The sequence below is a fragment of the Acerihabitans sp. TG2 genome, assembly GCF_035013185.1.
Lineage (GTDB): Bacteria > Pseudomonadota > Gammaproteobacteria > Enterobacterales > Enterobacteriaceae > Acerihabitans.
Window position 1 is genome coordinate 1 of record NZ_JAYGJO010000024.1, and the last position, 57,671, is coordinate 57,671.

General features: G+C 53.0%; 50 protein-coding genes, 2 tRNA genes and 2 pseudogenes (1 of these 54 running past the window's edge). 20 read left to right on the forward strand and 34 right to left on the reverse strand.

Going from position 1 to position 57,671, the window contains the following annotated elements; all coding sequences use genetic code 11:
• Nucleotides 1-86: 86 nt before the first annotated feature.
• Nucleotides 87-479 (forward strand): DUF3461 family protein, encoded by a 393-nt coding sequence (locus SJI19_RS18390; RefSeq protein WP_323479724.1) that lies wholly within the window; start codon nucleotides 87-89, stop codon nucleotides 477-479.
• 62 nt (nucleotides 480-541) lie between these two features.
• On the opposite strand, the gene SJI19_RS18395 is transcribed toward SJI19_RS18390, so the two are convergent.
• From SJI19_RS18395 to syd, 7 genes are all read right to left on the reverse strand, one after another.
• Nucleotides 542-994: a flavodoxin gene (locus SJI19_RS18395; protein ID WP_323479725.1), complete on the reverse strand. Its 453-nt coding sequence runs from the start codon at nucleotides 992-994 to the stop codon at nucleotides 542-544.
• 15 nt (nucleotides 995-1,009) lie between these two features.
• The gene (truC, locus tag SJI19_RS18400; protein WP_323479726.1) at nucleotides 1,010-1,801 is read right to left on the reverse strand and encodes a tRNA pseudouridine(65) synthase TruC; all 792 of its coding nucleotides are present in this window, start codon (nucleotides 1,799-1,801) and stop codon (nucleotides 1,010-1,012) included.
• Nucleotides 1,802-1,807: 6 nt separating this feature from the next.
• Nucleotides 1,808-2,149: a YqcC family protein gene (locus SJI19_RS18405; RefSeq protein WP_323479727.1), complete on the reverse strand. Its 342-nt coding sequence runs from the start codon at nucleotides 2,147-2,149 to the stop codon at nucleotides 1,808-1,810.
• A gap of 700 nt (nucleotides 2,150-2,849) precedes the next feature.
• Nucleotides 2,850-3,107 carry a helix-turn-helix domain-containing protein gene (locus SJI19_RS18410; RefSeq protein ID WP_416347568.1) on the reverse strand — a complete coding sequence of 86 codons (258 nt, stop codon included), beginning with the start codon at nucleotides 3,105-3,107 and terminating at the stop codon, nucleotides 2,850-2,852.
• Between the two features lie 16 nt (nucleotides 3,108-3,123).
• The gene (locus SJI19_RS18415; RefSeq protein ID WP_323479729.1) at nucleotides 3,124-3,447 is read right to left on the reverse strand and encodes a type II toxin-antitoxin system RelE/ParE family toxin; all 324 of its coding nucleotides are present in this window, start codon (nucleotides 3,445-3,447) and stop codon (nucleotides 3,124-3,126) included.
• A gap of 429 nt (nucleotides 3,448-3,876) precedes the next feature.
• Nucleotides 3,877-4,014, reverse strand: a complete 138-nt coding sequence (locus SJI19_RS18420) for a hypothetical protein (RefSeq protein ID WP_323479730.1) — start codon at nucleotides 4,012-4,014, stop codon at nucleotides 3,877-3,879.
• 261 nt (nucleotides 4,015-4,275) lie between these two features.
• Nucleotides 4,276-4,824, reverse strand: coding sequence for a SecY-interacting protein (gene syd / locus SJI19_RS18425; RefSeq protein WP_323479794.1), 549 nt, complete (start codon nucleotides 4,822-4,824; stop codon nucleotides 4,276-4,278).
• Between the two features lie 73 nt (nucleotides 4,825-4,897).
• Here syd and queF point away from each other — a divergent pair, with 73 nt between their 5' ends.
• The 3 genes from queF to xni all read left to right on the forward strand — a co-directional run bounded on the left by queF (nucleotide 4,898) and on the right by xni (nucleotide 8,123).
• On the forward strand, nucleotides 4,898-5,746 hold the full coding sequence (gene queF, locus SJI19_RS18430; RefSeq protein ID WP_323479731.1) for an NADPH-dependent 7-cyano-7-deazaguanine reductase QueF: 849 nt from the start codon (nucleotides 4,898-4,900) through the stop codon (nucleotides 5,744-5,746).
• 186 nt (nucleotides 5,747-5,932) lie between these two features.
• Complete coding sequence (gene ppnN, locus SJI19_RS18435; RefSeq protein ID WP_323479732.1) at nucleotides 5,933-7,297, forward strand: nucleotide 5'-monophosphate nucleosidase PpnN; 1,365 nt, start codon at nucleotides 5,933-5,935, stop codon at nucleotides 7,295-7,297.
• Between the two features lie 55 nt (nucleotides 7,298-7,352).
• Nucleotides 7,353-8,123, forward strand: coding sequence for a flap endonuclease Xni (gene xni / locus SJI19_RS18440; RefSeq protein WP_323479733.1), 771 nt, complete (start codon nucleotides 7,353-7,355; stop codon nucleotides 8,121-8,123).
• 30 nt (nucleotides 8,124-8,153) lie between these two features.
• On the opposite strand, the gene rlmM is transcribed toward xni, so the two are convergent.
• The 4 genes from rlmM to SJI19_RS18460 form a co-directional block, all read right to left on the reverse strand.
• Nucleotides 8,154-9,254 (reverse strand): 23S rRNA (cytidine(2498)-2'-O)-methyltransferase RlmM, encoded by a 1,101-nt coding sequence (gene rlmM / locus SJI19_RS18445; protein ID WP_323479734.1) that lies wholly within the window; start codon nucleotides 9,252-9,254, stop codon nucleotides 8,154-8,156.
• Nucleotides 9,247-9,642 (reverse strand): DUF423 domain-containing protein, encoded by a 396-nt coding sequence (locus SJI19_RS18450; protein WP_323479735.1) that lies wholly within the window; start codon nucleotides 9,640-9,642, stop codon nucleotides 9,247-9,249. Before SJI19_RS18450 ends, rlmM begins: the two co-directional genes overlap by 8 nt.
• 22 nt (nucleotides 9,643-9,664) lie before the next feature.
• Nucleotides 9,665-10,582 carry a transcriptional regulator GcvA gene (locus SJI19_RS18455; protein ID WP_323479736.1) on the reverse strand — a complete coding sequence of 306 codons (918 nt, stop codon included), beginning with the start codon at nucleotides 10,580-10,582 and terminating at the stop codon, nucleotides 9,665-9,667.
• A 608-nt stretch (nucleotides 10,583-11,190) separates the two neighbouring features.
• Nucleotides 11,191-11,412 carry a YgdI/YgdR family lipoprotein gene (locus tag SJI19_RS18460; protein WP_323479795.1) on the reverse strand — a complete coding sequence of 74 codons (222 nt, stop codon included), beginning with the start codon at nucleotides 11,410-11,412 and terminating at the stop codon, nucleotides 11,191-11,193.
• Nucleotides 11,413-11,691: 279 nt separating this feature from the next.
• Here SJI19_RS18460 and csdA point away from each other — a divergent pair, with 279 nt between their 5' ends.
• Together csdA and csdE are read left to right on the forward strand one after the other, a co-directional pair.
• The gene (csdA, locus tag SJI19_RS18465) at nucleotides 11,692-12,900 is read left to right on the forward strand and encodes a cysteine desulfurase CsdA (protein ID WP_323479737.1); all 1,209 of its coding nucleotides are present in this window, start codon (nucleotides 11,692-11,694) and stop codon (nucleotides 12,898-12,900) included.
• Nucleotides 12,901-12,919: 19 nt separating this feature from the next.
• Entirely contained in the window at nucleotides 12,920-13,369 is a 450-nt protein-coding gene (gene csdE, locus SJI19_RS18470) for a cysteine desulfurase sulfur acceptor subunit CsdE (RefSeq protein WP_323479738.1), read from the forward strand.
• Here the strand turns inward: csdE and tcdA are convergent.
• Both tcdA and mltA read right to left on the reverse strand, forming a co-directional pair.
• Nucleotides 13,292-14,170: a tRNA cyclic N6-threonylcarbamoyladenosine(37) synthase TcdA gene (gene tcdA, locus SJI19_RS18475; protein ID WP_416347566.1), complete on the reverse strand. Its 879-nt coding sequence runs from the start codon at nucleotides 14,168-14,170 to the stop codon at nucleotides 13,292-13,294. The two genes, csdE and tcdA, sit on opposite strands and share 78 nt — an antisense overlap.
• A gap of 43 nt (nucleotides 14,171-14,213) precedes the next feature.
• On the reverse strand, nucleotides 14,214-15,383 hold the full coding sequence (mltA, locus tag SJI19_RS18480; RefSeq protein WP_323479739.1) for a murein transglycosylase A: 1,170 nt from the start codon (nucleotides 15,381-15,383) through the stop codon (nucleotides 14,214-14,216).
• A gap of 215 nt (nucleotides 15,384-15,598) precedes the next feature.
• On the opposite strand from mltA, the gene SJI19_RS18485 reads away from it, so the two are divergent.
• From SJI19_RS18485 to argA, 3 genes are all read left to right on the forward strand, one after another.
• Nucleotides 15,599-15,675: transfer RNA gene (locus SJI19_RS18485), tRNA-Met, on the forward strand.
• Between the two features lie 103 nt (nucleotides 15,676-15,778).
• Nucleotides 15,779-15,855, forward strand: a tRNA-Met gene (locus SJI19_RS18490).
• A gap of 402 nt (nucleotides 15,856-16,257) precedes the next feature.
• Nucleotides 16,258-17,592 carry an amino-acid N-acetyltransferase gene (gene argA / locus SJI19_RS18495; protein WP_323479740.1) on the forward strand — a complete coding sequence of 445 codons (1,335 nt, stop codon included), beginning with the start codon at nucleotides 16,258-16,260 and terminating at the stop codon, nucleotides 17,590-17,592.
• A 3-nt stretch (nucleotides 17,593-17,595) separates the two neighbouring features.
• On the opposite strand, the gene recD is transcribed toward argA, so the two are convergent.
• The 12 genes from recD to rppH form a co-directional block, all read right to left on the reverse strand.
• Nucleotides 17,596-19,455 (reverse strand): exodeoxyribonuclease V subunit alpha, encoded by a 1,860-nt coding sequence (recD, locus tag SJI19_RS18500; RefSeq protein WP_323479741.1) that lies wholly within the window; start codon nucleotides 19,453-19,455, stop codon nucleotides 17,596-17,598.
• Entirely contained in the window at nucleotides 19,455-23,006 is a 3,552-nt protein-coding gene (recB, locus tag SJI19_RS18505; RefSeq protein WP_323479742.1) for an exodeoxyribonuclease V subunit beta, read from the reverse strand. The genes recD and recB overlap by 1 nt, the downstream gene beginning before the upstream one ends.
• A 15-nt stretch (nucleotides 23,007-23,021) precedes the next feature.
• Nucleotides 23,022-25,907, reverse strand: coding sequence for a pitrilysin (gene ptrA, locus SJI19_RS18510; protein WP_323479743.1), 2,886 nt, complete (start codon nucleotides 25,905-25,907; stop codon nucleotides 23,022-23,024).
• Nucleotides 25,908-26,019: 112 nt separating this feature from the next.
• Nucleotides 26,020-29,421, reverse strand: a complete 3,402-nt coding sequence (recC, locus tag SJI19_RS18515) for an exodeoxyribonuclease V subunit gamma (protein WP_323479744.1) — start codon at nucleotides 29,419-29,421, stop codon at nucleotides 26,020-26,022.
• Between the two features lie 25 nt (nucleotides 29,422-29,446).
• Nucleotides 29,447-29,917: a prepilin-type N-terminal cleavage/methylation domain-containing protein gene (locus tag SJI19_RS18520; RefSeq protein ID WP_323479745.1), complete on the reverse strand. Its 471-nt coding sequence runs from the start codon at nucleotides 29,915-29,917 to the stop codon at nucleotides 29,447-29,449.
• Nucleotides 29,918-29,955: 38 nt separating this feature from the next.
• Nucleotides 29,956-30,429 (reverse strand): DUF2509 family protein, encoded by a 474-nt coding sequence (locus tag SJI19_RS18525; protein WP_323479746.1) that lies wholly within the window; start codon nucleotides 30,427-30,429, stop codon nucleotides 29,956-29,958.
• Nucleotides 30,426-30,986 (reverse strand): prepilin-type N-terminal cleavage/methylation domain-containing protein, encoded by a 561-nt coding sequence (locus tag SJI19_RS18530; RefSeq protein ID WP_323479747.1) that lies wholly within the window; start codon nucleotides 30,984-30,986, stop codon nucleotides 30,426-30,428. Before SJI19_RS18530 ends, SJI19_RS18525 begins: the two co-directional genes overlap by 4 nt.
• Nucleotides 30,980-31,465 (reverse strand): prepilin-type N-terminal cleavage/methylation domain-containing protein, encoded by a 486-nt coding sequence (locus SJI19_RS18535; protein ID WP_323479748.1) that lies wholly within the window; start codon nucleotides 31,463-31,465, stop codon nucleotides 30,980-30,982. Before SJI19_RS18535 ends, SJI19_RS18530 begins: the two co-directional genes overlap by 7 nt.
• 232 nt (nucleotides 31,466-31,697) lie before the next feature.
• On the reverse strand, nucleotides 31,698-32,492 hold the full coding sequence (thyA, locus tag SJI19_RS18540) for a thymidylate synthase (RefSeq protein WP_323479749.1): 795 nt from the start codon (nucleotides 32,490-32,492) through the stop codon (nucleotides 31,698-31,700).
• Between the two features lie 6 nt (nucleotides 32,493-32,498).
• Nucleotides 32,499-33,371: a prolipoprotein diacylglyceryl transferase gene (gene lgt, locus SJI19_RS18545; protein WP_323479750.1), complete on the reverse strand. Its 873-nt coding sequence runs from the start codon at nucleotides 33,369-33,371 to the stop codon at nucleotides 32,499-32,501.
• A 197-nt stretch (nucleotides 33,372-33,568) separates the two neighbouring features.
• A complete protein-coding gene (ptsP, locus tag SJI19_RS18550) occupies nucleotides 33,569-35,818 on the reverse strand; it encodes a phosphoenolpyruvate--protein phosphotransferase (protein WP_323479751.1) in 2,250 nt (749 codons plus the stop codon).
• A 12-nt stretch (nucleotides 35,819-35,830) separates the two neighbouring features.
• A complete protein-coding gene (rppH, locus tag SJI19_RS18555; RefSeq protein WP_323479752.1) occupies nucleotides 35,831-36,358 on the reverse strand; it encodes an RNA pyrophosphohydrolase in 528 nt (175 codons plus the stop codon).
• Nucleotides 36,359-37,048: 690 nt separating this feature from the next.
• Here rppH and mutH point away from each other — a divergent pair.
• The 6 genes and pseudogenes from mutH (at nucleotide 37,049) to nadS (ending at nucleotide 40,554) form a co-directional block, all read left to right on the forward strand.
• Nucleotides 37,049-37,741 carry a DNA mismatch repair endonuclease MutH gene (gene mutH / locus SJI19_RS18560; RefSeq protein WP_323479753.1) on the forward strand — a complete coding sequence of 231 codons (693 nt, stop codon included), beginning with the start codon at nucleotides 37,049-37,051 and terminating at the stop codon, nucleotides 37,739-37,741.
• 31 nt (nucleotides 37,742-37,772) lie between these two features.
• A pseudogene (locus SJI19_RS18565) lies at nucleotides 37,773-37,969 on the forward strand (TerC family protein); the annotation flags it as partial.
• 50 nt (nucleotides 37,970-38,019) lie between these two features.
• The gene (locus tag SJI19_RS18570) at nucleotides 38,020-38,238 is read left to right on the forward strand and encodes a YgdI/YgdR family lipoprotein (RefSeq protein ID WP_323479754.1); all 219 of its coding nucleotides are present in this window, start codon (nucleotides 38,020-38,022) and stop codon (nucleotides 38,236-38,238) included.
• Nucleotides 38,239-38,444: 206 nt separating this feature from the next.
• A complete protein-coding gene (locus SJI19_RS18575; protein ID WP_323479755.1) occupies nucleotides 38,445-39,485 on the forward strand; it encodes an NADP(H)-dependent aldo-keto reductase in 1,041 nt (346 codons plus the stop codon).
• A gap of 450 nt (nucleotides 39,486-39,935) precedes the next feature.
• A complete protein-coding gene (locus SJI19_RS18580; RefSeq protein ID WP_323479756.1) occupies nucleotides 39,936-40,283 on the forward strand; it encodes a type II toxin-antitoxin system RelE/ParE family toxin in 348 nt (115 codons plus the stop codon).
• A complete protein-coding gene (nadS, locus tag SJI19_RS18585; RefSeq protein WP_323479757.1) occupies nucleotides 40,270-40,554 on the forward strand; it encodes a NadS family protein in 285 nt (94 codons plus the stop codon). The genes SJI19_RS18580 and nadS overlap by 14 nt, the downstream gene beginning before the upstream one ends.
• 120 nt (nucleotides 40,555-40,674) lie before the next feature.
• Here the strand turns inward: nadS and lplT are convergent, their stop codons facing one another.
• The 3 genes from lplT to SJI19_RS18600 all read right to left on the reverse strand — a co-directional run bounded on the left by lplT (nucleotide 40,675) and on the right by SJI19_RS18600 (nucleotide 45,063).
• Nucleotides 40,675-41,883 carry a lysophospholipid transporter LplT gene (gene lplT, locus SJI19_RS18590; protein WP_323479758.1) on the reverse strand — a complete coding sequence of 403 codons (1,209 nt, stop codon included), beginning with the start codon at nucleotides 41,881-41,883 and terminating at the stop codon, nucleotides 40,675-40,677.
• Nucleotides 41,880-44,036: a bifunctional acyl-ACP--phospholipid O-acyltransferase/long-chain-fatty-acid--ACP ligase gene (gene aas, locus SJI19_RS18595; RefSeq protein ID WP_323479759.1), complete on the reverse strand. Its 2,157-nt coding sequence runs from the start codon at nucleotides 44,034-44,036 to the stop codon at nucleotides 41,880-41,882. The genes lplT and aas overlap by 4 nt, the downstream gene beginning before the upstream one ends.
• A gap of 298 nt (nucleotides 44,037-44,334) precedes the next feature.
• Nucleotides 44,335-45,063 carry a GNAT family protein gene (locus SJI19_RS18600; protein ID WP_323479760.1) on the reverse strand — a complete coding sequence of 243 codons (729 nt, stop codon included), beginning with the start codon at nucleotides 45,061-45,063 and terminating at the stop codon, nucleotides 44,335-44,337.
• Nucleotides 45,064-45,579: 516 nt separating this feature from the next.
• Here SJI19_RS18600 and galR point away from each other — a divergent pair.
• Complete coding sequence (gene galR, locus SJI19_RS18605; RefSeq protein WP_323479761.1) at nucleotides 45,580-46,590, forward strand: HTH-type transcriptional regulator GalR; 1,011 nt, start codon at nucleotides 45,580-45,582, stop codon at nucleotides 46,588-46,590.
• 62 nt (nucleotides 46,591-46,652) lie between these two features.
• Here galR and lysA read toward each other — a convergent pair whose 3' ends face one another.
• Nucleotides 46,653-47,933 (reverse strand): diaminopimelate decarboxylase, encoded by a 1,281-nt coding sequence (gene lysA, locus SJI19_RS18610; RefSeq protein WP_323479762.1) that lies wholly within the window; start codon nucleotides 47,931-47,933, stop codon nucleotides 46,653-46,655.
• A 132-nt stretch (nucleotides 47,934-48,065) separates the two neighbouring features.
• On the opposite strand from lysA, the gene SJI19_RS18615 reads away from it, so the two are divergent.
• Nucleotides 48,066-49,019: a LysR family transcriptional regulator gene (locus tag SJI19_RS18615; RefSeq protein ID WP_323479763.1), complete on the forward strand. Its 954-nt coding sequence runs from the start codon at nucleotides 48,066-48,068 to the stop codon at nucleotides 49,017-49,019.
• 47 nt (nucleotides 49,020-49,066) lie between these two features.
• On the opposite strand, the gene SJI19_RS18620 is transcribed toward SJI19_RS18615, so the two are convergent.
• Nucleotides 49,067-49,825 (reverse strand): tetratricopeptide repeat protein, encoded by a 759-nt coding sequence (locus SJI19_RS18620; RefSeq protein ID WP_323479764.1) that lies wholly within the window; start codon nucleotides 49,823-49,825, stop codon nucleotides 49,067-49,069.
• 376 nt (nucleotides 49,826-50,201) lie between these two features.
• Between SJI19_RS18620 and SJI19_RS18625 the strand changes: the two genes are divergently transcribed.
• Nucleotides 50,202-51,794 carry a hypothetical protein gene (locus tag SJI19_RS18625; protein WP_323479765.1) on the forward strand — a complete coding sequence of 531 codons (1,593 nt, stop codon included), beginning with the start codon at nucleotides 50,202-50,204 and terminating at the stop codon, nucleotides 51,792-51,794.
• Nucleotides 51,795-51,848: 54 nt separating this feature from the next.
• Here SJI19_RS18625 and SJI19_RS18630 read toward each other — a convergent pair whose 3' ends face one another.
• On the reverse strand, nucleotides 51,849-52,880 hold the full coding sequence (locus tag SJI19_RS18630) for an NAD(P)H-quinone oxidoreductase (RefSeq protein WP_323479766.1): 1,032 nt from the start codon (nucleotides 52,878-52,880) through the stop codon (nucleotides 51,849-51,851).
• A 482-nt stretch (nucleotides 52,881-53,362) separates the two neighbouring features.
• Between SJI19_RS18630 and SJI19_RS18635 the strand changes: the two genes are divergently transcribed.
• Both SJI19_RS18635 and SJI19_RS18640 read left to right on the forward strand, forming a co-directional pair.
• Nucleotides 53,363-54,079, forward strand: a complete 717-nt coding sequence (locus tag SJI19_RS18635) for a GNAT family protein (protein WP_323479767.1) — start codon at nucleotides 53,363-53,365, stop codon at nucleotides 54,077-54,079.
• A 6-nt stretch (nucleotides 54,080-54,085) separates the two neighbouring features.
• Nucleotides 54,086-54,244: pseudogene (locus tag SJI19_RS18640) on the forward strand (bile acid:sodium symporter); the annotation flags it as partial.
• 15 nt (nucleotides 54,245-54,259) lie between these two features.
• On the opposite strand, the gene SJI19_RS18645 reads toward SJI19_RS18640, so the two are convergent.
• From SJI19_RS18645 to SJI19_RS18655, 3 genes are all read right to left on the reverse strand, one after another.
• Entirely contained in the window at nucleotides 54,260-55,543 is a 1,284-nt protein-coding gene (locus SJI19_RS18645; protein ID WP_323479768.1) for a Gfo/Idh/MocA family oxidoreductase, read from the reverse strand.
• A gap of 18 nt (nucleotides 55,544-55,561) precedes the next feature.
• A complete protein-coding gene (gene ompC / locus SJI19_RS18650) occupies nucleotides 55,562-56,665 on the reverse strand; it encodes a porin OmpC (RefSeq protein WP_323479769.1) in 1,104 nt (367 codons plus the stop codon).
• A 93-nt stretch (nucleotides 56,666-56,758) separates the two neighbouring features.
• Nucleotides 56,759-57,671: the 3' portion of a glycoside hydrolase family 88/105 protein gene (locus SJI19_RS18655; RefSeq protein ID WP_323479797.1), read on the reverse strand. 230 nt of this gene lie beyond the right edge of the window; the window shows 913 of its 1,143 coding nt (coding positions 231-1,143); its start codon lies off the right edge, out of view — the gene reads right to left on this strand; its stop codon occupies nucleotides 56,759-56,761.

Genomic DNA, 57,671 nt, shown 5'->3' on the forward strand with positions numbered 1-57,671 from the left:
GCTAAGCTATTAATCACATCTTTTGACACCTAAGGGCGTCATAATCATTCTCGGGCAACCGGCCATTTCATACCAGAGGTAGTGCTATGTACGATAATCTTAAAAGCCTTGGCGTTAATCACCCGGACGATATCGACCGTTATAGCCTGCGTCAGGAAGCCAATAACGATATTCTGAAAATTTATTTTCGACGGGATAAAGGTGAGTTTTTTGCCAAAAGCGTGAAATTCAAGTATCCACGTCAGCGTAAGACTGTCGTTTCCGATAATGTGGCCGAAGGCTATCGTGAAATTAACGAAATCAGCCCAAATTTGCGATATGTGATCGATGAGTTGGACAAGCTTTGTTTGCGCGATCAAACTGAGGTGGACTTAAAACATAAAATTCTGGAAGACCTACGTCACCTTGACAGTGTGGTATCTCATAAAATTGCGGAAATTGAGGCTGACCTGGAAAAGTTGACCCGCCATAAAGAGTAAATTGAGTCGGTGGTGTTCCCGACAAACCCCGTTGCACGATCACTGCGGGGTTTGTTAGGCGGTTAATGTGCGATCAGTTGCGCCCATTTTTTAACCCACGGGATGGCAACGGTCTCCGGTTCCGGGTGCTGCAGCGCATCGATTTCTAATAGTTCGCCGACCCGCGTCGCACCTTGCTCTTGCAGCAAGGCGTCAAAGGTGTGCCCTGCGCCGCAAAAATTATCGTAACTACTATCACCTAGGGCGATTAAGCCATAATGCAGTTCCGGCTGGTAACCCACCTGATCTTTTATCGCCTGGAACAACGGCACAATAGAATCGGGTAAATTACCTTGGCCGGTGGTTGAGGTGATAACCAATGCGTAATGATGGCGATAGAACTGCCATGATTCTAGCGTACCCTCGTCAAAGATTTTAACGTCATGGCCAGCCTCGGCCAACAGGGCCTCCGCTTCCTCGGCCACCAACAAAGCGTTACCGTATACCGTCCCGACAAAAATACCTATTTGGGCCATTGAATTGACTCCCATTCATGGGTTAAGCGTTGAAGATGCCATATCCTGACGTGATGCGGTGGGAAACTCAACCCTTTCAAAATCAGGGAGAATCCCGCTCCAACCAAACCGCACCATCAGGTTTTGCCAGGTCTGGTCCCATCCGGCATTGATTTTTAACGGTTTGCCGGTTACCGGGTGGTTTAGCATCAAAGAACTGGCATGCAACATCAGACGTGGACATTCAAACATTCGGGCAAAACCGCGATTCTGACGTAAATCTCCATGGGTGGAATCACCGATCAAGGGATGGTGCAAATGGGACATATGACGGCGCAGTTGGTGCTTGCGCCCGGTTTCCGGCGAAAGCTCGATTAGGGTATAGCGGGACGTTGGATAACGGCCGATAGCCACCGGCATTTCCACCCGTGCCAGCGCGCGATAATGACTTACCGCCGGCTGTGGCGCTTTATCAGGCTGGGCAAACTTATCGGCGATTTTATCGAGTTCTGGCGTCAATGCGTAATCGATGGTGCCGTCGCCGTCCAGATATCCCCGCGCCACCCCATGGTAGGTTTTACTGACCTGATGCTGTTCAAATTGGCCTGAGAGGGTGTGTGCCACTTCACTGGAAAGGGCCAACAATAACACGCCAGAAGTGGGGCGATCCAAACGGTGTACCGTAAACACATGCTGCCCCAGCATGTCGCGTACCGTTTGCATGACCACAATTTTTTCACGCCGGTCAAGCCAGCTACGGTGAACCAACCAACCAGCGGGCTTATTGACCGCCACTAAATACTCATCTTGGTAACAAATTTCAATCATGTTGGTTTATGCGCCTGCGCCTGGGGATCCGGGGGGAAAATCAATGTTCAGCGCCTCGTCAAGCTGGCGAAGTAATACCAACAGCCTGGTCGCCTGCGGCATGGCTTGTTCGAAATAAGGCGCAATAACAAAGCGCTGCGGCAACGGTGCCCGCTGGTCGAGCAAGGCATGCATGCGCGGCAGCAATATCCACTGAAGCCATTGCTCCGGACACATAGTATCAATAGAAAACGGTTCAACACTGTCGAAAGCCTCACGGGCCGGCGGTTGTGCCTGCCACATCGACAATGCCTGCATTGCCTGCTCTACTTCAAACAAAAGTTGACGAATCTGTTGGTGAAAATCCATCTTATACTCCAAGCGTCAGGCCTGCCGCGCCTGGTTAACAAAACGTGAAAGCATAGCACCGAACCCCGCCCGGAGCCAGGCGTTCGAGTAGGGGCCGGGATTACAACCACCGTGCTCTCACAGGCGAAGAACTCAGGCTCGTAGTACGGGGTAAGGTATTGTTGGATGGTCTGTTGGATTAATCGGTCCACCACGATCAAGGGACAGCGCCCGTCAAGTCGCTACGCGCCATGTCCGGCGCACCCATTAAAAAAGACCGCCGGAGCGACCTATAATGTATCATAAGTTTATTCATGCACGTCGGCGATCACGTTGACGCGGTTCCGCTTGATCGTCAATTTTTCCGGCTAGCACAGATGGTGATGGAATTTTGAATAAAGTTGCTGAAAAGCTTTGCATTTCTGCTATAGCCCGCAGTGCATGAACTCTCATATCAGACAAGGATTTCTTGGGTTGACCTCATTGAGTCGCCCTGCATTGGTTCAATTCGCTATCAGGAAGTTGCTTTTTGACGTGCTCCAACATATGTATGCAACCCCGTTTAAGCTGCATATCATATGAATACACAGCAGCGCCTATTACGATTGGGGGCCTATCGCAGGATAAGACGTTTCATAGAGTTTTACCCACTGTAGTCGCGGCTGAATTTCCCTGTTTATAATTAGCCATTATAGTGAAACGATGTTTATGGATCACACACTTAATACAGTGAAATTTTTGGATGAGTAATACCACATGCTCGGGCGTAACGAGTGAGGGTATCAATACTCACTTTAGTAATATTATTTTCCATTCGCGTCACAACCGGAGGTTTAACGCCCATACGGGCAGCAACTTCAGCTTTAGTCAGGTTCTCTTTTTTACGCCACCCCGCCAAGACTTCACGTAACAGCTCTTTACGCGTTTCCTCTTCATACGCAGCCCTAAATTCAGGATCATCATTCAGCATTTCGGACATGATTTCTTTGTGGGTTTTAAAGTTTTGCATTTATCATTTCCTCTAATCTACGCAGAGCTAACGCTTTCTCGCCTTTTGGGATTTTTGGGTTTTTTTTGATAAAAAACCGCAACATATATATTTGTTTGCCTGCCTGATATACCCATAACCCTCTTGATATATCCGTGCCCATTGTGCGAATTTCAAAGAGGCCATCACCAAGTGGTTTTGTATCTGGCTCCCTAAGCGCACGGGGATCGGCTTCTAATTTATCGAGTAGCTTGGCCAACTTAGCCCTAATGTCAGCAGGCATTGATTTAAACTCCAACACTGCATCATTATGATATTTTAAAGTAAACATCCTCTCATCTCGCCGTAAAAAACATTAACCCATAAGCTAATTAGAGTCAAAATAAAATTAATACATGGGCTAATTTTAAGGTTCGAGTAGGGAGCGGTCTCACGACCGCCGTCCTCTCCCAGCACCGTACGTACGGTTCCCTATACGGCGGTTCATTTACAACGCTGGAACTGACCATGCAACTCCAAGTCGCCCCCTAACCACCACAATCAAGGGACAGCGCCCGTCAAGTCGCTACGCGCCATGCCCGGCGCATAAAGAAAAAGGGGTACTGTCGAAACAGTACCCCCGGTTCGTTTATAGCAATCCTGCTATACTTATGCTCCCTGCTACCATCCATGATGCGCGTTATATTGACGATAACTTGGCAACGTTCCGTGTCAGCAATTTCAATCCGTGAAAGCCGCCTACGTCATCTAACGTATATCCTCAGGCGATCCCGCCCTGCTGGTAAATCCCTGACCCGCTCACATTCTCCAGCCTGGAGGTGTCCCCGTCATCATCCTGGATTCTTTTAGCCTCATCATGAGACTGTCCCTGTTTGGGTTCATCCCGAACCGAGTCCATGTTTGTCATCTGTCCGCGGGTAAACGCCGGCAAGCAATAAAATTGAGGAAATAAGATCGCCTAATCTCCCGTGTTAAACAAGGTAGTTTTTTATGCTGATGCAGAATAGACTTATTCGAAAAATTAACCTTGCTAATTAATTGATTGATAAAATTGGATTAATTTCGTCTATTAGCCAATATTCAATTAAAATTATAAGTGATGTCGTACATTCGTTGTAAGATATCTCTTACAAAATATTCAATACATTTGCGGCTAATTTTACAGCACTCGCGGTTCAAGCCGGCCGAGGAAGTCTTGCAGGGTCGGTGCCAGTACGCTGTAGGTTTTTCGGCCAATCTCTTCTAACAGCACCTCACCGGTAAGGTTGCTCAGCGAAACCAGGCTTAACTCAGCGTCGGTAGTCGCAATAAATAGGGTTGGCGGCAACTTAAGCCGCCGTTGCATGAGCAGATGACCGATCAGATTTTCCTGAATGCGCACCGCGTCCGTTTCGCTCCACACCTGTAACAGCTCCAACGGGTGGCCATCGAAGCTAACTAACATATCACCGGCCAACTGACTGCAGTAAAATGCCTGCGCAGCCGGCTGCAGTTGCAACTCCAACGCTCGCTCTACTCCATCCAACGTCAGTTCGCACTCCGGTTGGCGAGGTAACCAGTAAACCTGTTCTTCGTCCTCGTCCACCACACAAGGAGACGATACACCAAACAGCGCCTTGCTGGCGGGCGGATGGCCGGTACAGATTTGCCAATACGCGATATACCTCTGGGTAAAAACCCGCAATGCCTGTGACACTTGGTCATCCATAATTTCTCTCATCTTGCGGCTCTCTACGTTACACTACGCGCATTGTAACAGGGAGAATCCAGGATAATCCATTATGTCCGCATACAACCATGACCAAACCCTGGGGCGGTTGACCCTGGGCAAACCTACCGCCTATCGCGACCACTATGATGCGACGCTGCTGCAGGGGGTACCACGGGCGCTTAATCGCGATCCGCTGGGGATAGACGGCGATAATTTACCCTTCCATGGTGCCGACATCTGGACGCTTTACGAACTCTCTTGGCTCAATGAAAAGGGGGTTCCGCAGGTCGCTGTGGGCGAAATAAGCCTTAATGCCACCAGTCTTAACCTGATTGAGTCGAAGAGTTTCAAACTGTATCTGAATAGTTTTAATCAAACCCGCTTTGCCGATTGGCCAACGGTGCGCGAAACCCTGATTCGCGATCTCTCACGCTGTGCGGTGGGTGACGTGGAGGTGGCGTTGTTCCGGCTCCACGAGATGACCCAACGCACCATCAGTGATTTTGACGGCCTGTGTATTGATGAACAGGATATCACCATCGATGATTATACTTTCACCTCCGATTGGCTGGTGAATGCCATCGCAGACCCGACCCCCGTGAGCGAAACCCTGGTCAGCCACGTGCTGAAATCCAACTGTCTGATCACCCACCAGCCGGACTGGGGTTCTATCCAGATCGCTTATCGTGGTGCGCGCATCAATCGCGAAGCACTACTGCGATATCTGGTATCATTTCGCCATCACAATGAATTCCACGAGCAGTGTGTTGAGCGCATTTATACCGACCTGATGCGTTTTTGCCGACCGGAGCGATTATCGGTGTATGCGCGGTATACCCGCCGCGGTGGGTTGGACATCAATCCATGGCGCAGCAATACCCATTTCACCCCGTCATTAAACCGTCTTGTGCGCCAATAATGCGGTCCGGTACGCAGTAAATGCGTGATCGGCGGGTTTCCTGTGGTAAAGCAAGACCAAGAACATTAAGGTTAACCTGGTGACACCGTCAGGCAGCAACACCGACGGTAACCCATGCCATCCGGACCCTATTTTTCCTTTGGAATAGCAATGTTGCGCGGGCATAGCACAACAAGGAGTTATTATTTGATTACGCATATCAGCCCTCTTGGCTCAATGGATTTATTATCACAACTCGAAGTCGATATGCTTAAACGCACCGCCAGCAGCGATCTATATCGGCTGTTTCGCAACTGCTCACTGGCAGTATTGAACTCGGGAAGCCAGACTGACAGCAGCAAAGAGCTGTTGGATCGTTATCAGGATTTCGATATTAATGTGTTGCGCCGCGAACGCGGCGTAAAACTGGAGCTGGTTAACCCCCCCGAAGAGGCCTTTGTCGATGGCCGCATCATTCGGTCGTTACAGGCCAACCTGTTCGCGGTGCTGCGCGATATCCTGTTCGTCAACGGACAGATTGCCACCGCCGGTTATCATCAGGGCCTTAATCTGGAAAATTCGGTCCATATCACCAATCTGGTGTTCTCCATCATGCGTAATGCCCGCGGCCTGCATGTGAGCGAAGCGCCCAATATGATCGTTTGCTGGGGGGGACACTCGATCAATGCCACCGAATATCTCTACGCCCGTAAAGTGGGCAGCCAGTTAGGCTTGCGTGAGCTCAATATCTGCACCGGCTGCGGACCGGGCGCCATGGAAGCCCCAATGAAGGGCGCCGCGGTCGGCCACGCGCAACAACGTTACAAGGAAGGCCGTTTCATTGGTATGACCGAGCCCTCAATCATCGCTGCCGAGCCACCAAATCCACTGGTCAATGAACTGATCATCATGCCGGATATAGAAAAACGGCTGGAAGCGTTTGTCCGCATCGGCCATGGCATTATCATATTCCCTGGCGGCGTGGGCACTGCCGAAGAGTTGCTGTATCTGTTGGGTATCCTGATGAATCCGGAAAATAAAGATCAGGTGTTACCTCTGATACTGACCGGACCCGCGATCAGCGCCGACTACTTCCGGGTGTTGGATGAGTTTGTTGTCAGCACCCTGGGCGAACAGGCACGCCGTTATTACACCATCATTATCGACGATGCGCCGGAAGTGGCCAGACGCATGAAAAAATCCATGCCTGAAGTCAAAGAGAACCGCCGTAATACCGGCGACGCCTACAGCTTTAATTGGTCATTGCGCATCGCGGCTGATTTGCAGCATCCGTTTGAACCGAGCCATGAAAATATGGCCAACCTGAACCTGCACCGCAACCAACCCGCTGAACAGTTGGCCGCAGCGCTGCGCCGCGCCTTTTCGGGTATTGTGTCCGGCAATGTAAAAGAGAATGGCATCAAGTTAATAGAGCAGTTTGGCCCCTATAAGCTTCGCGGTGATCCGGAGATCATGAAACGCATGGATGTATTGTTGCAGAGTTTTGTCGCGCAGCATCGCATGAAACTGCCCGGCAGCACCTATATTCCCTGCTATGAGATTTGCCTTTAAGGAAGAGCGCAGCCCAGTGCGGCGCCCGCCGCACTCCTTTATCAGGATGGTATTCATGGCGGTTCATTTATTGATTGTTGACGCATTAAATTTAATCCGCCGTATCCACGCGGTACAAGGCGCATCCTGCGCCGCTGCCTGTGGCAACGCACTGCGTCAGTTGATAATGCACAGTGAGCCGTCCCACGGCGTGGCGGTATTTGATGACGATGAACGCCATGAGAGCTGGCGGCACCAGCGCCTGCCGGGCTATAAAAGCGGACGCACACCAATGCCGGAAGACCTGCATGCCCTGCTGCCGGTGATTAAACAGGCTTTCGAACAGCTTGGTATCCGGTGCTGGCAAATGTCTGGTTACGAGGCGGATGATGTGGCGGCGACGCTGGCGCATAAAGTGGCCAGCGCCGGTCACCGCGTAACCTTGGTTTCTACGGATAAAGGTTATTGCCAACTGCTGTCGCCATCAATCCAGATCAGAGATTATTTTCAAAAACGCTGGCTGGATTTACCCTTTGTGACCCAAACGTTCGGCGTTCAACCGGGGCAACTCATTGATTATTGGGGTTTGGCCGGCATTAGCGGCAGTAAAATCCCAGGCGTAGCGGGCATCGGTCCGAAAACCGCCGCCCAGCTTATCAACAGTGCAGGTTCATTAACCGCGCTATATCAGCATTTGGATGACGTGGCGGATAAACTGCGCCAACGGCTTGAACAACACCGGGAAATGGCGTTCCTCTGCCGGCAGGTGTCCACCCTGGATACCGACATCCAGCTGGATGGTAATCTGCAACAACTCCGGCTGGCGAAAGTGCCCACGGCGCGTTAACCGCCGTCCAGCCAGAAGATTGCATCACGATCAACGCTCGTCGCGGCGCCCAGGGACCGCGCTCCAGAAGCGGCGGATATGCACCGTGACTTCTTCGCGATCGTGGTATAGCTGTTTGGCATGCACTTCGGAATGGATGCCATTTTCGAGCAAGGCATCACGCACCAGCGCCAGGTTCTGCCTCACCTCTTCATAACGCTTTTTCATCGGGAGCTTAAGATTGATAATAGCTTCGCGGCACCAGCCGTTAACTATCCAATCAGTGGCCAGTTGGGCAACCCGACTGGGTTTTTCCACCATGTCGCAGACCAGCCAGTAGACATTATTACGCGGAGGTTCAAACTTAAAACCGTCGGCCTGGTGATGTATCACCTGCCCGGTGGCCATCAGACTTTCTGCCATGGCACCATTATCCACTGCATGTACCATCATACTGCGTCTCACCAATTGATAGGTCCAGCCGCCGGGGCTGGCGCCCAAATCAACCGCGTACATACCACTGCCTAGGCGTTCATCCCATTCATCTTGAGGGATAAAAACGTGAAAGGCCTCTTCCAGTTTTAGCGTTGAACGACTGGGCGCATCCGACGGAAATTTAAGACGCGGAATGCCCATATAAAATGGCGAATTATTGTTACTGTAGGAATACCCCACATAACAACAACCGGGCGCAATAAAAAACACGTGAATGACCGGACGAAAAGCCTCTTCGCGGGTAGCGAGAATTTTCTGTGCGCGCAGCGCGCCGCGCAGCGGCACAGTAAATTTGCGGCAGAACTTCATCAGTTCCTTGCTTTCGTTGGTGTCCGCTACTTCAACACGCAAATCCCCAGCACCCTGTATCGCGCCGGTCAGCATACCGACAATGGGTGTGATCCGATCATCAACAGGCAGGTCGCGCAACAGTTCCCCGGTCAGCAACATTTGCCGCGCAAAAATCAGGTCGCGAAAGGGCAGTTCGCGAATCAGCTTATCCGCTTCGTCATGCTGATAGCATTCAAAAATAACATAACCGCTGTTGTCTTTTACCCGGACAAAACCAAAGATATCCAGCGTACCGGCTTTTTCGCTGATTTCTGCGGCACACTCCTTTTCAAATCCAGGACGGCAGTACAAAATAACTTTATTCATGGCGATTGGCCTTATTATTCAGACGCAACGCGCCGATTAACATCAAAATCCATCCGGCGATAAAGCACACGCCACCGATGGGGGTGATATAGACCCACAGGTGTAAATGTGACAAGACCAGGCAGTATAGGCTACCGCTGAACAGAACAACACCCAGCGCCAACAGCGCGCCGCTCCAGTAAAACCATACACTGGCATTACGTTGCATGGCAGTGGCCAACGCCATGATAGCCAAGGTATGGAACGCCTGATACTCCAGGCCGGTTCTCAGCCAGGCCATTTCCTTTTCCGATAGCGACTGGCTTAATATATGGGCGCCGAAGGCCCCCAGCGCGACGAAAATCAAACCACTCATGGCGGCAAAAACCAACATTGCGCGACTACGCATTTTAAAGATCCTGATAGTTAAACTATGGGGTGTAACGAGAACGAAATTTTTCTTGTTCAGTGGCTGCTCGGCCAATAATCCATTGACGAAAGGCGGCTATTTTACCCACTTCCGCCTGGCTGTCATGACAAACCAGATAAAAAGCATTTTTACTGACCAGCACATCGTTAAATGGGCACGCCAGTCTGCCAGCCTCAATCTCCGTTTGCGCCATCACATTGTTGGCCAATGCCACGCCCTGCCCATGGATCGCCGCCTGCAAGACCATGGCGCTGTGACTGAAAATCGGCCCCTGCTGAACGTTGATGTGGTTTAAACCCAGTTGGCGGGTATACGCCTGCCAATCCCGGCGCGAGGCATCATGTAACAGCGTATGCTGAGCCAGATCCTCAGGCGTTTTCAACGGATGCGCGCCACTTAACAACACTGGCGCGCATACCGGCAACAAATATTCCACGTACAGCTTCTCAACCCGCAGGCCAGGCCAATTGCCACGACCGTAAAATATCCCCACGTCGACATCATCCGCCAGTTTGTCCTCCTCCCGGTCCACCGCCTGAATCAACACGTCGATCCCCGGCCAGGCTGCATTGAAACTCGACAGGCGCGGCACCAGCCATTGTATGGCAAAACTCGGTAATAGGCTGACGGTTAACGCGCCTTTGGCGCTGCGCGACTGCAGGCGGCGTGTGGCGTCGGCCAAAGCCAAGAAAATCTCTTTGATCTCCAGGTAGTAGCTTTGCCCCTCCTCGGTGAGCAGCAACGAACGGTTACGTCGGCGAAACAGCTTCAGACAGAGAAAATCCTCCAACGATTTTATTTGGTGGCTGACCGCAGCCTGGGTAACAAAAAGCTCCTCAGCCGCTTTGGTAAAACTTAAGTGGCGAGCTGCCGCATCAAATACCCTCAAGGCGTTGAGCGGAGGTAAGCGTTTAGACATGAGCGGAACACTCTTTTGCGCCAAAGGATAAGTACAGCACCAATGCTTCACCTATTAGTTTTTTTTATCCGAGGCATTATAATTTGTCCTTTGTAGATGCACCAGCAAATACCTATAGTTATCCGCGCTAACCAGCCAGTACGAAAAGCAGGCTCGAATACTGCAGTAAAATGAATAGGTTTGAATAGTTATGGTGTGATGATGACCGTGCCATTTAGGCTGATGATGTTGTCGCTCGGCGATTCGAAAAGGCTTTTTGGCGGGTGTTTTTGGTAAGCAACGTGATGTTGTGTTTGCACATTTTGGCCTGTTTTTCAGGTCTATAAAGAATAGCATCATCCCTTTTGGCAGAACCTCTGCCACTCGGTCGTATCCCGCTATTTGTTTTCCGTTATTCTCAATAGATACCCTATCGCTTTCGGGTTGCAGTCAGGCGGCAAGCGAAAGGATCCCGAAGCGCTTACAACGTGATTTGGGTGAATGAACGCCGCCAATGCGGCCGCAGCAAAAAAGATGACGGGGTTACCCTGTTCGAGTAATGGCACCGCACACGCGGTGCCTTTTTATTTCGGCTCCTACTTGCTGCAAGCCTATTGGCCGCACCTACTTTACTGTGCTTCCATCATTTCTTTCACATCGGAACGGTTGATCTGCTGTTGAACACCGTTGGCGTCTTCATAACTGATCATACCGGTTTCATCATCAACTTTAGGTTTGCCCGACGCCACGATGGTACGGCCATCACTGGTATGCATGACATAATTACTAGAACATGCACTTAGCGTAAGGGCAAACATAAAAGCAGATATTACCGCTGCTGTCTTTTTCATCATTAACTCCTTGCTGAATAGAAATTGCCAATAAAACGTGCGGTGTCCCGCCATGGTGGTGGGGATCTCGACCACGTAGGCAACGTAGCGTGGTATGTAAGTAGATGCATTTGTTCACCGCGTGGTATTAGCATAACAACCATTAGGCTTTTTTCCACAAAACGGGATTAAATCCTGTCATATAGGGTGTTTAGCCGGCGATAATAGGACAATTCCGTAACAGTCGGCAAACTGGTATCCGGCGCTGAGTCGGGAGATAAGATTGCATAAGGACCACTGATGGCCAAATTTGATGTTAACGCGTTCCGGCGCCATTTTCCGGCCTTGCGAGCAGAAGTCGTCTATCTGGACAGCGCCGCTACTGCGCTCAAACCGGACGTGGTGATTGAGGCCACCGACCGGTTTTATCGTCATGAAGGCGGTAATGTCCACCGCAGCCAGTACCAGGGTGCAATCTCGATCACCGAACATTATGAGCAGGCTCGGGTCAAGGTGGCGAGCTGGATTAACGCCCCGGCGGCACAGAGCATTGTGTGGACCCGCGGCACGACCGAGTCAATCAACCTGGTAGCGCAAAGTTATGCCCGGCCCCGGCTATTACCGAATGATGAAATATTGGTCAGCGAAGCAGAACATCATGCCAACCTGATCCCTTGGCTTATGGTAGCCCAACAGACCGGGGCCAAGGTGATCAAATGGCCGCTAGGCGACGATTTACTGCCGGATCGGCGCGCCTTGGTACGGCTGCTCAATGACAGAACCCGCATTGTGGCCATCAGCCAGATGTCCAATGTGACCGGTGGATGTCCGGATCTGGCCGATATCGTACAGGTCATTCGCCAAGGTTCGACGGCGGTGATCATGCTCGACGGTGCACAAGGGGTAGTACACCGGCCACCGGATCTGCAGCGATTGGGGATCGATTTTTACGCATTTTCCGGCCATAAACTGTATGGGCCGACCGGCATCGGCGTGTTATATGGAACGCCACGACTGTTGAGTATGATGCCGCCTTGGCAGGGCGGCGGTAAAATGCTGACCGATGCGTCGTTTAGCGGTTTTACCCCTCAGGATATTCCGCTGCGTTTTGAAGCAGGTACCCCTAATATTGCCGGAGCAATAGGTCTAGGTGCCGCATTGGATTGGCTGGGGCAACACGATATGGCCGCCGCTGAACACCATAGTGCCCAGTTGGCCGCCTTGGCCGAGGCCCGACTGGCGCACATCGCGGGCTTTCGATCGTTTCGCTGCGCCGATTCACCTCTGCTGTCGTTTGAATTTTGCGGCATACATCACCAGGATATCGCGACCATCCTGGCCAAGGAGGGTATTGCCCTGCGCGCCGGGCAGCACTGTGCCCAGCCGCTGATGGCCGCCCTGGGCGTCTCCGGTACGCTACGCGCCTCCTTTGCACCCTATAACACCGTGGAGGAAGTGGACCGGTTGGTGCTGGCGGTGGAAAAAGCGTTATTCTTATTGCGGGACTGACTGAACAATCGGATATTTTATGCACGATCTATTGCTAGGCGACCATCCGTTTGGTCATGATATTGATGGTAACGAACTCATACGACGTTTTGCCCATTGCCCACAGTGGGAAGATCGCCTACGGCAAATTATTATGTTGGCCAAAATGCTGCCAGCACTACCCGAGTCACTCAAGACCCCGGCAACCCTTTTAACCGGCTGTGAGAATCGCGTATGGCTTGGTCACCAACAACTGTCCGACGGTACGCTGCACTTTTATGCCGACAGCGACGGACGTATTGTCAAAGGGCTGCTGGCGATAGTGCTGACCGGTGTGGAGGGGAAACCTCCCGCGCAGCTTTGCGGCGAGGATCCGCTGGCATGGTTCGATACGTTGGGGCTGCGCGCCGAGCTAAACGTCAGCCGTGCCAGTGGTCTGGCAGCGATTGCCGGGCGCATTGGTTCCATCGTCGACAGCTATGGCGGTTGAGGCATGCCGCTGGGCCCTGGCCAACATTTTTTTAAGCGCATGAGCGACCGCGATAAACCCGAAGCTGGCGGTTACCATCGTGGCCGCACCAAACCCCGAGGCGCAATCCATACGTTTGGGCCCCACGGCGGTAGAAGGGGATGGACAAACCGTGCCATCAGGTTGTGGATAGACCAGGTGCTCGGTGGAGTAGACACAGTCAATCCCCAGCTTGCCTTTGCTATTTTTAACCACGTTGAAGTCATGCTTTAGACGTTCACGTAATTTTGCCGCCAACGGATCCTGAATGGTTTTTGCCAGGTCAGCAACGGCAATGCGGGTGGGATCGATTTGTCCCCCCGCGCCACCGACAGTTACCACCGGGATTTTATAGCGACGGCAATAAGAAAGCAGCGCCGCCTTGGGTCCCACGCTGTCAATGGCGTCGATGACATAATCAAAACCGCGATCCAGCAGGTTGGCCACATTGTCAGCGCTGATAAAGTCATCAACGCAGGTGACGACGCATTCAGGATTAATGGAGGCGATACGCGCAGCCATAACTTCGGTTTTCGGTTGCCCCACCTGCTCGCGCAGGGCATGAATCTGCCGATTGGTATTGGTCACGCACACGTCATCCATATCAATCAGGGTGATGGCACCGATCCCGGTACGCGCCAGCGCTTCAGCCGCCCAGGATCCGACCCCGCCGATACCGATGACGCACACATGGGCACGGGAAAATACGCCCAGCGCCAGCTGGCCGTACAACCGCGCGGTGCCGCCGAAACGCTGCGCATAGTCTTCTGAAAACTGACTCATTATAGTTACCACCTCAACTGATCGGATAATACTACGGCCGGCGCTAATCGTCGTAGGTGAGTTGTACCTGGCCAGTGGCGCCCTGGCTGCCAACACTATTGGCATTAGTGGTCTGGAACAACGAGGCACTGGTCTGGTTGCCTTTGAGCACCCAAACCCGGCCATAGTGGTTATAGTAGCCCGCCGCATGACCGGCCTCGGTACCTATGCCCTGATACATATCAAAATGCTGCCCTTTAATGGCACCACCGACGTCCAGCGCCACCATTAAGCGCAACTCGTATTTGCCGGTGAACTTGCCTTTGTCGTCGAGTAGCGGCACTTCGGCGAGCAGAGTGGTGCCGGCTGGCACTAACGAACGATCCGAGGCCACCGCGGCTTTAGCCACCAGCGGTACTGCACTGGCACCTTTAACCGGAGCAAAGGGAATGGGTTTGAAGAATACATAGGAAGGATTCTGTTCCAGTAGCTCGCGTACCTCGCTTTCGCTGTGTCGGGAAGCCCACTGGCGAATCGCCTGCATCGACATATCCGCGCGCGCGATCTCACCACGGTCAATCAAGACTTTACCTATACTGCGGTAAGCGTGGCCATTTCTACCGCCATAACCGAAGAACATCATCGGCCGGCCGTCGCCATAGTCTACGTAGCCGCTGCCCTGAACTTCCATCATGAAATTATCCATCAGCGAATTGCTGTAAGCAATGGCCAAATTGCGTCCTTCCAGCGCGCCCGCATAGATTGCAGCACGTTCGGGCAATTTGCGGTTTTTACCACGCGGGGGCATGCGATAAAGCGGGTATTGGAACGCGCCCTGCCGGGTATAGCGTGCCTGGATCACCGGGGTATAGTAGCCAGTGAACTGTACATTGCCGAAATTATCCACGCCCTCCATTTGGTAGGCCTTGATGCCGAACTGGGCTAATTGCCGGGTATCCCCGCCCGCCTGTACCCAACGTTCCACCGCCTCGAAGTTGGCGCTATTGCGGCGATAGAGGCTGGCAGAGGCATATTGTGTCTCGGTTACCTGATCGGCAAAATCCTTGGCGTTAACGGGGCGCCCTTTCGCATTAGGCTCATTGACCAGTCCAAATGGCTGAGTAAGGTGACCATCTTTATATTGCTGCCCGCGATCGGTGGGGCGAGACGAACAACCGGCCAAGATAGCAAAAACCAGACCGATGAAAAGATAGTGTACCCAATGTTTGTTCATAGCGTTCTCATGCCAGTTCCATATGCTTACGTATAAGCAGCGAACGATAGCAAAGGCCGATCAATAGATAAATGCATTATTGTAAATTGAACGGGAAAGTTGGCTACAAAACAAACGGAATGGCATCTTTTTAAAGAAAAATCATCATAGTGGACGATTAATCGCAAAAAGGGGTTGCATCAAAAGCTGTCCAGAGTATAGTGCGCTTCCACGGACGCGGGGTGGAGCAGTCTGGTAGCTCGTCGGGCTCATAACCCGAAGGTCGTCGGTTCAAATCCGGCCCCCGCAACCAATTAAGCATTCGCAGCACGTTGAGCGAATAGCAAGAAAAAACAGTAAAAAAGAAATAGTGAAAGAAGTAAGCATCTGACTGCTCACAGGTGTAGTATATCGGACGCGGGGTGGAGCAGCCTGGTAGCTCGTCGGGCTCATAACCCGAAGGTCGTCGGTTCAAATCCGGCCCCCGCAACCACTTCTTTTAACGGTTTATTTTACGTAATGATTAAACCGCAGCAATCAACCCACATTAGTGGGTTTTTTTATGCCTGTCATCTGGCAATGTCCCGCGATCCCCTCCCCCTTGGTTACCCAAGAAAAGTCACCCAAGAACAGTTATCCAAGAACAGTTGCCCAATAAAAGTTGCCCATAAGAATAGAATAGACCAGGCTAAGCACTGGCTTCATTTGCCTGAGTAAACACCTGGAGATTCGACGCCTCGCGGCCCGTAGCGTCCAAGAGTAGGATAGGCGCATAGTCCGAGGTTTATTTTTGATTCGTTACCATAAAAAAATGGCAATAATTGCCACTTGCCATCAGACTACTAAAAGAATAAAAATACACAAAATCAGAATAATCATTCACAGAGGATTTGCCGTGAAGGAACGTAGTACTGAACTGGTCCAAGGCTTTCGTCACTCAGTTCCCTATATTAATGCCCATCGAGGCAAAACATTTATCATCATGTTAGGTGGAGAAGCCATCGCACATGATAATTTTGCCAACATCGTTAATGATATCGGCCTGCTTCATAGCTTGGGCATCAGGTTGGTGCTGGTCTACGGTGCTCGGCCGCAAATTGATGCCAACCTGGCGGTGCATCACCTCGAGCCCATCTACCATAAAAACACCCGTGTGACCGACGCGCCGACGCTGGAATTAGTGAAACAAGCGGCAGGCCTGCTGCAACTGGACATTACCGCTCGCCTGTCGATGAGCCTGAATAATACGCCTTTGCAAGGAGCGCATATTAATGTGGTTAGCGGTAACTTTATTATTGCCCAACCTTTGGGCGTGGACGACGGTGTGGACTATTGTCACAGTGGACGGATTCGCCGCATTGATGACGACGCGATCCATCGCCAGCTCGACAGCAACGCCATTGTTCTGCTCGGCCCGGTGGCGGTGTCGGTAACCGGTGAAAGTTTTAACCTGACCTCAGAGGAAGTGGCCACTCAGTTAGCCATAAAACTTAAAGCGGAAAAAATCATTGGTTTCTGCTCATCGCAGGGAGTATTTGACGATAACGGGGAGATTATTTCGGAGTTGTTTCCCAATGATGCCCAGTTACGCATCGACGCGCTGGAAAAACAGGGCGATTATCAGTCCGGCACCGTGCGTTTTCTGCGTGGCGCAGTCAAAGCCTGCCGGCGCGGCGTCAGGCGCTGTCATCTGATCAGCTACCAGGATGATGGTTCATTGGTACAAGAGTTGTTCTCCCGCGAAGGTATCGGTACGCAAATCGTCATGGAAAGCGCAGAACAGGTGCGCCGGGCGACCATTAACGATATCGGCGGCATCCTCGAATTAATCCGTCCTTTGGAACAACAGGGTATTTTAGTGCGCCGCTCGCGAGAACAATTGGAAATGGAGATCGATAAGTTCACCATTATAGAACGGGATAACCTGACCATTGCTTGTGCCGCGCTTTATCCCTTCCCGGAAGACGGTCTGGGCGAGATGGCCTGCGTGGCGGTACATCCTGACTACCGCAGCTCATCGCGCGGAGAGACGCTGTTGCTGCAGGTTACCCAGCAAGCACGACAGATGGGATTAAAAAAATTGTTCGTGCTGACCACGCGCAGCATTCACTGGTTCCAAGAGCGTGGTTTTATGCCCGCTGAGGTGGAGGTACTGCCCCAGCAGAAGCAGGCGTTGTATAATTATCATCGCCGCTCAAAGATACTGGTAGCGGATTTGACCGGCCAATAACACTCAACCGGCCGATGCAACGATCAATCGGTCGATGAGGCCGCTGCGCCTTTGGGTGGGAGTGGCAATAGCCCGATGCACAACATCATCATTGGCATAGACCGACAGCCGCTCCCGCGCCCGGGTGATCGCTGTATAGAGCAGTTCTCGGGTTAATACCGGCAGGTGTTGATTGGGTAGCACCAGCGACGTATGGGTGAATTCCGAGCCCTGTGCTTTATGCACCGTCATGGCGAAGGCGGTTTCATGCTCCGGCAGGCGGCTCAGAGGAACCGCCTTGATCGTCCCGTCCGGCAGGGGGAAATGGACCCTTAGCTCACCCGATGGGGTGTTAAGCATAATACCAATATCGCCATTATAAAGCCCGAGTGAAGGTGCATTGCGGGTAATCATTACCGGCCGTCCGGCGTATCCTCTGGCAGCACTGTCGGTTGAACGGGTGATAAGGCCAGCATGGGACAGGGTCTGCTCAATACGCAAATTGAGCCCCGCCACCCCAAAAGGTCCTTCACGCAGGGCGCACAACAGGCGATAGTGGTTAAACGCACTCAGAATCACACTGGCACTCTCCCCCGCCCTGACCTGGGACAAATAATCTCTATAGCCCGCCAGGCACCCCTCAAGCAGACGGGGATAATCAGCAGCATCGCGCATCGGCGCATAAACCACATCAGGATCTTGACCCGCATTCAGCATGGCCAACGCCCCGCGGCTGTCACCGGTGTTGACTGTGTTGGCCAACCGGCCGATGCCGGAGCGATCGTCAAAGCGGTAACTTTTGCGCAATAAGCACAGGCTATCCCCCGCCGTAGGTCCTGGGGTGGTTCCGCCGGCCGGCAGGTCACAGCCAGTCAACCGTCGCAGTTGGCGGTTACGCGCCGGGCTATATCCTTGCTCGGCGCAGCAACAGATATCACCTAATACCGCCCCGGCTTCCACGGAGGCCAATTGGCAGCGATCGCCCAAAAATACCACTTTTGCCTGCGGCGGCAGCGCGGCGATAAGATTTGCCATCATTGGCAAATCGACCATTGACGCCTCGTCAACGATCAAAATATCGACATGCAGCGGGTTGCCTTGGTGGTAACGCATTCGCTGACTATTGGGCTGAGCCCCCAACAACCGATGCAGGGTGACGGCTTCGCGGGGAAACAGCCGGCGCTGATCGTCGTTAAGCGCAAGGCTTTGCAATGCCGTTCCCAAGGATTCGCTCAGCCGGGCTGCTGCTTTTCCCGTAGGCGCCGCCAACTGAACACGTAATCGTTGTCCTGCTGCCAGCACCAGCATGGCAGCCAACATTTTAGCTACCGTGGTGGTTTTGCCGGTACCCGGGCCACCGGACACGACGGCCACTGGATGGGTGATTGCCACCGCCGCCGCCACTTTTTGCCAATCCACCTCATTCCCGGACGGGGGAAAAAAACGGTTTAATACCGCCTCAATCGCCGATTCATCCGCGACCGGCTCGGGGTGAATCGCATTAAAGAACCCAGCCACCCGGCTCTCGTTTTGCCACATGCGTTGCAAATATAAACGCTGCTTATCCAGCACCAACGGCGTGGGCCGGGAACCATCGCTCACCGCTGCCGACGAAAGCAGGCTCGATAGCCATTGGTCAGTTGAAAGCTTGCCGGCCAGCGACCAGGCCGTCTCAGCCAGTTGCGGATGCCGTCCGTTAAACAATCCGTCTCGGGTGAGCATCTCCACCGGCAGACAAACATGCCCAGCACCGGCGTCAGCGCTTAGGCATGCACAGGCCAGCATTAAGGCCGGCTCATTCGGCAGCGCCAGCATACGGGCAAACTGGGTATCCAGTGGGCGCAAAAGGCGCAGTTGTTGGGCCTGGGCTAAAAGTTGCTCCATCAGCGGGACTTTTCCTCAGTGTTGTTGGCGGTCTCACCGCTGAACAGGGTATCGAGTTGTTCGATCAGAACGGGTTCGGGACGGCAATAAAACACTCCGTTGCCAGGGTTATCCGCCGCAACCCCGCGTAAGAACAGATAAAACACGCCGCCAAAGTCCCGTTGATAGTCGTAATCAAGCAGACGATGGCGCAAATAGCGATGCAACGCCAGTGTGTATAATTGATACTGCAAATCATAACGATGTTCCACCATCGCCTGGGCCATAGCCTCAGGCGTATAGGCGGCATTGTCCTCGCCAAGCCAGTTGGATTTATAATCCAGCAGGTAATAACGACCGTGCCAGCGAAAGACCAGGTCGATAAATCCCTTCAACATACCCCGCACCTGAGGAAAATCCAGCGGTGGGCAACAGGCCGACAGTGGGTCATACGTTTTACACAGATGATCCAGACGTTCGGCGGTGACTGTGGCTTGAATTGGCAAGTAGAACTGCAGTTCCACCTGTTTGTCCGATGCACTGATATCCGCCAGCATGACACCCTGCGTGCTCAAGGGCGCATGCAGTACCCGTGTTATCCAGTGCAAAAGCACCGGCTGCCAGATGCCATCGATAGCGTGGCGTAATAATTGTTCGTTTAACCAGACTTCATCCACCGGCTGGGTAAAATCCAGTGTTTCAAACAACGCATGCAAAAAAGTGCCCGGCGAGGCGCCGCGAGCAAAGGTGTGGGGATTGAGCGCGATGTCCGTGTCTTCCTGGCGTTCACCGGCCGCGTCGGTGTCCAACTTGGGTTGAAAATCCATCAACGGCGTTGAGCCAGCATGCTGCTGCAGACCGGAATAGCTGGTGACGCGCCAGTTATCCTGGGCGCGCGAGGGGAAATGGCGTGCGGCCAGCCGCCGCCGATCGTCCGAATCGGGCTGGCGCGGTAGCACCTCCGGCTGGCCAAGGGGAACTAACGCGATGTTCTCCCCAACCAGCGCCTCAAGCTGGTTTTGCAAATAGGCGGCATCCCCGGATTTTCCCTGTTGAATCAAATAACCCAGGGCGCTTAAGTGCAGATCAGTATCACCGGATTTGGCGCGATTGCCACGAAACAGCGGCGCGATGCCAATAGCGCAGTGATAAATGGATCGGGTTAACGCGACGTACAACAAACGCAAATCCTCCGCCAAACGCTCCTCTTCCGCCAACACCAGGCTATCGGCGGAAGCCGAGAGATCGAGCCAGGCGTTATAGTCTTGTCTGTCGTGGAACAACGGGCGTTTTTGCGCTCGAAAATCCGCCATAAACGGCAAAAAAACCACTGGGAACTCAAGTCCCTTCGATTTATGCACCGTGGTGATACGGACCAACAGTCGGTCGCTTTCCAACCGCAACTGCTGGTTATCCGCATGGGTATCCGGCAGTTCTATCTGCAACGCCAGCCAACGTACCAGTGCATGTTCGTTATCCAACTGCCCAGAGGCCTCTTGCAACAGTTCGGCCAGGTGCAACAGGTCGGTTAATCGACGCTCGCCGCTGTCGCTTGCCAGTAGATTTTCTGCCATGTGATGCCGTTTCATTAATTGGCTCAGCATGGGTAACACACCTCGCTGTTGCCATAACTGGCGGTAGGCAGCAAATTCATCCACCAGTGCATCCCAGGCCAGCTCATCGTTGTTGGTACTGTCAATTTCCTGAGAGTCCAATCCCATGAGGCTGGTTGCCAGTGCACAGCGTAGGGCATTGTCACGGTCGGGGATCAATATTGCCTGTAACAACCAGAGCAACTCACGCGCTTCCGGCGTTTCATAGACACTGTCACGATTTGAAAGGTATACCGCAGGAATCGATAACGCACTGAGCGCATCGCGAATCAAGGTCGCTTCATGACGGTTACGCACCAGCACGGTAATATCCGAAGCCTGCAAAGGCGAGCGCTCCCCGAGACCGGTAAGCCAAGCTTGCCCCTGTTGGCTGGCGGCCAGCAGATTGTTAATACTGACGGCGCACTGGCGAGCCATACTTTGTTGGTACTCGCTTACGCCAACCCCATCGCCGGGCTGCAACCAAAACGTCATAGCCGGTTGGATCTGCTGGCTGACCTCCAGCGCTAATCCGGCATTACGCCCAGCGGCGCAGACCGGTAAAAAGGGAATTTGCCCAAAGATAAACGGCTGCGGCACGGACTGGAACAACCGATTGACCGCGCCCACCATGGCGGGAGATGAGCGCCAGTTGGTATCAAGGCTATAGTGGGCGCTAACTTCATCTCTGGCGCGCATATAGGTAAAAATATCCGCGCCGCGAAATGCGTAAATCGCCTGTTTCGGATCACCGATCAACACTAAGCCACAGTCCGGCTGGTCACCGTACAATGCGCGAAAAATGCGGTATTGCTGCGGGTCGGTATCCTGAAATTCATCAATCATCGCCACGGGATAGTGCTCGCGTACCCATTGGGCCAGTGCCTCACCGCCAGGGCCGAGTAACGCCCGATCAAAATGGCTGAGCAGATCGTCAAACCCCATTTCGCCGCGTCGCTGCTTTTCCTGTTCCAGCGCCTGACGTATCTCATCCAGGGCCAGCACGAATATCAGCTCGCGCAGGGTCAACCGGTGATCAAAAAACCGATCGAGTGCCTCAAATAACGGGTGTGTCGGTGTTATGCCTTTGAGGGTTTTGGCTGTCAGTACCGACTGACGAAATCGTTCGAGTTCTTTGGGAAGTTCATAATCTTCGGTGGTGATGGCGGCCCAGGCCGAGATTTTATCCAGCCACAAAGGCAGGTTTTTGCTGCTATAAGATCGTTTATCAACGCCAGAGCCGCTAATCAGGTCCAACAGTTGCCCCGCCGCTGCCAGCCACTGCTGCTTTACAGTATCAATCCCGGCGACAATCCGTTGATGGCGCTGGTGAATGGATTCGGTTTTATCCGGTGGGTTGCGCACCACCGGTGCTTCGCCCTGTATGTAAGGCAATAACTCCGCCAACAGTTTTTCGGGGCCGTCCCAGTCTTTATTGACCACCCGCGCGATGGCGTAAGGCAGGGGATAACAATGGCGACGCCAAAAATCGGCACAGACCTGACGTCGCAGCGCCGTCTCGTCTTCCACCAGCGTTTGCTGGAACATCATGCCGGATTCTACGGTGTGTTGGCTGAGCATTCGTTGGCAAAAACCGTGGATGGTGTATATCGCCGCATTATCCATTTGCCGTTCGGCGGCCAATAGCTGGCGGGCGGCAAGCAAACAATCAGGGATCTGCTGCAACAGATCGCGCAATAACGGATCGTCACTGCTGCGGCGTACGCAGGCCAGCCGCAGGCGGTGAATATTCTGCCGAATCCGCCCACGCAACTCGTCAGTGGCCGCTTCGGTAAAAGTGACCACCAGTATCTCCTCGACGCTTAGCGCACGAGGATACGCCGCCTGCTGGCCCAACCCTAGCAGCAAACGCAAATACAGCGCGGCCAGGGTATAGGTTTTGCCGGTGCCCGCCGAGGCTTCAATCAGGCTTGCCCCATGTAGCGGCAAAGTAAGCGGGTCAAGAATGTGCGTGGTCAAAAGTCGTTGATCCCTCTACTGGTGAGTAAGCTCAGGCAAGGTTTTCTGCAACGCAGAGGCGTTGGGATAGATGACCCAACCTGACGGGGCAGCGTACTGGGTTTGGTCGTGGCCCTTCACACCGATCTGCGATAACAGCGCCAACCCGTTGGGTTCAATCACCGCCTGATGAAAAAAGTCCGCCAGTTGCGGCAACGTGATCTGGTGCAGTTGAGCAATGAGCTTATCACGGGTATCAAATTGTGGATTGTCGTGCTCGATCTCATCGGTATATCGGTCTACCTCTGCGCCTAACGTCTGGGGCTGCTGTAACAATTGGCTGATAATACCTTGTTTATATTGCTCGAAATCCGCCGGCGGCAAGGCACGTAACCGCGGCTCAACCTGGTCGAAAAAGGCCTGGTAGCGCTGATAAAGATAGGCCGGCTGGCGGGTACCGCTTTGCAACACAAACCCGATGCCACCCTGCTCCCCGACACAGACTGGCAGGCTGAAGATCGCGTATCCCAGTTGCTCACGGGTGCGCAATTGCTGGTAAAACCAAGACTCGATGATTTGCGACAATAAATAGCTGTAGGCGGTACCCTGCACCCGGTCGTAACCGGTTGGCACATACACTGCGGCCAGGGCTGAATCGGTACTGCCGCCGATTTTTTGGATGATGGCCCGCTGCGCTTGCCGGATTTGTACTTGGCTTGAACGTGGCCACCCGGTACCCATCCAGCCGATCTGCTTTTTCAGCTCAGCGGCCAGGGCTGTCGCCTGCGGTGCAGTCAGGTTGCCCACTACCAGCATATCCAGGGATGCGGACCTGAACATGTTATTACGATAGTCGATTAAATCCTGTAACCTAATGTCGTTTATCACCGCCCGGCGTGTATCTCGTTCCACATAGGGTAGCGTCGACAACACTTTTGAGGGAATCATCGCCTGGGCATAGGGTTTTTCTTTTTCCGTACCGTTAAGCTGCTCAAGATACCAGCTTTTCGCCTGGGTCAATTGATCTGCGGTGGGGGTAAAACTCACATAACGATTGACCAGGCTCAACACCAATGGCGTCAGGCGCTGGGTATAGCCGGTGGCTTTGATGGTCAAACCATCGTTTTCATAGCTGGAAAAACTGATGCCGCCCACATAGGCCTGATTGCTCAATTCGGCCAGATCCTGCCCGGCGATGTAATCAATCATGGCGTAAAGCACCTGATCACGGGCGTTGGACATGATAGTGGGATTGCGAAAATTAAGGGTGATATCCGCCCGGGGTTCATCGGCGAAATACCGGCTTGGCATATAACGCAACCGCAAACCGGGCTCATCAATAATCAGTTGCGGATGTGTGAGCGCGCTCTGCGGCTTAATCAAAGAAAAGTCATTGGCAATATAGGGGTTAAGCGCCGGCAGCGACAAGTCTATTTGCCCCTGGGTCCGTTGCCATAGCGCCAGGCGCTCCGGCGTTATGGCCTCGACCTGATAAGGCGCGTTAACAAAATAGGCGGTTTTGTCATGAGGTTCGTCGGGGCTGACAAACCAAACACGGGCATTTTCCGGCGTCATGCTGTCCAAGCGGGCGGCTATCGCCTGCGGGTCGTAACGATCGGCCAGATACGAAGCATCAAGCACATGTGCCACCGGCACCCTCAGCATGGCGTCCACCAGCCATTCGATATAGTCCATGTTGCGGGTGATCACCGGATAGCGAAAATCCTGATCCAACACATGGGCGATTTCATCAAAATACTGCTGTTGTATCCCCTTTTCACGCAACTCTTTCAAATAACTGAAAATGGCCGCCACCACCTCATCCCGTTGTCTAAAGCCTTTATCACTTAACGAGACGGCGATGGCAAACACCCCACCGTTGCGATCGATCATTGGATCAGCACCAGCGTCAATAGCGTCGGCCAGGCCCTGTTTTTGCAGCCAGTCCGCGAGGGTATTGGTACTGCGATTACTGATCAGATAACTGATATAGGTGTCGGTTTTGCTACGAAAAGCCTTGCTGTTATTGGCGATGGGAAACTCGACTCGCAACGTCTTTTGCGGTTGTACCGGCTGATAATGAATCAGAATACCGGTCTGCTTACGTGTCACTACCGGCACGGTAATGTCAGGCACGCTGGCGTTATGGTTGGCGACACGGCCATAGGTCTGCGCCGCTATCTGCGCCAGCCGGGGCAGCGGCTGATTACTATAAATGACCGCCACCATCAGATTGGCTGAGTAGTAGCGATGGTAAAATGCGGTTAACGCCTGATGCAAATTGCTGCCGGGCTTATCGCGTAGCGTGTCTAGATTACCGCCCGAAAAACGGGCACCGGGATGAGCTGGATTGATGGTTTCGGCACGAATCTGCGCCATGCGTAAACTGTCGTTGGCCCGGGCCATGGTGAGTTCGGCATTGACCGCATGGCGCTCCTTATCGGCGTATCCTGGATCGAGTAATGGGCTGGCGATCGCATCCGCCAGCCGGTCGATCGCCGGTAATAAAGCGTCATTTTCCACCTCAAGGTAAAATGCCGTGCGGTAAGATGCGGTGCTGGCGTTATGGTCGCCGCCGTGCTTTTTCAGAAATTCGTCCAGATTTCCCGGTTGCGGGTAATGTGTTGAACCCATCAGGATCATATGTTCCAGGTAATGGGCCAATCCCAATTGATTATCCGGATTTTCAAGAGATCCTACCGGAACCGCGATGGCGGAAAGTGATTTTACCGCCTGGGGATCGCTGACCAGCAGCACTGTCATGTCATTCGCCAACCGGATGGCCTGATATTGCCTCAGGTCCTGACTACTTTTTCGGATAGTTTCCTTGAGAGGTTGCCAACCTGGCGCAGCCACCACCGGTGCCACAGCAAAAAAAACCAACAACGTGCAGCTTATTAACCCAACAACCCATCTTCGCATGCCACTCTCCGAAAACAATACCAACGGTCAGCGTTGACCACATCACTATCAATCCGATATCCAATGGATAGAACCCAATATGCCATCATGGCAGTATTCGCGCTGGTAACACCTATTTTTTGGGCCGCTGAGGTTTTTCCGTTTGCGCGAGATTGCTGCAAAACGGCGCCAGCAGATACGTTTGCGCGGCCTGGATAATTTCCTGGATCCGCGGCTCATCCAATTGACGCATAATACGCTGCAAATAGGGATCTTGTCCTTCACCGGGGGTAAAACCGTCCCCCTGCCAAGCCTGCACCAGCTTATCACACGCCTGCCGCTGGCAGGTCTCGTCCCAGTTAATGGCACCGGTGTGGCGATCAACACTCTGGCCTAACCACGCCCCCCCGGCGCGATTTAACAATAACAAGGGGATACTCAGGCCTTGGCAATAACCCGAGACCAGCGTTTGCAGCAGGGTTTTTGCCTGTGCCGCCGCCATGGGAGCAAAACGCCATTCGCCCTTGGTCCCGAACATCCGGCTTTCACCTTGGCCGCCCATGGCACACCACGCCAGATGTTCCAGCCACAGCGACAAGCCATCTTTCATGGATAATATCCCTGGGCGCCAACGCAGCAGGCCGTCATCCTGAACCCGGTTCAGCCAGCCACTGAGTTCGATCGTGCCGAGATCCAGACTGACTTCCATACTTTGGGTATCTTGTCGGCGCTGCGCACGCACCTGATCGGCCAATTGCGTCAGTTCATTGCGTTGTGTGGCCCAGTAGATCTCACCGAACGCCCCAAAGGGTAACGATCCCGCCGCGCGCATATTACGGTAGAGTCGATCGGGGTCTTCACCGTCGATCAAGGTATTGAGCAGCCGGTCATTGAGCTGATACCGCGTCAGGCCCTCGATGACAAACGGCTCCTCGTCGGCCAATTCCGTCTCTTCCAATTGAAAATAAACCCCCAGCCGCTGTTGAAAATAGGCGCGCACCGGATGGGCGTAAAAACGCCGCAAGGTATCGAACGCCAGCGTGGTCAAGGCTGGCGCCACCAGTGTCTGAGTAAAAACAGGATGCGGTTTGCCACTGGCGCTGGCGGCGGGTAGCCATTGAGCAGCAAAGCTTTGCTGCTCAGCCCCCGCGATAAAATTTTCCTCCGCAAAGGGCATCCGGGTATGCCATTGGTATAAATGGTCATTCATTCTGGCGGCGCTGGTATCGACATCCAAGTCCTCATCGCCGGGCAGATGAAAGCTTTGAGCAATATACTCGGTTAATTCACTGACCAAGACCGAGGGATAACGCAGGGTATTGTCCTGGATTGAACGACCAATAAAACTGATGTAAAACCGCTGCTGCGCTGAAAGCAGTGCCTCAAGAAATAAATATCGATCGTCATCGCGTCGACTGCGATCACCGCGTCTGGCCTGTTGCGCCATCAGGTCAAAACCCATCGGCGGTAGAGAACGTGGATAAACCCCATCATTCATACCCAGTAGGCAAACCACCTTAAAAGGAATTGAACGCATAGGCATCAGTGTACAAAAGTTAATGGTACCGGCTAAAAATCGCTGGCTGATCCGTTGTTGATCCAATCTCGTGGACAGCTCATCATGCAGCAACCGTACCGACACCGGTCGATCAAACGATGCCTGCAGGCCAAACTGTACAATTTGCTGCCAGTGATTCTCCAGCAAAACCAACGCGGTTTCAGCCTCGCCGTCCGGCAGGAAAAAGTCTGCCACCAGTTGCTGGCAGCAAGGCAACCAATCGACCAGTACCCGTGGTTCGCGCAGAATATCGCGCCAACGCGCCAGCTGCGCCAATAGCTCCGCAAGATTACCCACCAGTCCGGCAATCAGTCCGCTGGACTCATCATAAGGCAAAATCCCCTGCCAATCTCCGCTTTGGCTATCCATGGCGTACCCCAGCAGCATACGGGTCAGGCCGAAGCGCCAGGTATGCTGTCCGGTCGCGGGCAGCATCAGCTCACGAATATTATCATCATCGAGCCCCCAACGAACGCCGGATTCAGCCACCCATTGCCTGAGCAGTTTCTGACCGGCCTCATCAATGGAGAAACGAGCTGCTACCGCCGGCACTTCGAGTAAGGTGAGTACCTGTTCAGCGGCAAAACGGCTTTGCGGGAGTTCCAGCAGCGCCAGAAACGCCGGCAGTACGGGATGGATATGCCGCGCCCGCCGGTCGGAAATGGCAAACGGCAGATAACGCCCTGCGCCGACGTGACCGAAAACCGCCTGGATCGCAGGTGTATAACGATCGATATCCGCCACCATGACGATAATATCCCGAGGAGCCAGGGTGGCATCCTCGCACATCATCGCCAGTAGTCTATCGTGCAGCACCTCGACCTCGCGCTGCGGACTATGGCAAACCTGCACGCTGAGCGAGCGATCCAGGGGTTGCAGTGTGCGTTTTGCCCGACTGTTTTCGAGGGTCTCGCGACTGATGCCGACCACCGAGTGGTCCTCCAGTTCCAAGATATCCCGTTGCAAGGCCGCCAGCAGGGTATCATTGCCGGGGTCCACAAACGCGTCCACTTCACGCGCGTCATCCAATTGGGCCAACAAAAACAGGTTATCGCGGCCAAGTTTTCCCCAAGAGGCCAGCAGGGGGTTACCTATTTGCTGTTCGCCATCGTCATTAAACAGCGCAGCAGCGTCTTGCGTATGGCGAAAGAGTTCGTGCTCACCCGGCGCTAAATACCGGCTGCGTTTACGGTTTTGTAATTTAGCCAGAAAGGCATAATCCCTGATATCACCCCAGTAGTAGCGGCAGGGGTTGGTAAACAGTAAATGGACGTCAATATGCCGGCCAAGTGCCTGCAATGCCTGCATGTAGGTGGGCGGCAAGGCGGAAATACCACAGATAAAAACCCGTTCTGGCAAGCCGGGTGGACACACCTGCGCACTCTCCAGAGCCTGAATAAAACGCTGGTAAAGATTGGCCCGATGCCAAGGTGATTGCCCCGCCTGTTCGGTAAAGGAAACCAGTTCAAGCCACAGCGGCGCCTGCCAGTCCTGCGCAGCCCCCAGTCCATCCAGTCGTTCTCCCCGTTGCCAGCTGTCCAGCCAGTCCGGCCGAAACACCAGATACTGATCAAACAGGTCGGCCACCCGGGCGGCAAACTGAAAACATTTACGCTGGTCATCATCCTCATGCAAATACTGGTTAATGGCCTCAAAACCGGGCTTATCACATAATCCCGGCAGCAGCGTCATCAGTTTCCAGGTCATGGCATCCTTGGAAAAGGCACTCTCAACTGGAATATCCGGCAATACACGCGTAAACATCTGCCAAATAAAACTGGCCGGCAAAGGAAATTCGATATTGGCAGCTATGCCGAACCGCGACGCCAACTCCATCTGCATCCATTGTGCCATGCCGGTACTTTGCACCAGGATCACTTCCGGCTGGAAGGGATCGCGCAGTGGCCGTCCTTCTATCAGGGCGGCGGCCAGCGCCTTAAGCAGATCCAGCTGGTTTGAGTGATAAACGGTAAACATTCCCCCCCCTTGTCTTACGTGCGCGTTATCGTGACAACTGTCGGCCCGGCAACCGCGACGGGTTTGCGTTATGCCGACACTCTAGCGGGATTGGCGCTGAAAACAAGCGATCATCTTCCCGGTTCCGGTTCGGTGTCTTTTTGCGCTCGGCGCAATGGGCTACACGACAAAACCACCGGTTAAGCGTCACCCGCCGACCGCCGGCAGTGTGAACCTGGGCGCTCACCCGGGCACATTCCTGAGCCCGCGGTCGTTCGATTAACGCAAGCTGCCAACCTGCGGGAAGGGCTATACTGGCCGCCAGCCCGGGCCAAGGGTAACATTCCAGCGACTGATGGGCGATATCCAGCGCCAGGCGGAATTGGCGTTGGTCTTCCTGGTGATGTTGCAGGTTTTGCAAATAGTGCAGTGTCGATAATGCCACCACCGAAAACAGCAGTACGGCCATCATGGCCTCCGGCATAGCCAACCCTCGCTGATCGTTTGTCTCTCGCATCGCCATTCCTCATCCATGTTATCCTCCTTTTGCGCCCCTTATCCGGGTGGATAGTCCAACCACCCCCCGGGTAAAGGAACCAGAGCATAATACGCACCGAGTGCCAACGGTGAACCGGAAGGCGGATCACCCCTGCCGCGCGCTAGAGTGCTCAACGGACGTCCGCTCACCAGCCGGTAAAGGCATAACGGTGCCGGCAAACCAGGAACAGTCGCGCTCTCACCACGCAAGATCCAACGTTCCGACACCGTACTCACCTGCAGACACGCACGAAACCCTTCGCCCGGGGGTTGCAGGCACTGTTCCAGTCTGCCCTGCCAGGACTGACGTAAACCCCAGGACAACGCCGATTCCGCTTGATGAAACGCGGTCATATAACGCGCCTGGTCCTGAATCAAGGTTAAAGAGACCTCAATCCGCCGTTGCCATGCCGTTAACACGGCCAGACCGAGCAATAGTACGGCCACCAGCGCCGCCAGCGTGCTGCTGCCTTGCTGCGTATCGCTGCTCATCCGTTGCGTCCAACAAAAATGCGCTGAGTGCAATAATGAATGGTGGGGTTATCTTTAGCCTCTCCAGCCAGAATCACCCGCCATGCACCATTTCCTAGGGGATCACAGCGAAACTGTTTCACCACCCACCGTCGGGAGTCATGCATCTTTGCCCATCCAGGTTCGTTGCAGTGGCGCACGCCGCGTTGAGTTTCCATAGCACCCCGATGCAACCGATAGCCAAACGTGTCATTCACCAGGCTGCGTCGGCTATCGGCTGGATAATAGGCGTAGTGGAGGATCAGACAAGAATGTAGCGCTTCCCCCCGATGTTGGCCATGCTGTACCGGCCCGCTCCGACATGGTGGTGAACAAAAACCGGCGCGGCGCACATCTTTTTCGATGCTCAACAGACTGTGTTCCATCTGCCACACCAGCTGGGTTCGCTGTAAGGCCACATGGGCCTGACGGTATAACCAGGGTAATATCCGTAAGCTGCCCAGCACCAGCATACTCACTATCGCCAGTGCGCAGAGGGTCTCCACCAGACTGAACCCCGCCTGTCCGTTTTTTAACATGACGCCACCCCGGGCCACCGGCCCCGTTCACTGCAGATCCGCACACGGCCTTTGCCTGACAGAATAATTTTGAGCCGACCGGCAGCGTTGCAAACCGTCAAATGACCCGCGGTGGCGGTATTACGCGTGCCGGCCAAAGTAAGGTAGTCGAATTGGCTAAAATCAAGACGGATATCGTCAGACGGGCTGTCCAGCCGACCCAGCAGTACCGGTGGCATCCCAGCGGCAGGCATGAGGTACGCGGTAATGGACCAGTTGCCGCCCCGCGTTACGCTTAGCTGGCAACTGTGATTGCCCCGGCTGGCAGCCAGTTGCCAACGCAACAAAAAATCCGTGATTTGCGTTGTGGCCTGTTCCAGTTGGGCATGTTGCCGATAACGATGACAGGCATGACCACCGGACAGGGCTACCATCGCTGTGAGCATCAATACCAACAACATTTCGATCAGGGTATACCCCTGTTGACCATGTATTTTCATGTCCGGCAGGGTAATGGCTACGCATTCGGGGCGCGACTCTCGCGCACATAAACTGCGAGAGCCACGCGGAAGATAAAAGGAGAAGGTGCAAACGGGGAGAAAAAATGCGTGGCGTCAGGCAAATTCAGTTGGTGATAACCGGGCCCATAGACCCGGTTATCACCGCCCTGCGGTGAGCCGCGTTAAGCAAGCAAGCGAAAATATGCGCCCCCGCCTTGCCGCGCACCAGGACCTAGATAGCTATTGGTGCTTTTATCGGTGGCAGTGGATCATAGCCTTGGATATCAAAATCGTCGAACCGATACTCAAACAGCGACGCCGGTTTACGTTTGATCACCAAGGTTGGCAGCGCGCGCGGTGCGCGGCCCAGTTGCAGGTCAGCCTGTTCCAGATGATTGCTGTACAAGTGGGTATCACCACCGGTCCAGATAAAATCACCGACCCGCAGATCGCACTGTTGCGCCACCATATGCATCAGCAATGCATAACTGGCAATGTTAAACGGCAGGCCGAGAAAAACGTCGCATGACCGTTGGTATAATTGGCAAGAAAGTGTGCCGTCGGCAACGTAGAATTGGAACAGCGCGTGGCAAGGAGACAGCGCCATCTGATCCAGTTCACCCACATTCCACGCGGACACAATGATACGTCGGGAATCGGGGTCTCGGCGCAGTTGTTCAATGACCCGGCTCAACTGGTCAATATTACGTCCATCCGCGGCACCCCAGGCGCGCCACTGCTTTCCGTAGACTGGTCCAAGATTGCCTTGCTCATCCGCCCATTCGTCCCAAATGGAGACGTTATGTTCGTGCAGATAGTCCACATTGGTATCACCGTTCAAAAACCACAGCAGTTCATAGATTATCGAGCGCAAATGGCAGCGTTTGGTGGTAACCAGCGGGAACCCCTGGCGTAAATCAAAACGCATCTGGTGGCCGAAAATCGACAAGGTACCGGTACCAGTGCGGTCCGCTTTTGGTGTACCTTCATTACGCACCAGGCGCATCAGATCCAAATACTGTTTCATGTAACCTCAGGACGGTAGTTGCTGTGGGCGCCGACGATAGGCCCAGATAAACATAATCACACCGGCGATAATCATCGGTAGAGAGAGAATTTGCCCCATGCTGATCGCATTGTCGAACAGACCGAGCTGAGCATCAGGCTGGCGGAAAAACTCCACGATAAAACGAAAGCTGCCATAAGCCATCAGAAACAGGCCCGATACGCTGCCCAATGGACGTGACTTGCGGATAAAAACATTCAGGATGATAAACAGCAACACCCCTTCGAGCAGCAGTTCATAAATCTGCGAGGGGTGGCGCGGCAACATGCCGTATTGATTAAACAGCGCCTGCCACTGGGGATGCCCAGGTAACAACGCCAGATCCTCGGCACGTGAGCCTGGGAACAGCATGGCCCAAGGGGTATCGGTCGTCACGCGGCCCCACAGTTCGCCATTGATAAAATTACCTAACCGCCCGGCACCCAGGCCAAAGGGGATCATGGGGGCGATAAAATCCGCCACTTGGAAAAAATGGCGTTTGGTACGATAGGCAAACCAGAACATCACGATGATGACACCGATAAGCCCGCCGTGGAATGACATGCCGCCATCCCATACCTTAAATAAATAGAGTGGGTTATCCAGGAATACCGGCAGGTTATAAAACAGCACATAACCGATGCGGCCCCCCAGGAATACGCCAAGGAACCCCGCGTACAGCAGGTTCTCCACCTCATCCTTGGTCCATCCACTACCGGGTCGGTTGGCACGGCGCACTGCCAGCCACATAGCAAAAATAAAACCGACCAGGTACATCAGACCGTACCAATGGAGCGAAACCGGACCTATTGAGAAAATCACCGGATCAAACTGAGGAAAGGCCAGATATTTCGTTGTCATTCATCACCACGATTTATGTCATTTTCACCCCGTCCATTTGGCGGGGCGGCAGGCTGTTCGAAAACGAAAAAAGCGTTGGCATGCAGTGGGCTTGGTTCGTCCGACGGTGGCGTATAATAGCATAGCGGCACATTTATGGCGGCGGATGGCGGTAAAATTACCTGTCTATAATGTAAGATTTTTTACCTTGCTTACCCTTAACGTCCCCCGCGGATCAGGCCACCAAGTCCACGACGTTCGAGAAACGCCGCCACCTGATGGCGGACATCGATAGCATTTTGTGCACTAAGCACCCGTTCCACCAGCGCAGTAGCGTCGGTCAGTTCGACGTTGCGCAGCAGGTATTTGATTCTGGCAACGCTACGACCATTCATGCTCAGCGTACGATAACCCATGCCGGTCAGCAGCAGCGCGCCCATGGGATCGCCGGCCATTTCACCGCACAGGCTGCACTCTATTCCCAGGTAACGGCAGTCATTAATGATTTTCACCAGCACCTGCAGCATGGCCGGGTGCAGACTGTCATACAGGGCCGCGACCCGGGTATTGCTACGGTCGACGGCGAGCAGATATTGCGTCAGGTCATTGGAACCGACCGACACAAAATCTACCCGATTGATCAACAGCGGCAACATGAACACCATGGCAGGCACTTCGATCATGATGCCAATACGCAGCGCCGGTAGAGCGTAACCCAGCACCTCCTCCACTTCACGGCCGGCACGATCGATCAGGCGCCTGGCCTCATCGATCTCGTCAACGCTGGTGATCATCGGCAGCAGGATGCTGAGATTGCCGGTGGCAGCATTGGCGCGCAGCATGGCCCGCACCTGAATCAGGAAAATTTCCGGCTGATCGAGCGTAATGCGAATACCGCGCCAGCCCAGGCTGGGGTTCTCTTCATTGATCGGCGCCATGTAAGGCAACTGCTTATCCGAGCCCACATCGAGGGTGCGCAAGGTAACCGATTTCGTCGGAAACAATTGCAACATACCCTGATATTGCGCGACCTGCTCATCCTCGGAAGGGAAACCACTTTGTAGCATAAAAGGAATTTCGGTACGGTATAGACCGACACCATCTACGCGGTCTCCTGCTCGCTGCTCATGCTCCGCACTGAGTCCGGCATTAAGCATAATCTGGATGCGTTCGCCACCTTTCATGGTCGCCGGCTGTTCGACGTCGTCTTCCGCCAGGCGGCTGAGTTGTTTTTCCTCGCTGATAAGCCGCTGGTACTCCTGCACCAGCACCGGTTCCGGGTCAACCAGCAGTTCACCGCGATAACCATCAACCACCAATAAGCGCTGATTAAGCAGTACCGGCTGGATATCCGCGCCCATCACGGTAGGAACGCCCATGGCCCGTACCAGTATGGCGGCATGGGAGTTCGCTGCGCCATCCCTGACCACCACACCCACCATTTTGTCCAACGGCATCTCGGCCAATAGCGTCGCACTTAACTCATCGGCCACCAGCACAAAACGGGAAGGCCACGGTGTTTCGCCCTGGGCATTGTCATCCAGATGGAACAGCAGTCGCTGCCCCAGGGCGCGCAAATCGCCGGAGCGCTCACGCATGTAGCTGTCATTGAGCTGGGCAAACTGTTCGGCAAACTGTTCAATAGCCTGTTTTACCGCCCATTCAGCTATGGAACCGGCGTCAATTTCCGCAAACAGCTCACGCTTAAGCCTGGCGTCATTGAGTAAATGGGAATACAGGTCGAAAATTGCCGCGCTGTCTTTTTGCGCACTGGCGTTGAAACGTTTGCTGAAACGTCGAAATTCAGCCGCCGCTTCCCCCAACGCAAAGGTCAGTCGCTCGCGTTCGCGGGCACTGTCTAAAGCGGAAGCTTTAAACACCTGATCCAAGGAGGGCTGGCTGTTATCAACCCATCCTTGCGCGATGGCCACGCCGGGAGCGGCGGCCAAGGCACGGATGCGCGTTTGGCGATATTGACCGAACAGCGCGTTAAGCTGTGACTGCGAAAGAATGCCGGCCATTTGCGTGGCCAGCGTCACCATAAAGGATTCTTCGCTTTCGTCGAACTGGCGGTGTTCCCGTTGCTGTACCACCAGTACGCCAAGCAACTGGCGACGGTGGATTATAGGTACCCCCAGGAACGAGCGAAAACGCTCCTCTTTTACCGCCGGAATGTATTGGAAGCTCGGATGATTATGCGCATCGGCCAGGTTGATCGGTTCGGCCAGCCGTCCGACCAACCCGACGATGCCTTGATCGAAGGCCAGCGTGACGGTACGACCACGCGGCTTTTTTAAGCCTCGCGTCGCCATCAGGTAATAACAGCGTCGATCGTTGTCGGCCAAATACACCGAACAGACTTCGGTATCCATCGCCAGACAGGTTTCATTAACCAATATTTCCAGCGTATCCGACAGGCGCGGTGCCGCCGCGACCTTTTCTACGATTTCCCGCAAACGCGTGAGCATATTCTGCGTGGCTTAACCCCTCTTGCGTCTGTATACAGGGAGAGTCCGTTGCACGGAAGTTTCCTGCAACGGCATAACTATAGTCGAAAACTCTTTCATAACCCGGCGGTACACATCTCGCTTAAAGGAAACCACCTGGCGTACCGGGTACCAAAAACTGACCCAGCGCCAGCCATCAAACTCAGGGGTGCCCCCGCACAGCATATTGATATCGGCATCCTGACACATGAGCTGCAGTAGAAACCATTTTTGTTTCTGACCGATGCAGACCGGTTTAGTGTCCCAGCGAACCAAGCGTTTTGGCAGTTTATAACGCAACCAGTTGCGGGTCGAGGCCAGGATACGCACATCTTTACGACTCAGTCCGACCTCTTCATACAGCTCACGATACATGGCCTGCTCGGGGGTCTCACCGGCATTTATCCCACCTTGGGGAAACTGCCAGGAGTGCTGCCCATATCGCCTGGCCCACACAACCTGTCCATCACGATTACAGATTACAATACCAACATTCGGGCGGTAGCCATCATCATCGATCACCGGACTACCTCGATTACATAAAATGCAAAGATGTACTGATTGTTTCACACTCACTCAATACGGTAAACCACTGCTTTACAGGAATGCACCTCTCGTGCAGGTCCCGGCGCAGGTTGCATCATCCATTTATTCACAGGCGGATGTAGCACCTGGGGTTTTTATTCACTTTTTCTGTGGATAGATGTGTGCAGAACACTGGATTAAAAGGGTAAAACTTTTATTTTCCCGACGGAAACTTCTTTTCACATTTAAAACAAGTCGTTCAATTTAAACATTATAAAGACCCACTGGTCCCCACGACCACGAGCCCAAAACTCGGGGAAGATAAATCGGGAGCCATTATGGTCAAAAATCAAACGACGATGGCTTTATCCACAATTTATGCTGTAAAATATGCCAATATATGGAAAAAACAGTAAAAACATCCCCCGTCAAGGCTGTAAATAGAGACAGTAGTCCTAATTTATTAAGGTTATCCCATAGATCTGTGGATAACCTGGTGTAAGATCCTGTTCATTGTTGCCGACTTCACGTGTACAACCTACTGTCACCTGATGAACCGCGTCATAACATCATAAAAAAAAGGGTGTGAAATCATGCTATTATTATGCCTGGATAAATTTATCCCCAATAAACAATTTGAGCTCACCGTTTCAGGTTAATATTTAAACAGCAGGGGGACAATTCAGCATGAGCCTGCCCACGCTCTCATCGGTTGTGACACCACCGGGGGATGAAACCGAACTTTTGGCGCGCGCCCGTGCTCTGGCGGGGTATAGTCTGGGCGAATTGGCAACCCATGCCGGCTTGGTGGCGCCCGCCAACCTCAAGCGTGATAAGGGCTGGATTGGCGTATTGCTGGAGCGTTACCTGGGTGCCAGTGCGGGCAGTAAACCGGAGCAGGATTTTGCCGCCATCGGCATAGAGCTAAAAACCATTCCAGTAGACAGTGCCGGACGACCATTGGAGACCACGTTTGTCTGTGTGGCTCCACTCACCGGAAATAGCGGCGTCACATGGGAAACCAGCCACGTAAGGTATAAATTAGCACGGGTGCTTTGGATCCCGGTGGAAGGCGCACGCGAGATTCCGTTGTTCCTGCGACGCATAGGGACTCCGCTACTGTGGAGCCCCAGCGCCCGAGAGGAAGAGTTGCTGCGCCGCGATTGGGAGGAACTGATGGATCTTATTGTGTTGGGGCAAGTCGAGCATATTACCGCCCGTCATGGTGAAGTGCTGCAACTGCGGCCAAAAGGCGCCAATAGCCGGGCGTTAACCAAAGCCACCGGCGAATTCGGCCAGCCGATCATGACCTTACCGCGCGGGTTTTATTTGAAAAAGACCTTTACCGGGCCGATGTTAGCCCGTCATTTCCTACTTTAACTCGATTTTCATTGCCCCCCCCACGCTTGGGTGCGGAGTCATGATGTTCGCCGCGTGCCCGATAGACGAAGTTGTCGCGAGTCATCCATCCGTTAAGGTGTTGGCGTTTTTGACCGGTTTCACTTTGATTTTGGAAAGCGTTGATGTTCCCATGCCTAAGGGCTACATTTATTTCGCAATGTTCTTTCCATGAGCGTCGAGGCACTGAATCTGATCAGGAATAAATAAGTCAGTTGTGCACGGCGGTCAGCCTCAAAGATTTTATAGAGATGATACATATGAAAAAATACGCGATGTTGGCGACAGCATTAGCATTAGCCGTGATCCTGTCGGGCTGTGCCAGCGATTACGTGATGTCCACCAAGGACGGTCGTATGGTGTTAACCCAGGGTAAGCCTGAGCTGGATAAAACGACCGGTTTAATCAGCTATACCGATGAGCAGGGTAACCACATGCAGATTAACGGCAGCGAAGTATCGCAAATGATCGCACGCTGATTATCGTAAAAAACTGACCCCATCCACCCATTTTGCGCTTTTCCCCGCCGCCTGGCTTGGTTATAGTCAAATCAGGCGGCGCTTGATTATCCACTGGATTTCACATTACAGGAAGGCAGTAAGCGAGTGCGCTGCCAACGCACCGGCAACCTGAAAGATGACGGGTAGAACGCCTGATCTTTACCGACACTAAGGAACCAGCCTCAATGTATTATCACCGTATTCCTCATAGTTCTCTTGAAGTCAGCGTATTGGGATTGGGCACCATGACCTTTGGCGAACAAAATACCGAAGCCGAGGCCCATGCGCAACTGGACCACGCGGTAGCGGCCGGAGTGAACCTTATCGACACGGCGGAAATGTATCCGGTCCCCCCCCGACCCGACACCCAGGGATTAACAGAAACCTATATTGGTCATTGGCTTAAACAGCATGGTCAACGGGAAAAGATCGTGTTGGCCAGTAAAGTGTCAGGACCTTCCCGGGGTAACGACGCCGGCATTCGGCCGCAACAAATATTGGATCGGAAAAATATTCGTTTGGCTCTGGAGGACAGTCTGCGTCGATTGGGTACCGATTATCTCGATTTGTATCAGGTGCACTGGCCGCAACGTGCCACCAACTGTTTTGGTAAGCTGAATTATCAGTTTACTGATGAAAAGCAGGCGGTGACCATTTTGGAAACCCTTGAGGCGCTTAATGAGCAGGTGCGTGCGGGTAAGATCCGCTATCTCGGCATTTCTAACGAGACCCCTTGGGGTGCGATGCGTTATTTGCAGTTGGCGGAAAAGCATGATCTGCCGCGAATTGTCACGGTACAAAATCCTTATAGTTTGCTGAACCGTAGTTTTGAAGTGGGTATGGCGGAAATTAGTCAGTTCGAGGGGCTTGAGTTGTTGGCCTATTCCAGTCTTGCGTTCGGTACACTGACCGGTAAATATCTCAACGGTGCCCGTCCTGCCTGCGCGCGTAATACGCTGTTTAGCCGTTTTACCCGTTATAGTGCACCGCATACCGAGCAGGCCATCGGCGAGTATGTGGCGTTGGCGCATCGTTATGGGTTGGACCCGGCGCAGATGGCGTTGGCGTTTGTGCGTCAGCAGCCGTTTGTGGCCTCGACGTTGCTGGGTGCGACGTCGCTGGAACAGCTTCAGGTCAATCTAGAGAGTTTGGCGTTGACGTTGAACGAGGACATTATCGGCGAGCTGGAGCGGATTCATCAGCGGTTTACCTTTCCGGCGCCATAGGTACGCTCTCCCTTTAACACGGCCTGCGACGAGTGCGGTGGCGGCGGGCCTAGTGCGCCATGGGGTTTCGGTTGGCCGGAAAAATCACGGCCAATTCAACCCCATTGGTACGCTCTCCCTTTAACACGGTCTGCGGCGAGTGCGGTGGTGGCGGGCCTAGCGTGCCATGGGGTTTCGGTTGGCCGGAAAAATCACGGCCAATTCAACCCCATTAGTCCGCTCTCCCTTTAACACGGTCTGCAGTGAGTGCGGTGGTGGCGGGCCTAGCGTGCCATGGGGTTTCGGTTGGCCGGAAAAATCACGGCCAATTCAACCCCATTGGTACGCTCTCCCTTTAACACGGTCTGCGGCGAGTGCGGTTTTAGCTAAACCTGCATGATGAGGTAGTGGCACACGTGTTGTCATTGGAGTACTATGTACACCTAAAAGAAAGCGAGGGAGGGAGCCTTTGTGAGTCATGCGATAGAATTTATCGAGACAGGGATGTTTACCCGGCAAATAAAACAAATAGCGACGGACGATGAATTCAAAGCACTCCAGAATGCGCTAATAGGATCCCCGGACAAAGGGGTTTTGATTCAGAACACGGGCGGGCTGCGAAAAATCAGGATGGCAATAGGCTCTCAGGGGAAAAGCGGCAGTGCCCGGGTGATTTATTTTCTGGCCACTGAAGAGATAATTTTTCTGATAATGGCCTACCCGGAAAACACTAAAGATAGCCTGAGCGATACTGAGAAAGCATGTCTGAAAAAGCTGACGAACTTATTGAAAAACGAGGTGAAATATGGGTTTTTTTGATGAATTGAAAACCTCTCTTGAAGAAGCCGTCGACATTAAAAATGGCGTCAAATCGCCGACCCGAGTGACCCGTTATGAAGTGGCAGACGTGAAGGCTATCAGAGAGCAACTTAACGTTTCACAAAGTGAGATGGCCAAGGTTCTGGGAACGAGCATCGACACCATCAAGAGCTGGGAAACCAAAAGACGTCATCCTACAGGACTGGCGGCAAAGGTGTTGGCGACCATTCAGGAAAATCCGGCATTCTTCCGTGCACTGGCGATGCACTGATTTTCTATAATCGGTGGAAAATCACGGCCAACTCGACCCCATTAGTCCGCGCTCCCTTAAACACCTGCTGCTGCAGGTTTTGTGCGCACAAGTCTGCTGTGCGGTGGGGTTGGCTGGCGTTTATTTAACGACAATGTTTTTTGTACGGGTGACGATCCAGAGCAGTAAGATCGCGGCTGAAAACAGGGTGCCGAATCCGATGCCGATAGTGACGGCGCTGGCACCCAGTTTTACCACCAGCGAATAGAAGCCGAGCATGAGCAGCATAGCGAGATTTTCGCCAAAGTTTTGTACCGCGATGGCATTACCTGCACCGACGCTTTCTTTGCCGCGTTGTTGCAGTAATGCATTTAACGGGACGATGAAAAAGCCGCCTAGAGCGCCGATCAGCGCCAGTAGCAAATAGGCCGGCAATAAGTGGTGTTGTACGCTTAGCCCTATTACCACCAGCCCCATCAGAATACCGGCGGGCATGCAGCGTTGGACCCGTTCCAGCCGTACCAGTTTCGCGGCTGCGCCAGCACCGAACACGATGCCCACGGCCACCATGGCATTGAGCATCGTGGGGGTTGCGTTATCCGTGATGCCCAACGCTGCCGGGACCCAGAGTACCAGCAGGAAGCGTAGGGTAACCCCTGCGCCCCAAAATAGGCTGGTGCCAATGATCGAGAAACGGGTTTCACCATTTTGCCAGAGAGCGCGGCAGGCAGAGACAAAACTGCCAACCAAACGTGCGGGGTGCCAGGAACTGGCGTGTCTGGCCGCCGGCAACCTTGGAATAAACAGGTTGGCCACGACGGCCACAGCAAACATCAGGGCGCACATGCCTAACGCTACGCCCAGATGCCAGTCGGCCAGGATGCCGCCCGCCATCGACCCAAGTAGTATGGCCGCGATGGTTGAGCCTTCGATCAGACCGTTGGCCTTGATCAGTTGGTCGCCTTGGGTTAATTCGCCTAATATGCCATATTTGGCCGGCGAGTAGGCGGCAGCGCCAATCCCCACCAGGCAATATCCTAGAAAGGGATTAAATCCAAAGCAGATGATCAGTGCACCAGCCAGTTTGAGACTGTTGGCCACCATCATCACCCGCCCCTTGGCAAAACTGTCGGCGAATTGGCCGACAAAAGGCGCCAGCATGATATAAGCACCGACAAATAACATCTGCAACACCGGTTGACTCCAGGTTGGATACGCTTGTTGTTTAATCAGTGCCAGAGTGGCGAACAACAGCGCATTATCACCAAAAGCCGAAAAAAACTGGGCGCACATCACCGCCATCATCGGCCGGGTTATTATGCTGACCGAGGTGGTATGGGATGGGTTCATGACTGACTCTCCGCGGCGTTAGCCATGTCTTTTAGAGTGACAAAATCGGGTTTGCCGCTACCCAATAGCGGCAGTTCCTTGATATGGCGAATGTCGCGTGGCACGGTAATCTCCGGCATGCCATCCTGGCGGGCTTGTTTTAACAACCGGTCGCGGGTTAATTCGGCATCGGTGGTAAACAATACCAGTGCCTCGCCTTTGGCATCATCACTTTTAGCGGTGGCACCATGGTGAGCGGCTGGTGATACCCGCAGCGCCAGTTGTTCGATGCTCTCAAGGGAAATCATCTCACCGGCCAATTTGGCGAAGCGTTTGACTCGCCCTTGTATCGCACAAAATCCGGCTTCATCCAGGGTGACAATATCGCCTGTGTCATACCAGCCGGCATCCCACACCCCCGCGCCATTATCTGCCGTTGGCGTTTCCAATATGCCGGGATGCTCAAGGCGCAGGTAGCCTTTCATGATATTCGGCCCACTCAATTGCAGTTGACCACCCTGTTCAATCCCCGGTACCGGAATCAAGCGCGCCGACATGCCCGGCAGAATCTGACCGACGGTGTGTACTTTCGCCGCCAGCGGGACGTTAATCGCCACCACCGGCGCACATTCCGTCACACCATAACCTTCCAGAATGCGAATCCCAAATTTGTCCTGCCAGAGCAGTCGGGTGGATTCCGATAGTTTTTCCGCCCCGGCGACCACGTAACGTACCCGGGCAAAATCATATTGATGGGCCATGCGGCCATATTGGCCGAGGAAGGTGGAGGTACCAAACAGTACGGTGCAGTTTTTATCGTATACCAGTTCCGGTATAACCCGGTAATGCAGTGGGCTGGGGTAGAGCAGCACCCGCGCGCCGGTCAATAATGGTGTGAGTAATCCAACAGTCAGGCCGAATGCATGAAACAACGGTAATGCCGACAAAAACGTATCGCGCGGGGTAAAATCCGCCACTGAGCGTATCTGCTCAATATTGGCCAAAATGCTGTCATGGGAATGGACTACCCCTTTGGGTGTGCCTTCCGAACCGGAGGTGAACAGCACCAGGGCGCTGTCATCGGGCTGTTGCGGCAGCTCAGCATGGGCTGGGTAGAACAGATGAGCGATAACCCATAGCTTGTCGATCAGGGTAATACTGTCTTTAAGATCTTCGAGATAAACCCAGCGCACGCCGGTTACCGCCGGCGGCAGTGCGGTAAGTTTGGCTTTGTCCAGAAATTGCCGGGAGCTCACGATAGTCTTGATGGAGGCAGCTTTGACCGCGTTATTGATACCGTTTGCCCCGGCGGTGTAGTTGAGTAGCGCCGGGATGCGCCTGCGTAATCCAGCGCCCAGGATAGTGGCGGCAGAAATGGTGGCGTTGGGCAGCAATAAACCCACATGTTCCCCAGGCGTGGTGAAGCGCTCGAGGATACGGCTGGTGCCCAAGATTTTTTTCAAAAAGCCACGGTAACTGTCGGCCTTGAAGGCGATATCCTCAATACAAGGTTTGTCATCGCCATAACGCCACGCGGCCGTCAGTAATGCCTGATAAAGCGTTTGCCGGGGACGGGAGGCCATGCGCGCGTTCATCATGATCCGGTGCAGTTGTTCACCCGCAATGCGCCGGCGTTCGCGCGACTTTAGTGCTTGGGGCATGGGCAGGCTGACCGGGGTTTGCAGATGAATGGTAATTTTCGTAAACCAATGCCGCTTTATGATGCCGCCCATCCGACTGAAGGGTGTAAGTTCCGGCCCGGACAGCCAGACCGGCACCACAATGGCGTCGGAACGTGATGCGACAAAAGCCGCACCATCATAAATTTTCATCAGTGAACCGGTGACCGTGATGCGGCCTTCGGGAAATACCACCACCGGGCGGCCATGGCCAATATGCTTGATTAATTGCTTGATACTGTGCGGTTTGGTGGGATTGAGTGGGATGATATCCACATAGCGTTTTACCAGCCGCATATACCATGCATCGGTAATGGTTGAGTAAATGGCAAATACCGGTTTGACCGGCAAAAATAGCGCTAGCAGGACCCCATCAAGAAAGGAGACATGGTTGGGCGTAATCATGACTTTCTGCTGTTGCAGTACGCCTGGGTCGCCGATAACGTCCACTCGGTAAAGTAGTCGAAAAACCTGGCGCAATACGGAAAAAAGCATGCTATCTCCTTATAGATTGATGATGCCGGCCGGCTAACACCGTCGAAACCCGCATCAGGTGGCCGATTCCGAAGAGCGTCACGCGTCGCATCCGCGCCGCTGCCGTCTGACATTCAGCGAGGCGATGGCGATCCCGTTGAAAATCATTACACGACCCCGTAATTCTAGCAGGTTACACAATGTTAACTTGCGCCCTGATCCACAGCAGCGCCAGTCATTACCCAGGGGCACTCGACGATCGGGCCAAACAGGTGATCGCGCCCAGGGCCTAGGCGCGGCCATAGTGGAATAGGCACCATCAGGACTTCGCGATGGATTGCTGCATAAATACCGCCAACGGCCGGCGTTGTTGTCCCTTGAGATCGAAATTTCCTTGCGCCAGCCAGCCGCGCAGACCACGGGCGAGAGCCGCCCATTCGCTATCGATGATGGAATACCAGCAGGTATCCCGGTTATGCCCTTTGACCACTACCGCCTGGCGGAAGGTTCCTTCATACTGAAAACCGAGGCGTTTTGCCGCCTGGTTGGACGCCATATTCAAGCTGTGGCATTTCCATTCGCAGCGGCGGTAGCCCAGGGTGTCAAAGGTATAGCCCAGCAGCAGATAGATGGCCTCGGTGCCGAGAACGGAACGCTTCATCAGCGGAGACCAGTTGACCCAGCCGATTTCCAGTACGCCGCTGCCCGCATCAATGCGCATCAGCGCCACCGATCCCACCGCCAGATCGGTGGCACGATCGATAACGGCGAAATGCAGCGGGTCGCGGGAGGCGGCATTAGCGGCAACCAGGGCATCACACTGTTGCTGATTTTCAGGACGGGGGCGGGAAAAGTAGGTCCAGTCACGGCCATCGTCGATACGGTGCCAAGCGGCAAACAATGCCGGGCTGTGCGCCAGAGATAACGGTTCCAGGCGACAAAAATGCCCCGTCATGGTGACTTTTTGCGCCTGAGGGCGCGGTTGCCAGCCCGGCAACGCCGTGCCGATGGGTTGTTCATATTGATTAACCGGAGTCGGTTTGTTCATTGCGTTATCCCCATGACGAAGGGCAATGGGAATTGGGAGTATTCCCATCACCTTCAGAGCGGCAAGTTTACCATGGGATAAATCACGATGGCGTGCAATCCAGGATCTCCACCCAAAAAAAAACCTACGCATCCGCGTAGGTTGGTGCAACTGAAATGGGTTCAACACACAAAGTGTGCTGATTTCTCACCAATCAATACCTCTGGGATCACCTACTCTATAGACGGTGACATGATTAAACCACCGCATATTCGCAAGATAACCGTTCGAAATGAAACCAACTGTAAATTTTAGCCCATGTTCAATTCTGGGCAGCATCTTAACTGACTTGTTCAGGCAGTTCATCGCATTCAGCTCAGGTTATGACGAGGCGAGTGCCTAGCATAAAATTTTAATGCTATTTCGCAATTATACCGAACCGATCGTCAAACCTGTGCGCCAGCGCCTTGCATCGCATGGGCTTTTCCGTAAAATTTGCCAATGTAACCGATTACCCTAAGAGAGCTTAAAAGCGATATGGCCACCATAAAGGATGTAGCTAAATTGGCGGGGGTGTCTGTCGCCACAGTATCTCGCGTTATTAATAATTCACCTAAAGCCAGCGTCAGTTCACGTCAGGCGGTGCTGAGCGCCATGGAGGAACTGCAATACCACCCCAACGCCAATGCCCGTGCGCTGGCGCAGCAATCCACAGAAACTCTGGGACTGATTGTGGCGGATGTGTCCGATCCATTTTTCGGCGCCATGGTCAAGGCGGTGGAACAGGTGGCTTACCGCACGGGTAACTTTTTACTGATTGGTAACGGTTATCATATCCTCGATAAAGAGCGCCAGGCGATTGAGCAACTGATCCGCCATCGTTGCGCGGCACTGGTGGTGCATGCGCAGATGATTCCCGAGCCGGAACTGAATGCGCTGATGGCGCATATTCCCGGCATGGTGCTGATTAACCGTATTTTACCCGAGTATGCCAATCGTTGTGTCGCGCTTGACGATCGTTATGGCGCCTGGCTGGCGACCCGCCATTTGATTCAGCAGGGCCACCAGCGCATCGCCTGTATCTGTTCAAGCCACCCTATTCCTGACAGTACCGACCGGTTGCAGGGATATCTGGACGGACTGAAGGATCATAATATTGCGGTGGACGATAAGTTGATTGCCTACGGGGAACCGGATGAAGTGGGAGGCGAACAGGCCATGACCGACCTATTAGGACGCGGCAGGAATTTCACCGGTATTGCCTGTTACAACGACTCTATGGCCGCCGGTGCGCTGGCGGTGCTGAGCGACAACGGTATCGAGGTGCCGGAAGAGATTTCGCTGGTCGGTTTTGACGACGTGCTGATTTCCCGCTACCTTCGCCCGCGCCTGACCACCATACGTTATCCGGTGGTGGCCATGGCCAACCAGGCGGCGCGCCTGGCGCTGGCGCTGGCCAACGGCGATCCGCTGCCGGAGGTGACGAATACTTTCAGCCCTACCCTGGTGCGCCGCCACTCAGTGGCACCACCACCGTCTGAGTCTTAATCGCCGCCCAGAGAATCGATACTGATTCAAACAGATAACCGTCGAACTCTGGCGCATCGGCGTCAGAAAGGCAGCGTGCCGTCCACCCGTTCCAGCGCCAACAGTTCATCCAGCGTCTGTCGTCGGCGGATCTCCCGTGGTCGCCCCTGTTCAAACAGCACCTCCGGCAACAATGGTCGACTGTTGTAGTTCGACGACATCGACGCACCGTAGGCGCCGGTATCATGAAACACCAGATAATCGCCAACCTGAACGGCAGGCAACGCGCGTGGCGCCATGCCGCCGCCGGCCAGTTGCGTAAACACATCCCCTGATTCACATAGCGGCCCGCCCACCACCGTCTCACGGCTAGTCTGATCCAAAAGCTCGCCACCGTCGGCTGGGATGACCGAAATATGGTGATAACTGCCGTACATGGCCGGACGCATCAGATCGTTAAAACCGGTGTCAACCAACACAAAATGACGCTGCCCCATGTCCTTGACCGCCCTCACCTGCGCCACCAATACGCCGGCCTCCGCCACCAAAAAACGTCCAGGCTCGATTTCCAGCGTCACCGGATGGCCTAGATGACGGCTAATCGTTTGGCGGGCGGCATCCCACAGGCCAAAATAGTGATCGGTATTAATGGCTTCCTCGCCAAACTGATAAGGCACCGACAGGCCGCCGCCGGCCGAAATGGCATGCACATCCTGGCCTGAATCGATAACCTGCCGCACCATTGCCTCACACACCTGGCGCAAATGGTCGTAATCCACGCCTGAGCCGATATGCATATGAATACCGATAAGCCTGAGGTTATAGCGGCGCAATTGTTCAATCGCCAGCGGCAAATCGTCATGCCAAATACCATGCTTGCTATTCTCACCGCCGGTATTGGTTTTCTGGCTGTGACCATGGCCGAACCCCGGATTAATCCGCAGCCAGACACGGTGCCCCGGCGAAAGCTGCCCTAGTTGTTCAAGCATATCCACCGATCCGGCATTGACTGGTATGTCCAATTCCACCACGCGCCGCAGGGTGGGCAGGTCAAACACATCGGCCGTAAAAACAATCTCGTCCGTGTCCGCTCCGGGCCGGTAACCTGCGGCCAAGGCCCGCTCGATTTCGCCGAGGGAAACGGAATCCACCTTAACCCCCTGTTCACGCATCAGTCGCAAGATATGAATATTGGAACAGGCTTTCTGGGCAAAACGGATCACGTCGAATTGACGCAATTGACGAATGCGCTCAACAATGACCTCAGCGTCGTATGCCCACACCGGGCCAGCATAACGCTGGGCCAGCTGAAGCAGATTGGCCGCGTTTAACGCGCCCTGGGTGGTGTACAGATTTTGTGGCATGAACTCTCCGGCGTTTGGCACGGTTAACATGATCATTTCAGCGATTATTAAGCAAAAAAAGCTATTAATAAAATATCTTTTTAACCATCATCTATTCATTTATGATATGGATATACTTCAGCGAGAGTCACTATGGCAGCCATTTCCCTACGTCACATCGATATTTTTCATGCGGTCATGACCACCGGTAACCTGACCGAAGCCGCCATGCTGCTGAAAACCTCGCAGCCTACTGTGAGCCGTGAATTGGCACGGTTAGAGCAACTGCTATGCCTCACGCTGTTCGAGCGGGTCAAGGGCCGGCTTAAGCCGACCGGAGAAGGGTTACGTTTGTTTGAAGAGGTTCAGCGCTCATACTATGGCTTGGACCGCATTATCAGCGCCGCCCATGCCATTCGTGAATTCCGCCAGGCACAACTATCGGTGGCCTGCCTGCCGGTGTTTTCCCAGTCACTGTTGCCGCTGGTGTGTCGGCAATTTTTCCAGCATTTTCCCAGTGTCAGTCTCAACGTGGTGCCACAGGAGTCACCGTTGTTGGAAGAGTGGCTCTCGGCGCAGCGCCACGACATCGGGCTGACGGAAAATACCTTTACCCCGGCGGGCACCGAGCGGGAAACCTTGATGACACTCAACGAAGTGTGTGTATTGCCGAGCGGTCACCCGCTGGCTGAGCGGCCGGTGTTAACCCCGGCGGATTTTGATCGCCGGGCGTATATCAGTTTGTCCGCGACCGACAGTTATCGCCAACTGCTGGATCGACTATTCATGCGCGAAGGCGTCGAGCGAGACATGATCGTCGAAACCCATAGTGCAGCCTCGGTATGTGCCATGGTGCGCGCCGGGGTCGGCATTTCCATCGTCAACCCTCTTACCGCGCTGGATTACGCCGGTAACGGCGTGGTGCTGAAAACCTTCAGCCATCAGGTGCCCTTTACGGTCAGCCTGATCCGGCCGTTGCATCGGCCTCCTTCCGCGCTGATCAGCCATTTTATCGATGACCTGCACAACATCGCCGCCGCCGTCCCCGCCAGACTGGCCAAGGCGATATCGCCAACACGCGGTGCTCAGGCCGCGTCTGGCCAATAACTCAGCGCCGCCGGGTTTCAGCCCACCGACAGTGCCAGGTCGCGGATTTAATGGATTGATACCCGCATAAAATCGCCTCTGGCCTGGACATTCATACCAAATCCGCAATCGCCCTCAACCGTAGCCAGGTGCACCCGATCGGGGCTAAACGACAGATCGACCTGGCATGATGAGCCTGCGTCTTGGCGGTTCTGTCGATAAACTGCCTGACCGGCCGCAATGGGCACCACTGCAGAAAAATTACCCATATTCGGACCATAATATATTCCCATGGCCGGCATATAATAACCGTTGAAGGTTATTTCCCAACGCTCCCCCTGCGGGCGCACCGATACCGCACTCCATACGCCAAAACCGGCATAACGCCAGTAATCGCCCCCAGGGCTGGCGACCGAAGCCGCGTGCAGGCCCGCGAGCGCCGGTTGCAACCGAGCAAGATTGGCCACGCTTTTACTGTTATCAGGTGCCAGGGCGAGCCAGGCTCGCGCTTTTAACGGCTCATTGCCGCCCATTAATGCTAGCGCGATATTATTATAAGCCATAGCAATCGACTGTCGGGGCAAACGGCAAAACTCACTCCAGGCAGCCTGGGCGGTATACTCGTCAACGGCACTGGACCAGTTTTGCTGCCGATATGCTTTATTGCCGGCCAGCGCGAACTGGTTGATTTTGCCACAATCGGTTTCGATCTGCCGATCTTTGGGCGTCATGTCGTTTACCGTGATACCGACCGCGTCGCCGGTTGCGTGGCAACAGACGCTATACGTGGTAACGGCAACAACCCATGCTGTCAGTTTCCAATTCATACCAGACCCACCGGCTAAGGGTTCACAACTCATTAGAGAAAATGATAATGAAGCTCCGCAAGCAATAAGTAAAGACACTATGAGCCACAAACCGGGCACCTATCCGCACGCCAGACAATCTGAGCCAATGCTAATTTCGGCAACAGCAATCATGTCACCCGATAACATAAAAACGATATACTCTGTTTAGTTTAATAAATATTTACCGCCACAATGAAACAGCATTATTAAATTACTATTTTATCTGGCACGAGATATATTAATTTTCCATCAACTGATTATTGTCGGATGAATATTTACCTTAGCATCATAACTTATCCATATTCTGCTTAATATCAAAACCAAATAGATATCTTTTCCTTACTGGAGCACAGCTATGAAAAGAAGACAATTTATAAAAGGCGCCGCAGTCCTGGGATTGGCCACCGGCACCTCGACCACCAGTGCATTAGCGGCAGACGCAACAGCGGCGACCCGTGCATACCCAGCGGATGTGCCAGTGCCAATTGCCGCGGCGGTGGCGCGTTTTCGACAAACCATTCCGGCTCATTTCGATAAAACCTATGTTGATAATGCCGTTATTCCTTTTTTTCTAACCAGCCTCTATGAGGGAGAAAGGCCACTGTTGCCTATTATTGATGTTGCATTGAGTAAGGAAAATGCGCTGCCACACGATTTGTGGGGGTTGATTTATAAAGACTGGCGCCCTACACCGGAAGAAGGCAGCACGGTATTTCTGCAAGGTCTGGAAAAACGTGGCGACGATAATTTGCGTAAGCGTATCTACTTCGCTGCCGTCACCCCGGATCTTTATAAACCGATGTATCAGGAAAAGGTGGTGGCGTTCTTTGACCGCATATTAGACAAAAAATATGCCAACAAACCCTTTATGCGCCACTATCTCGATTACTATTTTGATATTTATTGGGATTTACATTTAGGGGTAAACGGTGATGCCATCCCGCCGCAGGTCCGGGAAATCGGTGAAGCCTTTAATACTGTCCTGGCATACCGTAATCCACTGGATCCCATGGTGTATGAAAATTACATGAAGGTACGACAACATCTTGATTTTCTTAAAAAATGGATTGATGACCGCGTCAGTGATATCAATAGCGGCCGCACGCCCCATCCGGAAAAAACCATGGCGTGGTACTGGCTGAAAAACGCCGGTGATGGAACGCATTTTGGGGTTAAAGATATTGTATTTGAATGTTTCCATAATTTTGTTGCCTTTAGTCAATGGGGCAACTCGATTTACGGCATTATGTCACGCTTGAGTGAGCAGGGAGGCGACGCCAAGGTGCGTGATGTGTTCAAGGCCACCATGAGCGGCGACTATGATAACCGCGGTGATGGTGTTTACACGCCCCTGGAACTGCTGGTTATGGAGCTATTTCGTACCATTTCGCCTAACGGCGGCAGTATTTCTTCGGTGGTGGATGCCCGCAACTCAGCCTATGGCGAATCCCCTCACGCACGCTTCGGGCTGCCGTTTGAACGCCATAGTTTTATCGTGACGCCACATGTCACCACCAATAATAACCCAACACTTTGGCACGAACCGGAACAATTTGATCCCGATCGCTACCGAGATGTGCCCACCAGCGCCGACATTACCGAAGAAAAAATACAGGGTATGGGACTGGCCCGCTGCCCGTTTCATATTACCAGCGTGGACGTCAGCGATGGCCGCAACGTCAGCATCACCAACAGCGGTTTTGGCACCGTCTTCGCTACGGTGGAGGGTAAACCCAAGCCGGTGTGCGACTATGCGGGATTTGCCCCCTTTGGTTTTAGCTACCGCCGTTGTCCCGGCGAGCAACTCACCATCCAGGTATTCGAGGATTTTCTGCGTAAGGTTTCGCGCGATAACATCACGTTCTACAAACTCAAGATGGCCACCCATGGACGCGTTCCCATCGGTCCAGGCGCGGTCATTAACGATGATATCGGCTTTAAGCGTTAGAGGTTGAAACCGCCCCATCATCACTGTTGGCCGACGGGGCGGCCCTCGCGAATATTACGCTGACAGCAGAGACGTGTAGGCGCGCGTCACCAACATGATTTTGCCAATATGTGTACTGCCTTCCATCAGCGTATGCGCATCGCACGCTTGCTGTAAGGGAAACGTCCGGTCGATCAACGGCGTTATTTTCCCTGCGGCCAACAGCGGCCAGACCTGCTGCTCCAACTCCGTGGCAATAAGGGCTTTTTCCGCCACCGTGCGTGGCCGCAGGGTCGAGCCGGTATGGGTTAGCCGTTTAGCCAACATCAGCATCAGATTCAATTCCTTCGCCGGACCGTTTTGCACCCCAATTTGCACAATCCTGCCATCTGTCGCCGCCGCCGCGTAGTTGCGCGCCACATACTCGCCGGCAATCAAATCGACAATCACATCCGCACCATGCCCGTCGGTAAGACGCTGAATTTCTGCGACAAAATCTTGCGTACGGTAGTTAATCGCGCCATCGGCGCCCAATTTCAGCACCGCCGCACATTTTTCATCAGATCCGACGGTGGCGAACACCCTGGCACCAAACGCTTTTGCCAGCATAATGGTCACCGAACCGATGCCGGAGGTTCCACCGTGGACCAGCACAATGTCCCCCGACCGCAGTTTGCCGCGCTGAAAAACATTGGTCCAGACGGTAAAAAATGTCTCGGGCAGCGCCGCCGCCTGCAACAGGGATAACCCCTGCGGCACCGGGAGTGCATTGGTTTCATGCACCACGCAATACTCTGCATAGCCACCACCGGCAATCAGCGCACACACCGCATCACCAACGGCGTAGCGACTTACCTCTGCGCCCAGAGCCACCACCTCCCCCGCCACTTCCAGGCCCGGCAGCGCCGAGGCGCCGGCCGGAGGCGGATAAACGCCTTTTCGTTGCAGTACATCCGGACGATTGACCCCCGCCGCCGCAACTTTAATCAGTACATAACCAGCATCCGGACGGGGTACGGGTACCTCGACCATAACCAGTTGCTCAGGACCACCGGACTGTTTGATGGCAATAGCGTGCATCGAAGCAGGAATGACGGATGAATTCATCGCTGTTGTCCTATGTTAAAGGGTAAAACCAGATTAATAAGCATATACCCTTAGTCAACATATTCATTTAACAAAAACGGTGGTTCCCCGCGCCAGTTAACCACAGGCAGCGGTAAAAATAGTGAACACGATACAAATGATGTAAGAATCGAAGCAAGCTAGTATCATTTATAATGCATTACACTGCACATAAAACCCAACTTAGCTAACCAAACCATTAATAGACTGAATAGTATAGGTATTTAACCAAACATGTATCGCTATACCGGTTGCATGTGGGATATCAGGTGCGTATTCTCGACAATATTCCTATTTGGGTTATCCCGTGGCCACCCTAATAGCGTGGGTGGCAGAGTTTACCTGTTTGCCTCCGGGAAAAGGTGTTGGGCTGAGACAAATCCAGCCAAATAAATCAACGTAAAATGGTTTTCTGGATGCCTTGCGTATATTTTATAAATTTAAACACAAAGGTATGGTTTACAATGACAGAATTAAATATTTACGGACAAGCATTGGGTAAATCATTACCCGACTGGCAAACGCGACCACTCCCGCAAAAAGTTGTCCTTAAAGGAGACTATTGTCGGCTTGAGCCGATTGACATCAAGCATAGCCAGGATTTATTTGATGCCTGGCACAGTATCGATGACGAACGTGACTGGACGTACTTTCACATTAAAAGGCCCATCACTATTAGGCAGTGTGATCACTACATTGCCTCGCTCGCCACCAGTAATGATCCTCTTTTTTATGCTGTGATTGCTATTTCAACCGGCAAAGCGGTGGGTTTCATGGCGTTGCAACGTATAGACCCGAATAACGGGGCGCTAGAGATAGGGTGGATTAACTGGTCACCGTTGATGAAACGGACCTTATGTAGCACCGAGGCAATACTTCTGTTGCTGTCTTATACCTTGGATACTTTGCAATACAGACGATGTGGTTGGAAATGTGACAGTCTGCATCAAGCGGCAATCAACGCAGCACAACGACTGGGATTTCAATATGAAGGAACGCTTAGGCAAACACAGGTTTCCAAGGGACACAGTCGTGACATCCGCTGGTATTCCATTATCGATAACGAGTGGCCAGAGATCCGTCAGGCCATGCAACATTGGCTAAGTCCGCTTAATCTAGACGACCGGGGTATGCAAAAACGCAAACTGGCCGAGTTTATGCCCCCAACAGCAGGCAGTTAACACAAGCAAAACTCCGGACTGGCCGCCACTTTGGGCAAGATCTATTTCTCGCCGTTGGCGGCCCTGCCCGGTGCGCTATTTTCAGTATGGCACAATCTATCAGGCTCACTGCTAGCGGGTTACTGGTCAGCACGCCCCATAACCAAGGCTACAACAAAACCGTAACCCGTGTGTTAGCACTTACCCCCGAGTTACCTCAAATTCATTAATATTGACCGGCGCCTGGCGCTGCATGGATATATTGGCCGCCACGCCGGTCAGAATCGACAGGGTCCCAGCCCGGTGGTCAGCCGCACGCTGTAAAGGATCAAAACCCGGTTCACCAAACAGATCGTTTAGCATCACCTTATCCCCCCCGCCGTGGCCACCTTCACCATACGCAACCGGGGCAGACCACGGTTCGGCAAACATCGGATAGACCATAATCTGGCAAGATTCCAATCCCCCCTCATTTTCCCGTTGGCCACCCGCATTGACATAAGAGGTTTCGATAACCTTCATCTCCATACGTCCTTCACTGCCATTAAACACCACGTTAAGCCCTTCCAGCGGCAGGTAGGCATTAAGGGAATAGGTTAACAGCGCTCGGTTTTTATACTTTACCAACACCGACATGGTATCCTCAATACTAATTCCATCACTGAAAACACTTTGATCACGATAATAACCGTCTTCCGACTCTGCGGCTAAATACAGGGCGGTTAATGATTCCGACTGATCAAGATGCAAAGCAAAAGGATCGTTCTCAGCCTGTTTACTCCCCTGGGCGCGGGAATAAAATTGCTCCACACCGCGTGATTCCGCATTTTCCCGCCCATAAAACCGTAACGCGCCTTGGGCATAAACGGTCTGCGGTTCGGTGGCTAACCAAAAGTTCACCAGATCAAAATGATGGGTGGCTTTGTGCACCAGCAATCCGCCACTGTTTCGTTTGTCGCGATGCCAGCGGCGGAAATAGTCCGCGCCATGTTGGGTATTGAGCAACCACTCAAAATGCACCGAATACACATCCCCAATGGTGCGATTCATCAGCAACTCACGGACTTTACTATGATGGGGGGCATAGCGGTAATTAAACGCAACCCGCAAGGATTTACCGGTTTTTTTGATAGTATTAAGAATATTAAGCGCCCGCTCAGCATCAATGGTCATGGGTTTTTCAGTAATAACATCACATCCCAGCTCCATGGCCCTAATGATATAGTGATCATGGGTTCTGTCGATACTCGTGACAATAACCACATCGGGTCGCGCGGTGTTAATCATGGCATCAAATTCCAGCGCGGACCAGGTTGATACTGCTGGATGACCAAATTTTGTGATTATACTGTTAGCATAATTCATTCTCGTCTGATTAGTATCACAAAATGCAACAAATCTAGCACTATTTCGATAATCGCGAGAGATAGCTTCAAGATATAATCCCGATCGACCCCCGGTACCCACCAGAGCATATTTTTTCATCAAGAGCGTCCTCCATCATTAAAAATAATAAATCATCGCAACAGCCAGTATATCATCAACATTGATGCCACTATTTTCGGTAAAGCTATTTTTATCCAACAAGTTAACTTTATATATCACATCAGCTGACATGTTTTTATTAAAGAAATAAGCCCCACCAAAAGCAATGTATTTTAATATTGTTTGATCCCCATATCCCTCAATATTTTTACCATCGGTCTGCAGATAACCAATGATCGGTGCCAAGCCCGAGATAAACTGGTACTGCGCAATCAGTTCCGTGACATGTGCCTGGTTGGCGAAGCCATAAACTGAATGGCTAGAACTACCAAACGGAGTCGCATTATAGGTTTGAGTATAGGTCGCAGCCAGATAGATTTGATTGGCATCATATTTAAGACCGGCACGGTAAGCCTCAGCCTTGTTCCCTCGACCATAGTCAATACTATTCTGCCCATTGGTGCGATCGGACGAGGAAAATGTTGCACCGGCGCTCACACCTGCACCCAAATCATAAATTAACGACATGCCATAACCGTCGCCATTTTGTTGTAACACCCCACGGCTATTGTTGGTTTCACCCGTACCGCCATTTTTGCCCTGATACTGAAAGGCTAATTTAAGTCCTTCGGCCAAACCAAAAAAGTTCTTATTACGATAGGTGAGTAAGCCGGTGGTTCGTTTAAACATAAAATTATCGATACCGTATGCATCACCACCGAATTCGGGTATGACATCGGTCCAGGAACCAATATCATATAACACACCGAAGTTTCGTCCATAGTCCACCGAGCCATATTCACCAAGTCTAAGCCCCGCATAACCTAATCGGGTAACGCTGGTGCTGGTACTACTTTCAGATTGATTAGCATTGATTTGTTGTTCCCATTGGCCGTATCCGGTGATCACATCATTAACCTGTGTTTCGCCCTTAAAACCTAAACGCACATAGGTCTGATCACCATCAATACCCTTATTATCAGAGAACATATGCAATGTATCGACTTTGCCATAAAGTTGAAGTTTATTGCCGTCCTTATTAATAAGTTGCGCTGCCATACTGCCGTTTAACCATACACAAAGGGATAGTGCTAATGTAAAGCCTGTAAATTTATTTTTCATACAAACTCTTATTAAGTAAATAATTATTTTTATAATAACCATCTTGGGGATAGATTATATCCCCAAGGGTATGCCGCATGCAGCGCTATATTATTAGATATAAATATTAAGATATTCTGAAAGACATAAAATCGCCATAGCTTGGCCATAAGGCATTGACGTGAGTGGAATCTGGCGATAATAATCAAGACTGCTGCCCATTGCCGTGCCAAAAGACACATTGGCCAACTCCCCCTCGGGGCTAATATTGGCGATCACACCACGAATCGCTTTTTCCGCCATAGGTAAATACCGGGGATCAACATAGCGCTTGCGTACGGCCTTCAAAATACCATAAGCGAAACCCGCGGTTGCTGATGACTCCAGATAAGAATCGGCATCATCGAGCAACGTATGCCACAATCCACTGTCATCTTGACATGCGGCCAGCGCATCCATTTGGCTTTGGGCAATTTGCAGTAAATAGCGACGGGTTGCATTATGTTCGGGAAGATCCAGCAATTCGATAAACTCGGGGATTGCCACGGTCAGCCAGCTATTGCCACGCGCCCAACGGGCACCGGCGAAGTTATGCTTACCGTCAAATGTCCAACCATGGAACCACAGGCCCGTTTCGCGATCCATCAGATATTGCGTATGCAATAAAAACTGATAAGTGGCCTCTTCGACGAACTCGGGCCGGTTGAGCAATTTGCCTATTTTCGCCAGCGGTAACACGCTCATCATTAACGTGTCATCCCACATTTGCTGATGATTTTCACTGTTATAGACAATATGCTGTAAACCCTGTTTTTCGGTGCGCGGCATTTCATACATGACCCATTGTGCCCAGCGCTCTAAATAGGGGCGCCACTCTGGACGAGGGGTTTCTTCATACAGATAGGCCAACGTCAGGAACGGACACATGGTATTAACGTTTTTGGTTGGGGTTCCTTTCGCCAGGCTGGCGGTGAACCACTTGTCTAAAATGGCCCGCATCTCATTATCCCCAGTTTGGCGATAATAT

What these genes read in the sequence shown, in the direction of transcription:
- SJI19_RS18390 (WP_323479724.1), top strand. Translation starts at nt 87, where the DNA reads ATGTACGATAATCTTAAAAGCCTTGGCGTTAATCACCCGGACGATATC.
- SJI19_RS18395 (WP_323479725.1), bottom strand. Translation starts at nt 994, where the DNA reads ATGGCCCAAATAGGTATTTTTGTCGGGACGGTATACGGTAACGCTTTG.
- truC (WP_323479726.1), bottom strand. Translation starts at nt 1,801, where the DNA reads ATGATTGAAATTTGTTACCAAGATGAGTATTTAGTGGCGGTCAATAAG.
- SJI19_RS18405 (WP_323479727.1), bottom strand. Translation starts at nt 2,149, where the DNA reads ATGGATTTTCACCAACAGATTCGTCAACTTTTGTTTGAAGTAGAGCAG.
- SJI19_RS18410 (WP_416347568.1), bottom strand. Translation starts at nt 3,107, where the DNA reads ATGTCCGAAATGCTGAATGATGATCCTGAATTTAGGGCTGCGTATGAA.
- SJI19_RS18415 (WP_323479729.1), bottom strand. Translation starts at nt 3,447, where the DNA reads ATGTTTACTTTAAAATATCATAATGATGCAGTGTTGGAGTTTAAATCA.
- SJI19_RS18420 (WP_323479730.1), bottom strand. Translation starts at nt 4,014, where the DNA reads ATGGACTCGGTTCGGGATGAACCCAAACAGGGACAGTCTCATGATGAG.
- syd (WP_323479794.1), bottom strand. Translation starts at nt 4,824, where the DNA reads ATGGATGACCAAGTGTCACAGGCATTGCGGGTTTTTACCCAGAGGTAT.
- queF (WP_323479731.1), top strand. Translation starts at nt 4,898, where the DNA reads ATGTCCGCATACAACCATGACCAAACCCTGGGGCGGTTGACCCTGGGC.
- xni (WP_323479733.1), top strand. Translation starts at nt 7,353, where the DNA reads ATGGCGGTTCATTTATTGATTGTTGACGCATTAAATTTAATCCGCCGT.
- rlmM (WP_323479734.1), bottom strand. Translation starts at nt 9,254, where the DNA reads ATGAATAAAGTTATTTTGTACTGCCGTCCTGGATTTGAAAAGGAGTGT.
- SJI19_RS18450 (WP_323479735.1), bottom strand. Translation starts at nt 9,642, where the DNA reads ATGCGTAGTCGCGCAATGTTGGTTTTTGCCGCCATGAGTGGTTTGATT.
- SJI19_RS18455 (WP_323479736.1), bottom strand. Translation starts at nt 10,582, where the DNA reads ATGTCTAAACGCTTACCTCCGCTCAACGCCTTGAGGGTATTTGATGCG.
- SJI19_RS18460 (WP_323479795.1), bottom strand. Translation starts at nt 11,412, where the DNA reads ATGAAAAAGACAGCAGCGGTAATATCTGCTTTTATGTTTGCCCTTACG.
- csdA (WP_323479737.1), top strand. Translation starts at nt 11,692, where the DNA reads ATGGCCAAATTTGATGTTAACGCGTTCCGGCGCCATTTTCCGGCCTTG.
- csdE (WP_323479738.1), top strand. Translation starts at nt 12,920, where the DNA reads ATGCACGATCTATTGCTAGGCGACCATCCGTTTGGTCATGATATTGAT.
- tcdA (WP_416347566.1), bottom strand. Translation starts at nt 14,170, where the DNA reads ATGAGTCAGTTTTCAGAAGACTATGCGCAGCGTTTCGGCGGCACCGCG.
- mltA (WP_323479739.1), bottom strand. Translation starts at nt 15,383, where the DNA reads ATGAACAAACATTGGGTACACTATCTTTTCATCGGTCTGGTTTTTGCT.
- recD (WP_323479741.1), bottom strand. Translation starts at nt 19,455, where the DNA reads ATGGAGCAACTTTTAGCCCAGGCCCAACAACTGCGCCTTTTGCGCCCA.
- ptrA (WP_323479743.1), bottom strand. Translation starts at nt 25,907, where the DNA reads ATGCGAAGATGGGTTGTTGGGTTAATAAGCTGCACGTTGTTGGTTTTT.
- recC (WP_323479744.1), bottom strand. Translation starts at nt 29,421, where the DNA reads ATGTTTACCGTTTATCACTCAAACCAGCTGGATCTGCTTAAGGCGCTG.
- SJI19_RS18520 (WP_323479745.1), bottom strand. Translation starts at nt 29,917, where the DNA reads ATGCGAGAGACAAACGATCAGCGAGGGTTGGCTATGCCGGAGGCCATG.
- SJI19_RS18525 (WP_323479746.1), bottom strand. Translation starts at nt 30,429, where the DNA reads ATGAGCAGCGATACGCAGCAAGGCAGCAGCACGCTGGCGGCGCTGGTG.
- SJI19_RS18530 (WP_323479747.1), bottom strand. Translation starts at nt 30,986, where the DNA reads ATGTTAAAAAACGGACAGGCGGGGTTCAGTCTGGTGGAGACCCTCTGC.
- SJI19_RS18535 (WP_323479748.1), bottom strand. Translation starts at nt 31,465, where the DNA reads ATGAAAATACATGGTCAACAGGGGTATACCCTGATCGAAATGTTGTTG.
- thyA (WP_323479749.1), bottom strand. Translation starts at nt 32,492, where the DNA reads ATGAAACAGTATTTGGATCTGATGCGCCTGGTGCGTAATGAAGGTACA.
- lgt (WP_323479750.1), bottom strand. Translation starts at nt 33,371, where the DNA reads ATGACAACGAAATATCTGGCCTTTCCTCAGTTTGATCCGGTGATTTTC.
- ptsP (WP_323479751.1), bottom strand. Translation starts at nt 35,818, where the DNA reads ATGCTCACGCGTTTGCGGGAAATCGTAGAAAAGGTCGCGGCGGCACCG.
- mutH (WP_323479753.1), top strand. Translation starts at nt 37,049, where the DNA reads ATGAGCCTGCCCACGCTCTCATCGGTTGTGACACCACCGGGGGATGAA.
- SJI19_RS18570 (WP_323479754.1), top strand. Translation starts at nt 38,020, where the DNA reads ATGAAAAAATACGCGATGTTGGCGACAGCATTAGCATTAGCCGTGATC.
- SJI19_RS18575 (WP_323479755.1), top strand. Translation starts at nt 38,445, where the DNA reads ATGTATTATCACCGTATTCCTCATAGTTCTCTTGAAGTCAGCGTATTG.
- nadS (WP_323479757.1), top strand. Translation starts at nt 40,270, where the DNA reads ATGGGTTTTTTTGATGAATTGAAAACCTCTCTTGAAGAAGCCGTCGAC.
- lplT (WP_323479758.1), bottom strand. Translation starts at nt 41,883, where the DNA reads ATGAACCCATCCCATACCACCTCGGTCAGCATAATAACCCGGCCGATG.
- aas (WP_323479759.1), bottom strand. Translation starts at nt 44,036, where the DNA reads ATGCTTTTTTCCGTATTGCGCCAGGTTTTTCGACTACTTTACCGAGTG.
- SJI19_RS18600 (WP_323479760.1), bottom strand. Translation starts at nt 45,063, where the DNA reads ATGAACAAACCGACTCCGGTTAATCAATATGAACAACCCATCGGCACG.
- galR (WP_323479761.1), top strand. Translation starts at nt 45,580, where the DNA reads ATGGCCACCATAAAGGATGTAGCTAAATTGGCGGGGGTGTCTGTCGCC.
- lysA (WP_323479762.1), bottom strand. Translation starts at nt 47,933, where the DNA reads ATGCCACAAAATCTGTACACCACCCAGGGCGCGTTAAACGCGGCCAAT.
- SJI19_RS18615 (WP_323479763.1), top strand. Translation starts at nt 48,066, where the DNA reads ATGGCAGCCATTTCCCTACGTCACATCGATATTTTTCATGCGGTCATG.
- SJI19_RS18620 (WP_323479764.1), bottom strand. Translation starts at nt 49,825, where the DNA reads ATGAATTGGAAACTGACAGCATGGGTTGTTGCCGTTACCACGTATAGC.
- SJI19_RS18625 (WP_323479765.1), top strand. Translation starts at nt 50,202, where the DNA reads ATGAAAAGAAGACAATTTATAAAAGGCGCCGCAGTCCTGGGATTGGCC.
- SJI19_RS18630 (WP_323479766.1), bottom strand. Translation starts at nt 52,880, where the DNA reads ATGAATTCATCCGTCATTCCTGCTTCGATGCACGCTATTGCCATCAAA.
- SJI19_RS18635 (WP_323479767.1), top strand. Translation starts at nt 53,363, where the DNA reads ATGACAGAATTAAATATTTACGGACAAGCATTGGGTAAATCATTACCC.
- SJI19_RS18645 (WP_323479768.1), bottom strand. Translation starts at nt 55,543, where the DNA reads ATGAAAAAATATGCTCTGGTGGGTACCGGGGGTCGATCGGGATTATAT.
- ompC (WP_323479769.1), bottom strand. Translation starts at nt 56,665, where the DNA reads ATGAAAAATAAATTTACAGGCTTTACATTAGCACTATCCCTTTGTGTA.